The sequence below is a fragment of the Streptomyces sp. NPDC058459 genome (assembly GCF_042721685.1).
Classification (GTDB): Bacteria; Actinomycetota; Actinomycetes; order Streptomycetales; family Streptomycetaceae; genus Streptomyces.
Genome location: NZ_JBHXLV010000005.1, coordinates 1 through 54,825, shown reverse-complemented (window position 1 = coordinate 54,825; position 54,825 = coordinate 1). Strand labels below are relative to the sequence as shown.

Sequence of the window (54,825 nt, the reverse complement as noted above, 5' to 3'; positions counted from 1 at the left end):
CGACCTACGACGCCCTCGGCCGCCCCCGGATCGTCAAGAACACCAACGACCTGCCCATCTCCACGACGACCTACAACCCCGCCACGACCGGGCCGCTGACCTCGACCTCCGTCGAGGACGCCAAGACCTACAAGAGCACCAGCGCGATCGATTTCGCGACCGGCGCGGTGCTGAAGGTCACCGACCCCAACGACCGGGTCTCGCAGAGCGAATACGACAGCCTCGGCCGCGTCACCAAGGTGTGGCTTCCCAACCGTTTGCAGGCACTCAACAAGACCCCGAACTACGTCTACAACTACAACGTCAGCGCGAACGCGATGCCCTGGGTTTCCACCAGGACCCTGAGGCACGACGGCTCCGGCTACAACACCACCTATGAGTTCTACGACTCCCTTCTGCGTACGCGGCAGGTTCAGACACCGACCCCGCAAGGTGGCCGTCTGATCTCCATCGCGCTCTACGACTCCCGAGGCCTGGCCGTCAGCCAGCAATCCGACATCTGGGACAGCACCTCCCTACCCAACACGCAGGCGGCGGAGATCTCCGGCGGCCAAGCACCCACCCAGGCCGACACCACCTTCGACGGAGTCGCCCGCCCCACCAAGACGGTGACAAAGATCCATGGAGTCACTCGCTGGAACACCGACACCACCTACACCGGCGACACCGTAGCGACCAGCGCCCCGGCCGGCGGCCAGGCAACAGCCACCGACACCAACGCCCTGGGGCAGATCACCCAGAGCCGGGAGTACGCCGGCCCGACGCCGACCGGTACCAACTACACGGCGACTGACTACACCTACACCCCGGCTGGCCAGCAGGCGACAATCACCGGCCCCGACCGCAGCAAGTGGTCCTACACCTACGACCTGTTCGGCCGGCAGGTCACCGCGAGCGACCCGGACAAGGGCAAGGCCGGCACCGAGTACAACAACCTCGACCAGGCCGTCAGCACCACTCCCAACGACGACGCCTCGAAGAAGCTCCTCTACGAGTACGACGACCTCGGCCGCAAGACCGGCATGTGGCAGGGGACCAAGACCGACACGAACAAGCTCGCCGCCTGGACCTTCGACACCCTCGCCAAGGGACAGCAGGACACCGCCGTGCGCTACGACGGCGGAGTGAGCGGAAAGGCGTACACCGAAAAGGTCACCGCCTACGACGCGATGTACCACGTGGCCGGAAGCCAGCTCCTCCTACCCGACGCTGAGCCCCTGGTCGCGGGCGGCTACGTGTCCAAGACCCTGTCCTTCACCACCGGTTACAACCTCGACGGCTCGGTCAGCCAGTACTCCGCGCCGGCGACAGGGGGCCTGGCTGCCGAGACGGTTTCCTACACCTCGAACGCCCTCGGCCAGCAGATCAAGGCCCAAGGCACCACCGGTTACCTGCAAGGCGCCTTCTTCTCACCGCAGGGTGACCTTCGCCAGCTCACCCTGGGCAAGGACGGGGCGTTCTCGTCGAAAAAGGCGTACCTCAACTGGGACTACGAGGAAGGCACCCGCCGGCTCACCCGCTCCTACGTCACCGATGACGTACACGGCTACATGCCGCAGGAGCTGAAGTTCACCCAGGACGACGCCGGCAACGTCACCTCCATATTCGACGCCTCCACGCAGGGTGGCACCGCCAAGGCCGACCAGCAGTGCTTCAGCTACGACGGCTACAGCCGTATGACCGAGGCATGGACTCCCAAGACCGCTGGCTGCGCGTCCACCGGCCGCACGGTGACCAACCTCGACGGCGCGGCACCGTACTGGACCTCCTACGCCTACACCGACGGCGGCCAGCGCAAGACAGACACCCAGCACACCTCATCCGGTGACAAATCCACGACCTACACCTACAACGACACCACCGACACCAAGCCGCACACCCTGGACAAGACAACCGGAACCCGCGCGGGCACCTACACCTACGACGCGAGCGGCAACACCGTCACCCGTCCCGGCCCCGCGGCGACCAAGCAGAATCTGTCCTGGAACAGCGAGGGTGGCCTGTCCAAGGTCACCGAAGGCACCAAAGAGACCACCTACCTCTACGACGCCGGCGGTGAACTCCTCATCCGCCGCGCCAAGGGCGACGGCGACACCATCCTCTACCTCGGCGCCGGCACAGAACTCCGACTGACCACCAAGGGCTCCACGAAGACAGCCAGCGGCACCCGCTACTACACCGCCAACGGCCAGACCATCGCAGTACGCACCGCGGTCGTCGGTACCTCCGGCACCAAGCTGAGCTTCCTCGCCGCAGACCACCACGGCACCTCCAACATCACCCTCGACGCCACCACATACGCCGTCACCAAGCGCTACAGCACCCCCTTCGGCGCCCCACGCGGCACAAAACCGGGGGCGTGGCCGGACGACAAGGCATTCCTGGGTAAACCGGCCGACGATGCGACGGGCCTGACACACGTCGGGGCCCGCGAATACGACCCGGTCATCGGCCAGTTCATCAGCGTCGACCCGTTGCTCGCCCCAGACGCCCCTCAGTCCCTGAACGGGTACGCGTACGCCGACAACAGCCCGGCAACCAGCGCCGACCCCACCGGCCTCTGCCCGTCCATCGACTGCCCGACACGACCCGGCCCTGACTACGAGAACACCACTCCAGGCCACATACCCGGCAAACCAAGAAAGTCGCAAAACGCCCAGTATGCAGAAAACGGAACAAGCTGGAATTCGGGTGGCAGTGGTGGCAGCGGTCGCAGTGGTGGCAGCGGTGGCACGGCACATACCAGCAGCACAGGAAACACAAGCAGTGGCGGAGGCCTCAGCTGGCTCGGTAATGTTCTCAGCACTGTGGCCGACGAAACAGTAAATACCGGGACCTCCATTATCGGCGGAGGTTATCAGCAGTACCTTACGGAAAAGGATTGCCTCCTCCACGGCGACGGCTGTGAAAACGTGGTGGGTTATCTGATCGGCACCGTCAACCCTGCCCCTGGCATCGTTGATGGCGTTGTGTCCCGCGGCACAGAGATATACGGTGACTACGCGAACGGCGACAGCGCTCAAGGCACAGGCAAGGTACTGTTCGACCTTGCCCTGATTGCCGCGACGCGGGGCGCAGGGGCTGAAGTCGAGGGTGAAGTCGGCGCGCTTAGGGGCTTGAGGCGGGGGTGTAGTTTTACCCCCTCCACCCCAGTTCTCGTAGCCGATGGCAAGACCAAACCCATCGGTGACATCGAGACCGGAGACGAGGTCGAAGCAGCCGACCCCGCCAACGGAAAGCACAAGGGCCCACGCGAAGTCACAGCGACCCTCATCAACCACGACTACGACCTCGTCGATCTGCGCATCCAACGCCCGGACGGAACCACAGACACCCTTCACACCACCGCGAAGCACCCTTTCTGGGATGACACCCTCCATACCTGGGTCCCCGCAGGCGCACTGCACGCCGGCCACGCGCTGAACACGGCGAACGACCAGCATGTCCGTGTCGCCCGCGTGATCCCACGCCCGGGTGACCGCAACATGTACAACCTCACGGTCGACGGCCTCCACACGTACTATGTGCTGGCGGGGCGGACTCCGGTTCTGGTTCACAATTCCGGAGGGGCGTCCAAGGAAGTAACCCTGCCTAGCTTTGGCAGCTTCGAACAAGCCCGCAACAAAGCGCTTGATCTGTTGGGTGAGGTTGATCCAGCTACTCGGCAGCCGTACATCGGACGTCTCGAATCTGCGCCGACGACCTACGGTAAGATAGTAGGCTTCACTACTCGGGTTAACGGTGAATTCAAGAGGTTCAGGATGGATTACGATCCAGTGAAGGGTCCCCATATCAACGTGGAAGTCGGTAAGGGGGACTCGGCGCGTAAGTGGGCAGTGCCATGGAATGGAGCGGAAGACGATTTCGCGAGAATGCTTGGCGGTAATTCGTGACGCTCGATGATGTATACGGAACCAGGTCGGACCTCCTGCCCAAATCTATGGTTCGAGTGGTTCGTGCAGATCAGCAGGGTGGGCGACGGCTAACTTGGGTTGGCCGGCCGGGTGTGCAGTTGCTGAACCTGGATCAGCATCTCCAATACGAGCGCGAAAGCCTCAGTCGTTACCCGCGCAGCTCTGACGGTGCGATCGAGTGGGGTGCGGTGGCTGATGGTTTGGTGCTCAGCTCGATGGAGTTGGGTTCCATCGAGCTGAGCACCGTAGTCCAACAGTTCGCCCCGAAGGCTGGCAGTCTAGTCTTCTTCTGGGAGAGCTTGGCGGTTCCGAGTGTAGAGATGGGGCTTGAATTCTCCATCTCTCACCTGCCGGATATTGCAGAATCCGTACCGGAATTCTGGGTCTATTCTCCAGGTGACCGCATTGTGGTGGAGAGTTCGTTCTCTGGCGTAGTGACTGTGGCCCATATTCCTGTGGAAGCAGATGGCCAGAGTCCTGCGTAACGCCGTTTGGCGGCAACGCTGACGGCAACGTCAGCGGACGACCACCGCTGAGGGCGGCGGCTCTTCGGAGTCGTCGCCCTCAGCCAGTGCGTCGCTCAGGGTGCCGATGGCCTGGCGCTGGAGGCGGAGTCGGACGTGGGCGTAGACGCCAGCGGTGACGCCGATGTGGGCGTGGCCGAGGAGTTCCTTGATGACGACGAGGTCGACGCCCTGTTCCAGGAGCAGGGTGGCTGTCGAGTGGCGGAGATCATGGAAGCGGATCGTTCGGAGTCCTGCGCTGTGGAGAAGGCGACGGAAGCGCCGGGTGAGGTTGGTGGGGTCGAGTGGGCTGTCCTTCGGGGTGGTGAAGACGAGTCCGTTGTCCGTCCAGCCGGTTCCGGCCGCTTGACGCTCTTCCTCCTGCCTTTCCTGGTGGATCTTGAGGGAGTTGATGCATTCGGTGGGGAGGGCTATGCGGCGTTCGGACGCGAGCGTCTTGGTGTTCAGGACGGTGAGGCCCTGAGTGCGGGTGCGCTGGAGGGAGCGGTGGATGGTGGCGGTGCCGCCGTCCAGGTCGAGGTCTTCCCAGTGGAGGCCGAGGAGTTCGCCCTTGCGGAGTCCGGTGCGGAGGGCGAGTTCGTACAGGGCATGCAGCCGGTCGGCGCCGGCCGACTGGAGGAACTGCCGGGCTTGGGCGGCGGTGAAGGGCTGGAAACGCCCGGGGCGGGGCGTGGTGGTCTTGACGTTGCGGGCGACGTTGCGTGGCCGAGGATGCCGAAGGTCGATCCGGCCAGGGTGGCCCGCCGCACGAAGTGTGCCATCGCCGAAGAGGTCGGCCATGTCGAGAAGTGGCAGCTGGCCCTGGACATGATCGACGAGGCGAGGTCATGGGGCATCGCAGTCCCCGGCCTTGTCGCCGACGGCGGCTACGGCGATACGGCTGTATTCCGCCTCGGGCTGGAGGAACGCGGCCCTGACTACGCGGTGGGCATCTCCACCAGGACCACCGCGCAGCCGGAAGAAGCCAGGCCCCACATCCCGCCCTACGGCGGCCGCGGGCCTCGGCCGCGGCCCGTCTGTCCCGAGCTGGCCCGGACGGTGAGGAAGCTGGTCGTCGAGCCCGGCAAGCAGGCGGCGAAGCCGGTGCGGTGGCGGGAAGGCTCCCGCCCTGGCAGCGGCCGCAGTGGCCTGAAGCGGATGTACTCGCGGTTCGCGGCCCTACGGATCAGGCCCGCCGGACGCGAGATCCGCAGGAAGACCGACGGACCCGAACCGCCCGTGCGCTGACTGCTGGCCCAATGGCCCGCCACCGAGGCCGAACCCGTGGACAGTTCTGGCTCTCCAGCCTGCCCACCGACACCTCGCTGGCCACCCTTGTGCGCACCGCGAAGCCGCGCTGGGGTATCGAGCACGAGGCGAGTCGCACGCCTCGTTCCCGACGAGAGCGCTGGAACAGCGGACGGCCGGGCTCGGCAAGGTCGGTGGCGCGGCCGGCCGTGGGGGTGCCTGACTTCAGTGGGCCCCGGATTGGGTGTTGTCGCGGGAGGCGGCGACCAGGCGGGCGGCTTCGACCAGGCCGAGGGCACCGGCGATTCCGCGCCGCAGCAGCCCCTCGGGGTCTCCGCCGCGGGCGCGCACCGCGTCCGCGAAGTGATGCATGTCCTTCTGCATGAGGGTGTGGACGTGCTCGGCCAGTTCCGGCGAGATGTCATGGCCCAGTGCACGCAGCGCCGCGCTGCCGCCGCTGCTCGTGCTGATCACGTCGATGAGTGCGGGGATGTCGAGGCCGACCTGGCGGGCCAGGCCGAGGACATCTTCGACGTTCTTCATATTGGTGATCGTCAGAGCGTTGTTGAACAGCTTGGTGAACTGTCCGGCTCCGACGGGTCCCATCAGCTTCACGGTGTCGCTGAACGTCGCGAACACGGCGCGGGCGGCCTCGAACGCGGCCGGGGTGCCGCTGACGAAGGTGGTGAGCGTACGGGTGCGGGCGCCGGGGCTGCCGCCGCTGACCGGGGCGTCCAGGTAGACGCCTCCCGCTCGGGCGACGTGAGTGGCGATCCGGTCCGCCTCGACGGGGTCACCGGTGCCGTGGTTGACGATGATCGTGCCCGGTGCGATGTTCGCCAGGAGTCCCTGGTCGTCCAGGACATCCCGGACGTCGGCGTCGTCGCGCAGACACAGTGCGAGGAGTTCCACCGATCCCGCGAGGTCGGCCACGCTCTCGTGTACCTGGTGGGGGACCTTCTCCACGGCGACGAGCGAGGCGGGGCGGCGGGCCCACACATGGAGCTCGAAGCCGCGCTCGCCGATCGCTTCCGCCATCGGTCCGCCCTGGTCGCCGAGACCTATGAAGCCGACCTTGCTGATTTTCCTGTGCATGGGGCTGTCCTTCTTCACGGTGCGGGTCTGAGGTTGAGGTCCGTCAGCGGAGGATGTCGGAGGCGACGTTCCACAGGCGCTCGGCGTTGGCCGGGTCGACGGCGTACGCGGCCACCGCCCTCACGCCGAGCTCGATGGGCCGGGCATCGACCTGGGGCGCCTCGTTGACGTCCTCGAAGTAGCGGCCGCCGATACCGTCGACCAGCGGGGAGGCGGCGAGGAACACCGAGGTCGCCGCGCCCTGCTCGACCGTCTTGCGGTACCGCTCGGGGGTCCGCAGGCCGCCGGTGTGCTTCTGCAAACCCGTGGCGATGGCGCCGGGGTTCAGCGTGTTGGCCCTGATGCCGTCGCCCGCCCAGCGGCGGTCGGCCTCCACGGCGAGCAGCGCCTCGGCGGTCTTGGACTGCCCGTACGCGGTCAGGGCGTCGTAGGGGCGGAAGCGGAAGTCCAGGTCGTCGAAGACGACCGGCGAGAACAGGTGGCCCCCCGAGGAGACGGACACCACACGCGCGCCCTGGGCGTCGGCGAGGGCCGGGTGCAGGCCGAGGGTGAGCGCGAAGTGACCCAGGTAGTTCGTCGCGAACTGCTGCTCATGACCGCGTATGCCGCGCTCGAGCTCGGGCGGCATCATGATGCCGGCGTTGTTCACCAGAATGTGCAGCGCGCCGCTCCACGACGCGGCGAAGGCGTTCACCGAGTCGAGGTCCGCCACGTCGAGACGGCCGACCCGGACCGCGTCGTTGCCGGTCCGCGCCCGTAGGTCAGCCGCTACCTGCTCGCCCGCCTCCGGGCGCCGCACCGCCAGAGTGACCTCGGCACCAGCGGCCAGCAGTGCCCGCGCGGTCTCCACTCCGATACCGGAAGTGGCCCCGGTGACGATCGCACGCTTCCCGGACAGGTCGACGCCCCGGGTCACGTCACTCGCGGTGGAGTTGCGGTCGAAAGGGCTCTGGAAAAGCTGAGACATGAAATTCTCCGATGTCAGACCGAATGTCGCTCGTGCCCCCACCATGCGGTAGCTGCCGAAGGCCGACCAGGCCCCCTCGAGACTGGGACCGGCAGGGCCACCCACATCCCGGAGGCGGAGGCTAAATTGGACCTATGCCGAACGTTGACGATGCCAATCCTCTGGGGCGGTACTTGCGTACCCGCAGGTCCCTCGTGTCGCCCGACGCGGTCGGACTTTCCGATGCGGGCAACCGCCGTGTCCCCGGTCTGCGTCGCGAGGAGGTCGCTTTCCTGGCGGGAATAAGCTCCGACTATTACGTCCGGCTGGAACAGGGCCGGGACCGCCACCCCTCCGAGCAGGTGCTGCGCAGTATCGCTCGCGCACTGCAGCTCGATGAGGAAGGCACCCAGTACCTGATCAAAATCGCGAAGCCCAAGAAATCCGGGCGTCAGCGGCCCCGTAGGCCCGAAAGGGTCAGCGACGGAATTCACGCGCTGATCAACAGCTGGCCTCTGACCGCGGCGTATGTGCACGGCAAGTACATGGACGTGCTGGCGGCCAACAGTCTCGCCATCGCCCTCTCCCCTTACAACGCACCCGGCCAGAACGGCATCCTCGCTGCCTTCCTCGAACCGGAGATGCGTGAACTCCACTCGGACTGGGACGAGATGACCGCTCGTGTCGTGCCCTACCTACGCTCCATCGTCGGTGCGGACACGGATGAGACCCGGCTGGTCGAAATCATCGGGGAACTCTCCCTGCGCAGCGAAAGATTCCGAAGGCTCTGGGCACGCCAGGACGTCACGCACAAGACCACCGGAACCAGCAGGCTCAACCACCCGCAGATAGGTTCCATCGAACTGCATTACGAGAAGCTGCTGATTCCGGGGACCGACATGCAGACGCTGATCACGTACCACGCACACCCGGGAAGCGAATCGGAGGAGCGCCTACGGCTGCTCGCCACCATGAACACCTCGTTCGATCCCTCGCGCGGCGCGTACGGCGACCGGGTCGGCCACGAGTTCGACACTCCGCCTCGGGCCACGTGAACCACCCGGACACGCCGGGCCTCGTCGCGAAGGCTCCGGGGCGGCACCGCACCCGCCCTTTGCGACCCAATCGGATCAGTCGCGTCACAGCTGGCTCGAACCACCGTCGACGTAGAGCTGCGAGCCGGTCATGTAGCTGCTCCGTTCGGACGCCAGGAAGACGACCACGCCCGCTGCCTCGTCGGCTTCGGCGATCCGCCTCATGGGAACCTGCGAGGCCAGTTGCTCCGAGTCCGGCATCAGGCGGGTCAGACCTTCCGTCCGGGTAGCACCGGGTCCCACCGCGTTCACCCGGATGCCCCGCTCGACCAGCTCCGCTGCGAACGTCCGTGTCAGAGAGCGGATCGCGGCCTTGGAGGCGGCGTAGACGCCCATACCGGGTGACGCCTTCGTGTCGAGGCCGGAGCCGCAGAGAATCACCGACGAACCGCTCACCAGCAGCGGAAGTTCCTTCTGCACGGTGAAGACGATACCGCCGACATTGGTGCTGAACGTCGAGGTGAAGTCCTCCCAGGTGATCTGCCCCAGCGGTGCGATCCCGGCGATGCCGGCGTTTGCGAACAGGATGTCCAGACCACGCCCGCTGGACTCCACGGCCGCCATGACGCGGTCCAGATCGTCGAGGTCGGTGACGTCAGCCCGCACGGCCTGGACGTGATCCGCGCCGACCTCCGAGACGATCTCCTCCAGAAGCTCTTCGCGCCGCCCCGTGACGAACACGTACGCGCCCTCGGCCGCCAGCGCCCTGGCTGATGCCAGCCCGATGCCGGAGGTGGCGCCGGTGACCAGTGCCGTCTTTCCGTCGAGCTGCCCCATGTAGGGTCTCCCAATTTCTTAACCGTTCGGCCGGTGGAGAGCAGTCCACCGCCCAGGCCGTGATCGAGCGCCTTCTCCGTACCCTCGCGGCAGACCTCGCCGACATCCGAAGCTCCGGCCGAGTACCGCGCCGCGACGGACCAGAAACCGCCGAGCGGCTTGGGTACGCCGCCGCGTCGTGGCGGCCCGGGTCACGGCGTCGCCGCGCTCGCGGGCGCTTGACAGGGCGGCGCCATGTCTCCACTATTCAGCTATTCGACTAGTGGACTAGTGGTGGGGTGGATGCGGTACTACATCGAGAGACGGCGCGGAGTCACGGCGCATCAGCAGATCGTCGAGCAGACCAAGAGGGCCGTGAGGTCAGGCGTGCTCAAGCCCGGCGACCGGCTGCCGACCGCGCGAGAGGTGGCCGAGACCTGTGCGGTGAACCCCAACACCACACTCAAGGCGTACCGGGAGCTCGACCGGGACGGAGTGGTGGAGCTGCGACAGGGAGTCGGCACCTTCATCGCCGCGGCCGCGCAGGCGATGGCCGGCACCGTCGCTGCTTCGGAGTCGCCGCTCTACGCCGAACTGAAGCAGTGGGTGGGGCGGGCGAGGGATGTGGGCCTGCTGGAGGAGGGCGTGCGGGACCTGGTCGAGCTGGTGCTGCACGAGTGCCGGGAAGCGGAGGCCGGGGCTGCCGAGGGGGGCCGGGACAACCATGGCTGAGGGTTCTGAACTGGCGTCCGTGCCGGACGATCAACAGACCGCCCTGGAAGTGCGGGGGCTCGGCCGGCGCTACGGGCGCGACTGGGTACTGCGCGACGCTACGTTCCGGCTCCCCGCTGGACGGGTGTGCGGACTCGTGGGCCCCAACGGAGCGGGCAAGACGACCATGCTGGAGATCATCGCGGGGCTTCGCACACCGTCGGCCGGCCAGGCCGCGGTCTTCGGCGAACCCGCGGGTGGAACGTCGGCACGTCAGCGGGTCGCATTCCTGCCGCAGGAGAAGCCCCTGTTCGCGAGCTTCACCGTGGCCGAGACGCTGCGGCTGGGACGGGAACTGAACCCGCGCTGGGACCAGGCACTGGCCGAGACCTTCGTGCGGGCGGGTTCGGTCCCACTCGACGGCAAGGTAGGACGGCTCTCAGGCGGCCAGCGCACCCGAGTCGCCCTGGCGGTGGCTCTGGGCAAGCGCCCCGACCTGATCCTGCTGGACGAGCCCCTGGCCGACCTCGACCCGCTGGTGCGCCGCCAGACCGTCTCCGCTCTGCTGGGGGAGGTCGCGGAACGCGGTATCACCGTTCTGCTCTCCAGCCACCTGGTGGCCGAGCTCGACACCCTGTGTGACTACCTGCTGCTCGTGGCCGAGGGCGGCCTCCGGCTGGCCGGGGACGTGGACGAGATCATCAGCGTCCACCGCATGCTCTCCGCACCCACCGCGCACGTACCGACGGACTCCGACGGTCTGCCGGCGAGCCTGCGAGATCACACGGTGGTGTACTCGAACGGCGATCACCGGTTCACCACGGCGCTGGTCCGTCCAGGAGGGCCCCTGGACCCCGTCTGGGACGTCACCGCGCCGACACTGGAAGAAGTGGTGCTCGCCTATCTGGAGCAGCACAGCTTCTCACCGCTCATCAGCCCCCACTCGCACGTGTCCGGCCATGAATCGAAGGTAGCCAGGTGAGCGCGACCGTACGGCTTCGAACGACGAGTGAAGAGTTCTTGGGTACGCCTCGGCGGCGGTGGACGGCACGCGTGCGCCTGGGCGGGATGCCCTGGCTGGTATGGCGGCAGCAGAGGCTGACGTTCATTCTGCTGCTCGCGGCGGCAGCCGTCGCGACGGCCGGTCTGGCGTGGCTGGCCCAGGACGCGAGCGGCGCGGTAGCCGCCGTCGAGGGGCCGGACCCGTCCCTCGCCGAGACGACGGCTCTCGAGGGTGCCTACCGACGACTTGAGCTGGTGGGCCTGGCGCTGGCCTGTCTGCCCCTTGTCATCGGCGTGTTCGTCGGCGCCCCGCTCTTCGCCGGTGATCTGGAGACCGGCACCGCCAAGTTCGTAGGTGTCCAGTCCCACAGCCGCTGGAACTGGGTGGCGGTGAAACTGGTCATGGCCGCTTCGTTCACGACCGTGGTGGCGTTGTCCACCGGTCTCGCCATGAGGGCTGTGTGGACGCCGCTGGTCAACCACGCGGCCGTCAACGCCGACTTCACGACCGCGGGCGGATTCGACACCACCGGACCGGTCGCGGTGGCCCTGTCCCTGCTCGGTCTGCTGATCGGCGCCGCCGGCGGGTTGTTCCTGCGCCGGACGCTTCCCGCGATGGTGACCGCCTTCGTCGCCCTGCTGGCGGTGATGGCCGTCTGGGGAGCGGTGCGAATGACGTTTGCCACCACGGTGACGAAGACGACGGGCGGCGGCCGGTTCCGACGGGAGGATTTCCCCAAGATCCCTGACAGTGCCCTGTCGATAGACGAGTCCTACGTCACAGGTGACGGATCACTGATGGGCTGGGGCAGCTGCGCCAGGGCAAAGGACGAACTCGCCTGCCTGCGCGACAAAGGCATCGTCGGCTGGTCGGTCGAATACCTTCCCTACTCCCATATGAACGCCATGCAGTGGGCGGCCACCGGTGCCCTCGCTGTCCTGATCACGGGAGCGGTGGGCCTCGTGGCCTATGCCGCGCGGCGTACTCTGCGCTGACCGAGTGCGCGCGGCGCTGCTCGCCCGCATCCCCACGGGTGTCACCAGGACACCCGTGGGGTGGGGCCTGCCGCGGCTGAGGATGTCCGTACGAGGCGGAGACACCTCCGATCCTGTTCGCGCCGTCGTGCCGAGGTGGCCGAAACCCCCTTTCTCGGGAATCAGTCCAGGAGTGCGGTCGCCTCGACCTCGACGAGGACGTCCGGCTCGAAGAGGTAGTCGACGCCGATGAGGGAGGCCGGAGGCATGGGAAGCCGCAGGCCGATCTCCTCGGCGACAGACTCCACGCCGGCCATGAGGTCGCCGATCTTTTCCGGGCTCCACCGGGTCACATAGAACGTCAGGCGCAGCACGTCCGCGAACGACGCGCCCGCGCCCTTCAGCCCGACGGCGGTGTTGCGCAGCGCCTGGGCGACCTGCCCGGCCAGATCACCCGGCGCCACCGCGGTGCCGTCGGCCTGGCGCGCGATCTGGCCGCTGACGTGGACCTGGGTCGTCCCGGTGCCCACGGCGACGTGATGATACGGGGTCGGCTGCAGCATGCCTTCCGGCGTGAAATGCTTGACGGTCATGGTTGTCCTCCGGCCAAGTAGGTATCTGTAAGCTACCTAGTGAGAGAAGGACACTTCAACGAGACCAGGTTTCGCCTTGGACACCGCCAACGAACTCCGCATCGGCGCGCCCCACCGGGAACTGCTCGACCAGATCCTCGACAAGTGGTCGCTCAGCGTCCTCAACGAACTCTGCGAACGCCCGTGCCGCTTCAACGAGCTACGCCGAGCCATCCCCGAGGTCACGCAGAAGTCGCTGACAGCGACGCTACGACGCCTTGAGCGCAACGGAGTCGTCGACCGGGAAGTCGTCTCGACGCGCCCCGTGGCGGTCCGCTACCGGATCACCCCTCTCGGCAAGACCATGCGGCCCCCCATCGACGTGCTGCTGGCGTGGGCCTCGCAGAACATGCCGGCCATCGAACGCGCACGTCAGGGGTTCGACGCACGGGAGGAAGAGGAAGAGCACGCGGCGACGTGACTCCTTCGAGCCGACGCGGCACCGGCGTATCTGCCGGGACTTCCGGGTGCCGGCCGACAGTCGCCGAGAGGACTGACCGCGCCGGTGCTACCGGTGCAGTCCGCGCTGTCCGGTGCGGGCTTTCGCGGCGTACGACACCGCTTCGCCGACCGGGACGGGTCCTTCGGCGAGTTCCAGGACGAGTCCTGCGGTCGCGGGGGTGTCGAGCAGTGCGACCAGGACTTGGGCGACATCGTCCCGGGTGACCTCTCCGACGCTTCGCTCGGCGGTGAGGCGAACGGTGCCGGTGCCGGGCTCGTTCGTCAGGGCGGCGGGGCGCAGGACGGTCCAGTCGAGATCCTGGGCCATGAGGTGGTCGTCCGCAGCGGTCTTGGCGCGCACATAGGCGGCCCAGATGTCGTCGGCGTGGGCAGGGGGCGGACTGCCCGCGCCGCGGGTGGAGACCATCACGTACCGCCGGACGCCGGTCCGCAGCGCGGCGTCGGCGAGAAGGACCGCGGCCTGATGATCCACGGTGTGCTTACGGGCCGCGCCACTGCCCGGCCCCGCACCGGCCGCGAACACCACGGCCTCCGCTCCGGACACGATCGCGGCGACATCGTCACACGACGCCTTTTCAAGATCGCAGACGACGGGCTCCGTCCCGTCCGCTCGCAGGTCGCTGCCGTGGCCCGCGTCGCGGACGATCCCGACGACGCTGTCACCGCGGGCCGCGAGCAACCGGCCCAGACGCCGGGCGATCTGGCCGTGCCCGCCGGCGATCACGATCTTCATGCGACTCTCCTCGGACGGAAACAGCGATACGGTCTCTACGGGACAGGTGCTGCCGGGCCGGTCCGGAACCGCGCAGAGCGCCCTATGGCCTCCGACCAGGCAGAACGAAGATGTCAGAAGGCTATGCGGACCTTCAGCGCCTCGCGGGTGTCCATGGCATGGTAGCCGCCGGGCACCCCGTCGAGGGCGACGGTCTGGTCGAAGACCAGGCCGGGGTCGATCGCGCCGGACAGGACGTCCGGCAGCAACTCGGGAATGTAGGCGCGGGCCGGGGCCACGCCGCCGCGCAGCGAGACGTTTCGGCCGAACATCTGGCCTATGTCGACGCCGGTGCTGCCGCCGTGCGGGACGCCGACATAGCCGACCGCGCCGCCGTCGCGGGCGATCGAGATGGCGGTGCGCATGGACTCCTCGGTGCCGACGGCCTCCAGCACGGCGTGGGCGCCCTGACCGCCGGTCAGCTCCTTGACCGCCTCGATCGCCGCTTCGCCCCGCTCGGCGACCACGTCGTCGGCGCCGAAACCGCGGGCGACAGCGGTGCGCGCCTCGTGCCGGCCCAGCGCGATGATCCGTCCCGCGCCGAGCCGCCGGGCGGCCAGCACACCGCAGAGGCCGACCGCGCCGTCACCGACCACCGCGACAGTGGCACCCGGCCGCACCCCGGCCGTCACGGCCGCGTGGTGGCCGGTACTCATCACGTCGGACAGCGCCAGCAGGCCGGGCAGCAGCTTCTCCTCGCCGACGGTCTCCGCGGGCAGCGCCACCAGGGTGCCGTCGGCGAACGGCACCCGCACCGCCTCGCCCTGGCCGCCGTCGGAGCCGACCTCGCCCCAGAAGCCGCCCTCGGGGCAGGAGGTGTGCAGCCCCTCACGGCAGAAGTCACAGGTGCCGTCCGACCATACGAACGGGGCGACCACGAAGTCGCCGGGGCGGAAGCCCCGCACCTCGGCGCCTGTCGCCTCGACGACGCCGAGGAACTCATGGCCGATCCGCTGGCCGGCCGTGCGCGCGGCGACACCGCGGTACGCCCACAGGTCGCTGCCGCAGATGCAGGCGTTCACCACGCGGACCACCGCGTCGGTGGGATGCCGGACGACCGGGTCGGGCACCTCCTCGATCCGGATGTCGTTGGGGCCGTGGATCACGGTGGCACGCACGGAACTCTCCTGGCGCTGCTCGGGGCCTGGACTGGAGCTTCCAGGGTCGCCGTACACACGTTCCCATGTCCAGCTACATTCCCTACACCCACTCTTTAAGATGAACTAATGCTCGATGTTCGACGGCTCGTCCTGCTCCGCGATCTGGCCGCCCACGGCACGGTGACCGCGGTGGCCGAGCTGCACGGCGTCACGCCCTCCGCCGTCTCGCAGCAGCTACGACTGCTGGAGGAGGAGACCGGCACACGCCTCCTGGAGCGCACCGGCCGCTCCGTCCAGCTCACCAGCACCGGGCGGCAGCTGGCCGACGACACCGAGCAGGTGCTCACCGCCCTGGAACACGCCCGAGAACGGCTGCGCACCGTCGTGGGCGAGCCCTTCGGCCCCGTCCACCTCGCCTGCTTCCCCAGCGCCCTCGCCCCTCTGGCCGCCCCCCTCAGCGAAGCCCTGGAAAATACCCACGCGAACCTCCTCCTGCACATCACCGAGGCCGAACCGGAAACCGCCGTACGGCTGTTGCTCCAGCGACGCGTCGACATCGCCCTGCTCTACCGCTACACCAACCTGGCCACGCCACCGCACCCCGGCGTCGAGACCCACGTCCTGCGGACCGATCCGCTGGTCGCCGTCCTGCGACACGACCACCCGGCGTACCGTGCCGAGAGGACTCCGATCGACCTGCGGGAGCTTGCGAACACCTCGTGGATCACCGCCCCACCGCGGACTGCCTGCGGAGACGCGGTTCTCCAGGCGTGCCGATCGGCGGGTTTCGCCCCACAGATCCGCCACACCTGCACCGACTTCTCCGCGATGATCGCCCTCGCCGCGAGCAGCGGCCACACCGTCCTCATCCCCCGCATGGCCGCGGTCCACCTGCCGCCGACGCTGGTGGCGCGGCCGGTGACGGACGGCACCCTCACCCGCACGATCGAGACCGCCGTCCGGCACGGCACAGGTCACGAACCCGCGATCACCGCCGGTCTCACCACACTCCGCGCGCTCAGCGACAGCCGGGCCGAGCGGGACGGGACTTCGGGACCGCGCTCGCCGAGAAAGCCCGGCTGAGGTCCTGGGGAAGAGCATCCCCCGCCGGTCCGTCCAGCGCGTCGCCCTCCACGTACCGACGCGCTCGGCCGGGTGGCTCAGGGACGGGGGGTGCGGAGGTCACGGAAGAACGCGGTGATGTCGTCGGCGAGCAGGGCGGGTTCCTCGTGGGCGGCGAAGTGTCCGCCGCGGGGCATGCGGGTGTAGCGCGTGAGGTGGTACGTGCGTTCGGCCCAGCTCCGTGGCGGTCGCGAGAGGTCGGCCGGGAACAGGGCGAGGGCAGTGGGGACGTCCACCCGCCGTACCCGGCGCGTCAGGTGGTGGGCGTACTCGTAGTACGGGCGGAAGGACGTGGAGATGGTGCCGGTGAACCAGTAGAGGGAAGCCTGGGTGAGGAGGAAGTCGTCGCTGAAGCGCGTCGACAGGTCGCCTCCGCAGTCGCTCCACGCGCGGTACTTCTCCAGGAGCCAGGAGAGCAGTCCGGCGGGGGAGTCGCTGAGGGCGGGCGCGAGGGTGAGGGGGCGGGTGTTCTGCTGGTGCATGTAGCCGCCTTCCTCCGCCTGCCAGGCCGTGGCGGAGGCGAGGTGGGCGTGCTCGTCGGGGGTCAGGGAGGCCGGGTCGGGGTCGGCTGGTGCCGCGACGGCGAGCAGGTGGATGCCGATGACGGACTCCGGTCGGGCTTCGGCGAGCCGTGAGGTGATGCCGGCGCCGAGGTCTCCGCCGTGGGCCGCGTACCGCCGGAAGCCGAGGTGGTCGTGCATCAGCCGGTGCCAGAGGTCGTGGGTCTGCTCGCTGCCGTCGAGGGCGGGACGCTGGGGGGAGAAGACGAAGCCGGGCAGCGAGGGGACGATGACGCTGAAGGCGTCCCGCGCGTCGCCGCCGTGACGGGAGGGCGCGGCCAGTCGTTCGGCGAGGGTGCTGAGTTCCAGGACGGTGCTCGGCCAGCCGTGGGTGAGCACGATCGGCAGGGCGTGCGGGTGCTCGGCGTCGTAACGGAGGTAGTGCACCGGGGTGCCGTCGATGTCGGCGAAGTGGGAGGGCAGGGCGTTGACGGCGGCTTCGTGGGTCCGCCAGTCGTAGTCCGAGGCCCAGTACGCGACGAGGCGGCGGAGTTCGGCGGCATCGGTGCCCGCCTCCCAGCCGTTCACCGGCCAGGGCTCGGGCCACCGGGTGGCGCGCAGCCGGGCGCGGAGATCATCCAGGTCGGCGTCACTGACGCTGATGGCGGGGGTGGTGGTCGGCACGGTGTTCTCCTCGGTACGGGTGTTCAAGTGGTCGTGGCCGTACGGGTGTCGGCTGTTCCCTGTGCGTGACCCGTGGGGTGGCACGAGCCGCGCCGGCGAGGACGAGCGAGGTGGCCATGACGGCGGCGATCACCAGGAGTGCGTGGGCGAGGCCGGTCCGGTCGGCGAGGGCTCCGATCAGCGGTGGGCCGCAGGCGAAACCGCAGTATCCGATCGAGGTGATCACCCCGACCCGGGCGGCCGCGTGGGCGGGGTCGTCCGCGCCGGCGCTCAGGCCGAGGGGAAAGCCGAGTGCGGCGCCCGCTCCCCACAGCAGCGCTCCGGCGAAGCCCGTCCACAGGCCGGCCCCGGTCGTGAACAGGACGACACCGAGGCAGGCGGCGCAGGCCGCCGCGCGCAGTGCGCCGGGCCTGCCCAGGCGGCCGACGATCAGCGGTCCGAGCCAGCGGCCCAGGGTGACGGCCGTGAGGAAGGCCGCGTAGGCGAGGGTCCCGACGACCGGCGTGGTGTGGTGGCGGTCGATGACGGCGAGGCTGATCCAGTTGCCGCCCGCTCCTTCCGCCAGTGCGAAGGCGAGGGCTACGAGACCGAGGAGCACGGTGCGTGGATCGCGCCAGGCGGTTGCCCAGGACCCGCGCGCCTCGCCTGGTGATGACGGCGACGTGAGAGCGGTCCGGGGCAGGAAGTGCCGGACGGCCGCCGGTGTCGCCACGGCGACGAGCAGTCCGACCGCACCGATGTGCAGACTCACCGGAACACGCAGCACCGTCATCAGCGCGCCGAGGCAGGCGCCCGCGACCGTGCCGACGCTGAAACCCGCGAAGAAGCGAGGCATCAGGGTCTGCCCGAGCCGTCGTTCCAGGGCCGCCGCGTGCACGCTGACCGCGACGTCCCAGAACCCCGTGGCGGTGCCCAGCACGAAGAGTCCGGCCAGGAGCAGAGGCGGCCAGAGAGCGAAACCGGACGCGACTGCGCCGAGACCGGCACCTACCGCGACGGCCACCGTGGTGACGGCCCGGCGCGGCCCGGTACGAGCGACGAAGGGGCCGGCCAGAGGAAGGGCCACCAGCCCCCCGGCCGCGAGGAACAGCAGCAGCAGACCTACGGACGCTGCGTCCAGGTTCATCCGTTCCTGGATCTGCGGCAGCCGGGACGCCCATGTCGCCCCGGCCAGGCCCAGGAGGGCGAAGACCAGGTGGGTCGACCGGACGGCGTTCGTCGTCTCGCGGGCCCTCGGGCTCGCGGTGCGGATGTTCACCTGCCGGTGCCGCTGGTCGGACCGAGCGTGTGCACGATGGCTGCCCGTATCTCCTCACGCGGCTCCTGTTCCGTGGACAGGAGCGTGTGCATGATCATGCCTTCCAGGAGGGCGTCGAGGCGGTCGGCGGCCTCGGGCCCGTCGAAGCGGGCCAGCACCGCCCGGCTGGACCTGGTCCACTCCTGGGTCAGTGCGCGCAGCGCGGGATCGCGCAGCGCGGCCAGGCGCAGCTCGAAGCCGAGGACCGCACCGCGGTGCCGGGACGGCACTCCCCGCACCAGTTCCACCAGGACGTCGATCAGCTCCTCGCGCGAGGTCACCTCGGCGAAGAGCGCCTCGTACTCGGCGCTCCGCTGCTCGACGTACCAGGCGAACGCCTGGCCGCACAGTTCGGTCAGGCTCGCGAAGTGATACGTGACGGAGCCCAGCGGCACGTCCGCGCGGGCCGCCACCTTGCGGTGCGTGATCCCGGCCACGCCGTCCTCGACAAGCACGTCCAGCGATGCGTCGAGTATGCGCTCCCTGCGCTGTGGGTCGTGGCGGCGGGTGCGTCGCCCCTCGCCACGCGCCGTCTCCGGTCCGTCGGACGTCTTCTTCTCACGCATAAGAACAAACGTACACTAGATAGGAACGGATGTTCTTACCGTGTTGCCTGTCCGTTCCGCCCCCGGCCGGCCGTACTCGTTCGTCGCAGCCCTGGACCGCGAGGCGTCCATCCGGGGAGGCGGTACGGGCCGGTCACGGGGGGTTGCCCTCGGGGCGGGCGGTCATCAGGTGGCGGACCTGGGGCTCGGCGGTGGCGTACGCCCGTACCGCGTCCAGGAGTTCCTGGTCGTAACCGGTGGTGCGACTGTGATGCTGTCTCAGGTGCTCGTCCCAGCTGGGGAGTTCGAAGACCTCGAGATAGCGGTCCGGGCTGGCAGTGTCGCGGAACATGCCCCAGCGGGTGGCGCCGGTGCGGCGGCGGGAGGTGCCCAGGTGGCGGGCCGCCGCGAGGAACCCGGGGGCCTCGCTGTCACCGACACGGTATTCGACCTGGACGAGTACCGGGCCGCTGTCGTGGTCGGGGAGGAAGGACAGCGCGGGTTCCGGCCAGGCGGCGACCGGTGTCCGGTCCAGCGTGCCCGACTGCGGCAGCAGGGGCAGCAGCGGCATGGTGAGGGCGGTGAGCAGGAGCAGGGCGGCGGCCAGGACCAGCGCGCCGGTGGTGGTGAGCGGGCGGGCGAGCAGTCCCCACAGCAGGGAGCCGATTCCCTGGCCGCCCATGAACACCACCAGGTAGACGGCGAGCCCGCGGGCGCGGACCCAGGCCGGCAGGCTGAGCTGCATCGTGGTGTTGAGTGCGGACAGCGCGAGGAGCCAGCCCAGGCCGGTGGGGACCATGAGCACGGTGACCACGACGAGGCTGTGCATGAGTGCCGCGCCCAGGGTGCCCAGGGCGAACAGCGCGCTCGCTGCCGCCACCAGGCGACTGGGTGTCAGGATTCGCCGTGCCCGGCCCATCAGGGCGGCGCCCAGCACCGCGCCCAGACCGAGGGCCGCCAGCAGGAGGCCGTAGCCGCCCGAGCCCTGGTGCAGGCGGTCGGAGGCGACGACGGGCAGCAGGGCCCACAGCGCGGAGGCCGGCAGGACGAACAGGGCGGCCCGCGCCAGGATGCGTCGCACGCCCGGCGCGTGGCGGACGTAGCGGGCTCCGGCGCGCAGTGCGCGCGCGGCGGTTTCGGGCTCAGCGTCGGCGGGCTCCGCACGGCGCCAGGCCAGCAGGGCCCCGACCACCGCGAGGTAGGAGACCGCGTTGAGGGTGAACAGCACCCAGGTGCTGGTCACTGTCAGCAGCACCCCGGCCAGGGCCGGGCCGATCGCGCGGGCCACGTTGACGCCCATGCTGCCCAGGGCAGCGGCGGCCGGGATCTGCTCGCGCGGCACCAGTTCCGGCTGGATGGCCTGCCAGGCGGGGTTGCCCAGGGCCTGGCCGCAGCCGAGCACGAACGTCACCGCGATCAGCAGTGCCGGGGTGGTCAGCCCGGCCGCGGTCAGCGCGGCGAGCGCGCCCGCCCCGACGGCCATCGACACCTGCACCGCGATCAGGAGCCGCCGCCGGTCCAGCACGTCCGCGAGCACGCCGGCGGGCAGCGACACGAACAGCATCGGCAGCAGACTCGCGGCCTGCACCAGCGACACCCAGGTGGCCGCACCCGGACGGCTGACCAGCATCCACTGCGCGGCCACGGTCTGCATCCACCCGCCGATCCCCGAGGCCAACTGCGCGAGCCACAACGAGCGGAACAACGGCAGCGCCAGCGGGCCGCGCGGTGCGGCAGTACGGGCCGTGGTGGTCATGGGTGTGTCTCCGACAGGGCACGAGGATGCCGCGACAGCGGCTGGGCCCCCTCGCGGCAGTGTGCCACGCCGTCGCTGCCCCGGCGCGACGAGTACGGTGCCGGCGGTGCGGTCCCTCGCCGTCCCGCAGCCGGTGTCGCCGCGAACGCGGGATGGTCCCGCCCGGTGGACGCCGGTTCCGGTCGCCCACCGGCGAGGGCTGTGATCGGCTGCTGGTGGCGGCGCGCGCGCAGGGGTCGCCTGCCTCGAAGGAGCGGTGGGATGAGCGGCGGTCGCGGTCGGCGGTTCATGCGTTCGGACACCGCACGCGCCGAGGCGTTCAGCGACGGCGTCTTCGCCATCGCCGTCACCATCCTCGTACTACAGCTGACCGACCCCCCGCACCGGCCGGGAGGTCTGGCGCACGCCCTGTTCCAGCAGTGGCCCGCCTACCTCGGCTATCTCGCATCCTTCAGCTACGTCGCGGTGATCTGGCTCAACCACCACCAGGCCTTCGCCCGCGTCCACGCGATGGACCGCGGCCTGCAGGCAGCGAACCTCCTGCTGCTGTTCACGACCGCCGCGCTGCCCTTCCCCACCCGTGTGGTCTCCGACGCGCTGCGCGAAGGCCCGGCCGGGCCCGACGCGCGCGCAGCCGCCGCGATGTGCCTGAGCTGGGTCGTCCTCTACCGCCATCTACGGCGGCGGCCAGAGCTTCTCGCCCAGGGCGTGGAACCGAACTACCTGCGGCACGGTACTCTCCGCTCCTGGATCGGTGTCGGCGCCTACGCTCTGGCCGGAGTCCTGGGGACGGTTCTCCATCCGCTGGTGGCGCTCGGCCTTTTCCTCGTACTGCCGGTCTTCTACCTCGCCACGAGCGAGGGCTTCGGCCCGCCCCGCCTCCCTTGACCGCGCGGGCGCGGGCGCGGCTGGCCGCCACCGGCTTCCTGTCCGTCGTTCCCGGCCGAATATGGCTTCGCCGACGGGAAGTTCCAGTCAGCCTGCAGTTCGCAGCCCAGGGCGGACACGGTGACCGGCTCGCCCCCGGCACGGACCATGCGCGAGATCGCGGCGTCGGCCTCGTACGGGTTCCACGCGCCGCAGGTACCCACCGCCGGCAGCACCTGGTAGTCGTCGTGGAGCGTGACCGGCGTCGGCATGGCGGTGTGGGTGCAGGTGCAGGTGCAGGTGCCGATGCGCCGGTCAGCGCCTCGGTCAGGGAAGGATCGTGACGGCGCTGGCCCAGTTGGTGCCCAGGGTCTCTTGCATGGCCATCTGGAGGAGCTGGAAGCCCTCGAGTTCCCGGGCGCGCCTGAGGGGACCGGCGTCGAGGGGGCGCATACCGCCGGAGGTGACGAGGTCGGCCACCGTCCTCTTCGCCGCGGGGTCGTCGCCCGCGATGAACACGTCCAGGGGCGTACCGGCCACCTCTCCCGCGACCAGGGTGGCGGCGAAGTTCGTGTTGAAGGCCTTCACCACCCGTGCCCCGGCCGACGCGACGTGGGCGATCTCCTCCGCTGCGGAGGTTCCCGCCGGCACGGTGAGCGAGTCGAAGGTGGCGAAGTCGACCGGGTTGGAGATGTCCACGACGACCCTGCCGTCGAGGAGCTGCCCGTACTCCGCGGCCACGTCCTTGCCTGCGGGGTAGGGCAGAGCCAGTACGACGACATCCGCCCCGGCCACATCCGCTCGCTCGCCTGCCGCGACCTCTGCCCCGGGGACACGTCGGCGCAGCTCGTCGGCGACGCCCGCTGCCTTGCCCGGATTCCTGTCGAGCAGGCCGACGCTGTGACTGCCGGTCAGCGCGCGGGTGGCAATGCCCTCGGCCATGCTTCCGGCCCCGATGATCACAATGCGCATGAGCACGACTCTCGCTTTTCCTGGGATGTCAGCCGATCGCTGGCGCCCGCTTCCCGGCGGACGTGCCCGATCGCCGCCACCGGGACTCGGGCTGCTCGGCCCGCTCCGGGGTCCTGGGGAGCACTACGGTCCGGGTGGGGATGCCGCGCCTGTCGCTAGGGGATCGCCGGGGCATCACGCCCAGATGTACTCCTCGGCGATCGCGCCGTCTTGCCACTTCGCAACGGTCACCATGCGCCCGCCGCCCTCGAACTCGCCGACGACGCAGGTCCAGTCGCCGGACCCGAAGGCGATGGGGTGTGCGGTGATCTGCGGGGGCGTACCGCCGGCCAACTCGATATAAGCCTTCATCGCGTCGATGTGCTGCTGGACTCCATGGGTCGGCGTCTGACCCTTCCAGTCCACCAGGACGTCATCGGTGTGGTGGTGGGCGAACACACCGTTCCAGTCCGCCGTGTTCCACCCGGTGAAATCGAGATCGTCCATCCCCTTGAGGTTGCGGCTGACCTGGTCCTCTGTCATGAGTCGCTCCGTGTCTCGACAGGGTCGTGCGAGCGCCGCACTGATACGCGTGCGCGGCGCTTCGAGCCTAAGGGCGCCTCGCGCGGCTCGCACCCGCAGCAGGTTGGACGCCTGCGGGGCTTCGGGTGCGCTGCTTCCGCTGACCGGGACGCCGTAGACGGTGGTGGTGGTGGCGGAAACTGTCATTGGTGTAAGTGGCCTCAGCGCCGGGCTGATACGCGGGTCCCACTGCTCGCTCAGCCGGCCGCCGTTGTCGCAGGCGCAACTCGCCACGGCGGTGGCCGTGGATCACAGCTTGCTTGATCCTCCACGGCTGCTACTCCGTCGGCGATGAACGGTCGTGAGGTGTCAACCGCAGCCGCCAAGGCACCCCCAACGATCTGACCGGACTGAAGTCGACTCGCGCCGCTCGCCCCCCCGGCGCTCCGGTATGCCTCGTCCCTCTGATCGGCAGCCCGGACTTGCACCGCAACTGGTCGTTTCGTCGCAGATGAAGGCGGTGATTCCTGCACCCGGGTCGGCGACAGCAGCTACCGCTTCCGTGCGGAGTGACGGTGCATCGTGCGTTCACATCCGGCCACTCGAAAATCAACTATCGCTCCCCTCGCGGGATGTTGGTTATACAAGAGCGATGATCAGGTCGGTGGCCGCGCGACTATGGTGGAGTGGCCTTGCCGGATGGACTTGGGGGAATTCGTGACGTTCGAGCAAGAATGGGCTGAAATGCGCACGGCGGCTGCCAAGCGAAGTGCCATGCGGATCAACAGCGTTCCGGCCGAGGGTAGCGGAGGCGGCGGGGGCGGGTATGACCTGGTGGTCAATCGGGACGACCTCGGCGCCATCGGCAGTGACGCGTATGACCTGCTGGGCCGGCTGGGGAAGGAGGGCGACATCGCCCGTCCCGCCACGTTCGACGCGGCGACCGCGCTGACCAATGGGAACTTCGCGAGTGGTTCGGCCGTGCTGAAGGTGCACGACTTCTGGCAGACGCAGCTGAGGACATTGCTGGACGCCTGCGGGCAGATCTCGAATCACCTCGATTACAGCAAGGCCCGGCACGCTCAGGATGAAGTGAAGATCGTGGCAGAGCTGACGCAGATTTCCGTGCTTTCGGAAGACATGAAATAGGGCTCGGGGGAGCACGCGACATGCTGAAGTACGAGGACATCATCCATGCCCCGGTCGGGAAGTTGAAGGCCGCTGCCGATGATTGGTCGGAGATGGCGGGGAAACTGCACAAGCTTGCCGCCGACGCCGCCGACGGGATGAAGGCGAAAGCGGACAAGGCCGACTGGGAGGGCGTCAACGCGGGAGTCACCAAGGCGTTCATCGGTAAGACGGTCAAGAAGTTCGAGGACGCCGCGGCCGAGGCCAGGGGTGTGAAGCTGATCCTGGAAGACGGTCACGCGGCCATCAAAATGGCCCAGGACGAGCTGGTCGACATCCGGGATCACGAGGGGCCGGCGGCCGGCATCCGCGTGGACGACAGGGGCAAGGTCACGGCGCGTGAGCCGTTGTCCGAACTCCACGTGGCGCGGCACGACCCCGACTACATGGATCTTCTGCAGCAGGAGAAGCGGAACATCGAGTCGTGGCAGAAGAAGATCGACCTCATCGTCGACAACTGCAACGACACCGATCTCGCCTTCAAGAACGCCCTGGAAGCCAATGTCACCGACCGCAAGGACTTCAGCGCTCCGACGTACACCAAGCTGGACCAGGAGGAGGCCGCCCGTGCCGCCGCTCTGGCGGCCAAGGGCCGCGATCTCACGCATGCCGAACTCCAGCAGCTCAACGAGCTGTTGAAGGACAACAGTTCATCGGTGGAATTCTCCAAGGATTTCTACGGGAATCTCGGCCCCGAGAAATCACTCGCGTTCTTCGGTCAGCTCTCCACGGACACGTACGACTACAGCAAGGTCGACCCGGAACGCCTCAAGGACGTCCAGGAGCTTCAGAAGAACCTCGGCCTCAACCTGGCCACCGCCTCCCACGACAAAGAATTCACCGACAAGTGGGGTCCGGAACTGCGCAAGCTGGGTACGGAGCGCATTCCGCTGGCCAAGCACGATTACGGCGGGCCGTTCGGATACCAGCTGCTCGGCGGGATCATGCGGAACGGGAACTACGACGCGAAGTTCCTCAACCCGATCGCCGAACACGTCGCGCAGCTGCATGCCAAGGACCCGTTCATGTTCGCCGAGAACAAGGTGGTGAACAGTTGGCTCAAGAACCCGTTCAACCCCTCTGGCGTGAACGGAGCCGGTTACGACCCGGCCACCGCCATGCTGGAGGCGCTCGGCAACAGTCCGGAAGCGGCGAAGAAGTTCTTCAGCGACGCTCCGACCGCCTACAACGAGGACGGCACGGTCAATCACGGCGCCACGGCCGACCTCGGGGAGAACAAGGACGGCGGGAAGATCGACAACTACCTGGACTTCTTCACCAATGAGAAGTGGGAGTCCTTCCCGGACGTCAACTCGACCGACCCGAAGGAGCACAAGGCGTCGCTCGACCAGATGCCCGACGCCCTCGGCCACGCCCTGGAGGCGGCGACCCTCGGCTACCCCGCCGGACACCCGGACGCCCACGTGGTGCGCGACGCGGACAACGCCGCGATCATGCAGAAGGTCATGGAGACGTACTCCTCGGACCCGGGTCTGCTCAAGGAGCACCACGAGGCGATGGCCGACAGCCTGGGCACCATGGGCGCCGGCTACATCGACGACATCAACTGGGCCCTGGACAAGAACGATCCGGACAGCGTGTTCGCGCCGGGCAGGAATCCGGACGGCCACCTCGACTTCTCGGACACCGTGGACGGGAACGGGCGGAGTGTCGTCCGGGGCTTCCTCAGCACCATGGGCCAGCATCCGGACGCCTACGCGACGCTCTCGACGGCGGAGCAGGTGTACACCCGCAGTGCGCTGGAAGAGACGGTGGGCCCGGACGGAAAGATCACCGACGAAGTCCAAGCCAGGGCCAGGGCGACCGTGCTCACGGGCGCCCAGGTGCAGGGCATGCTCGACCAGTCGCGGGCCGACCAGGTCGAGGCGACGAACCTCAAGACCCACGAGGACTACGAGAAGGCGGTCGCCAAGCGGGCGGGCTGGGTCGAGTTCGGCGCCACGGCGGGCGTCGCGGCAGGCGTCGCCTTCCTGCCCGCCACCGCGGCCGTGGGCGCCGCCGCGGTGCTCATTCCGCTGGCGACCGATACGGCGAGCGGGGCCGCTGAACAGTTCATCGGGCAGGTGGTCGGTGATGTCTCCGACAACTCGGTGGATGGGCACCAGGAGAAGCTTGAGGATCTCACCGACGACGAGAAGGACAAGATCTACTCCGCCGGTGAGACCATGGCCGAGGCGCCGATGCGGGACTTCCTCCGGCGCAATGCCGTGGACCCCCACAGCGCTTTCACCCAGGATCTACGCCAATCGATGCTGCTCGGCTATGGAGTCGGCAACGATCGAGAGAAGCAGCAGGGCAACGACCCGGAGACCGGCTGAGACCGGTGGACGATCTAGGACACGTAAGGATGCGAACAGTGATGAGTCGTAGATCGGTGCGGGCGGTGCTCCTTTCTGCGGCCGTGGCCGGCCCGTTGTTTCTTGGGGCCACGGGCTGTGGCGGGGACGAGGACAGGGCTTCGCCGGACTACAAGGTCGTAGCGGGGACACAACTCTGCGGTGGCCACGCCATCTCCGTCGACGCGGCCAAGGCGCTCAAGGTGATCACGGGGTCGTCCAGATTCGAGGCGTCGGGAAAGGGGTACACGGTCGCGAAGGCCAGCACGGACTTCGTCGAGGCCCTTTGGAACCCCACGGTGTATCGCGGTGACGCCTGCCGCATCTACACGCCCAGAGATTCGCCGGATTTCGACCTCAGGATCACGTGGACACGGATCGATACCGTTTCGACGGGCACCCCGGACCCTAAGTTCACCGTGCTGAAGATGGGGGAGCGGGCCGTGACGGCGGCGGACATGGCATATATCCAGTTCGCATGCACGAGCGACGAGTTGGCGGGCTCGTCGGGAGCGACCCACATCGAAATCGGCGTGGAGCACTGGGCCGTCTCGAAGGACCCCCAGGACAACATCAAGGGGCTGAAAGATGCCTACGCCACCGTCGCCCACTCCTTCTCCCTAGCCATGGCCAAGGAACTGCGCTGCGAGAAGAACGGCGGGCTCCCCGCGAAGCCCGTGCTGGACCCCGCGTAGCCGCTGATGTGTGCGTGGTGCGGGATCGCGGGCGCGCTCGGATGGGCACTCTGACGTCAGCAGCAACTCACTGGATCAGGTCGGTATGCGGATGCTCCGCAGACGCCGGGCAGACACAGAGATGCGTGTTGTCCAATGTCGATATCGCGTACGAGCTGTCCACGCCTGCCAGCAGGCACGGCTCCGGCACATGGGCCAGAACAGGGCGGTCGACGGCTTGGTATCCGGTTCGTGGTCGTAGGGACATCGCAGCACTGGAGCACGTCGGCCTGTCCGGGCGGCCGCAGCAGGGGTACATCACGTACGTAGAGCTGGGCCACGGGCAGTATGGGGACCAGGCACTTCGCAGGCGGCGGGCCGCCCTGGAGCCGCTCTTCGAGCGCCGCGTCATGGCGCGCCTTGATCGCGGACTCCTCGGGTGTGTACTTCGGACCGTCGGGATCACGGTGCAGCCGGGCCCGCCTGCGTCTTTCCCGCCGAACGGCTACTGGGTACTCGCGGAACCCGCGTCCTGGAGCTGCGTGCTCTCGCGGTGCGGCCGCGGCTCCGCCGCGGGCCACAGCAGAGGTCCGCCGACCGAACTGTCCCGCACCGAGGGCGCCCCGGGACGCGGGTGCAGCCGTATCGCGGTTCGCGCCAACGGGGTCAGCTCAGGAAAGACTGCCGTGGCGTCGAACGGACGCGAGGGAGCCGTGCGTAGAAAGACCATGCCGACGGTCGTGCCACCCGCCACTGACAATGCCCGTGCGGCGTTGAGTGGCCGCCCGCTTCCGGCCGGCCATGTCACAAGCAGGCAGGCAGCGTGGCATGCTCACGCCTGGGCGGTCGCCGCATCCGTGGGCCAGGTGGTGCGGTGGTCGGCGGCGTGGATGATCTTCTCAGGGTCGTCCACCGGCGGGTAGATCCACTCGGTGTTGATCCGCTGCTTCAGCTTCTTGGCCTCCTGCCCGGTCAGTTGCACCGAGCGGTCCCAGCCCGAGGTCAGCACCGCTCCGGCGGGGCCGAGGTCGAGGCAGGTGACGTACGGGTCGGGGGCGAACGGGACGAGGTCGAGGCCGAGGAGGTCGGCGGCCACGTTGCGGCCGGCGAACTTCCCCAGCGGCACGGCGTGCTGGCAGCTCTGCGTCACCAGGTGCTCGCCCTCGGCGCGGGCGGCGGCGGTGTCGCCCGCCGCGTAGACGCCGGGGACGCCCCGGACGCGCAGGTGGTCGTCGACCAGCAGCCGGCCGATGCGGTCACGCTCGCCGGGTACGAGGGCGGTGAGGTCGCTGGCCCGCATGCCGGCCGTCCAGACCGTGGCGGCGGTGGGGACGACATCACCGTCGGACAGGGTGACCGAGCGTTCCCCGGCCTCTTCGAGGGTCACCCCGAGGCGCGGCTCCACGCCGAGTTCGGCCAGGACGCCGGTGATGTGCGGACGCGGTCCCGCACCCAGCTCCGGGCCCACGACGTCCGCGCGCTCGACCAGTACGACCCGTACCTCGTCGTGGCGTTCGGCGGGGGCCATCTCCCGCAGGCGCTCGGTCAGTTCGGTGGCTATTTCGAGGCCGGTGAAGCCTGCTCCGACCACCACCACGGTGTGAACTGCCCCTCGAAGGGCTGCTGTTCGGCCGCGCGCCGCAGGTGGTTGTCCAGGCGGGCGGCCGCACCCATGGTGTCTACGTCGAACAGGTGCTCCGCGCCGCGCAGTTCGGGGCGTACGACCTGGCTGCCCGCCGCGAGCACCAGGCGGTCGTACGGCAGGACGATCTCGCGTGCGTCGCGCCCGAGGGCGACCACGCTGCGGGCCTCGGTGTCGATGGAGGTGACCGTGGCTGCCACGCGCCGGACGCCCACCGGGCCGAGGACCCGGTCCAGCGACACCCGCATGCTCTCGGGGGCGGCCTCGTAGAGCCGGGGGCGGATCACGAGATCGTCGCCGCTGCTCACCAGGGTCACCTGAATGTCGGCGGGATCGGTGCCGTTCTCCCGCGCCGTGCGGACCGCGCCGAGGGCGCTCCACACACCCGCGAAGCCACCACCGATAACCAGGATGTTTTTCATCCAGATTCACCTTCCCGAAAAGGGGCGCGGCAAGACCTCGCCCTGTCCGATTTCTGTTTCAGTCCCGTTCAGTCCAGCCGGAACGCCCGGCGTACCGCCGTATCCATCGCGGGGGCGTGCGCGTCCGCCCGGAGGCGTACGTCCGCCAGCGTCTGCGCGGCCAGCGCCTCGCGCCAGGCCCGCTCGGCCCGGTCCATCGACGCCTTGACCGCGCACGCCGCGCTGAAGTCGCTCACCGTGCACGCGCCGACGGTTCCGCACCGCCGGATCTCGCCGCACCGGAAGACCGGCTCGCGGCCCTCGATGGCGTCGACCACATCGAGGAGCGTCATCGACGCGAGGTCCCGCGCGGGGCGGAAGCCCCCGCGGGCGCCGGGCGCCGACTCCAGCAGACCGGCCTTGACCAGTAGCTGGAGCTGCTTGTTGAGGTAGGCGCGCGGCAGGTCGTGGCCGGCGGCGAGGGTGGCCACCGCCACCGGCTCGTCACCGCCCGCCCACGCCAGGTTCAGCAGCGTGTGCACGGCCCACTCGACTCCTCGGCTCAACCGCATACCTGGACCATACGTATCTAGATTCGGGCGAGTCAAAGCGGGAGCGCGTGCGAAGACATGTCGACATAGCGGCAGGGGTAGGTCTCAGTGTCGGCCGACACATGCCCACCCGCCAGTGACTCGATCCGCGCACGCGGTCCGTCTCTTCCCGGGCCCGGTCCCCGCCAGGAGATCCCAAATGTCCTACGACAGCTTCGAGTTACCCACCGGCCGCCGCGAGCCCAGCTGGTCGGCGGGCCAGGGACCGCCGGAGCCGCCCGACCGGCGCTCCGGCCGGCACCGCACCCTGCGCCTGCTGCGCCGCGCCCACCGCTGGCAGCGCCGCGTGGCGTCCCTCACCGCGCTCGGCTACTTCGTCGTGTTCCTCACCCTCACGGTCAAGGCCCCCTCGCTCATGACCCGCCCGGGGCCCGGCGGCCTGCCCACCGGTCTCGTACTGGCCCTCGCCCAGATCCCCGTCACCTGGCTGGCCGTCCTGCTCTACGAAGCCACCGCGCACCGGCTCGTCGACCCGCTGGCCCGCCGCGCCCGCCAGTCGTGTCCGGCGCCCGCGCACCGGGAAGGAGGCCGGTGACGGAGTTCAGCGGTCCCGCGCAGTCCTGGTCCCTGGCCGCCTTCTGCTCCGTCGTCGCACTGACCCTGCTGCTCTGCGTGCTCACCGGCCCGGACGCGGACGACCTGGCCGAGTTCTACACCGGCTACCGGTCCCTCTCGCCCCTGCGCAACGGGCTCGCCATCGCCGGTGACTACATCTCCGCCGCCACCGTGCTCACCATCGGCGGCATCATCGCGCTCTGCGGCTACGACGGGGTGGTCCTCGCCCTCAGTGCCGTACTGTCCCTGCTCCTGCTGATGTTCCTGCTCGCCGAGCCGCTCCACAACACCGGCCGCTACACCATGGGCGACGTCCTCGGCCACCGCCATCCCGCACGGAGCGTCCGCGTCACGGCCTGCGCCGTCACCCTCGTCGCGCTCGTCCCGATGATGGTCGTCCAGCTCGCCGGGGTGGGTGAACTCCTCGCCTACGTACTGGGGTTCACCGAGCCCGCCATGAAGAACGGCTGCGTGGCCGGAGCCGGGATACTCATGATCAGCTACGCGGCGCTCGGCGGGATGCGCGGCACCGCGCTCGTCCAGATCTTCAAGACGGTGATGCTGCTCACCTCCGGACTCGTCGTCAGCGGACTGATCCTGCACACCTTCGGCTGGAGCACCGGGGCGCTGTTCCGCACCGCGGCGAGCCGGAGCGGGGCCGGCCTCGGCTATCTGCGCTGGGGCGCGCAGTACGTCGGCAGCCCCCACCCCGCGCTCGACATGGCGAGCACCCAGTGCGCCATCGTGCTGGGCGCCGCCTGTCTGCCGCACGTCACCATGCGCATGTACACCGCCGGAACGCCGCGCCAGGTCCGCCGGGCCATGTCCTGGGCGGTCTCCTCGGTCACCCTGTTCATCCTGATGCTCGTGGTGATCTGCGCCGGGGCGACCGCCCTGCTCGGACAGCGGCGCATCGCCGGAGCCGACCCGCACGGCACCACCGCCTACCTGCTCGGCGCCCGCGCCGCGTTCGGCACCGGCCTCTCCCGCCCCGAGGCCCTGCTCTTCGCGACCGTCACCACCGCCGTCTTCCTCACGCTCCTCGCCTCTGTCGCGAGCATGACGCTCGCCTGCGCCAACGCCCTCGCCCACGATCTGACGGCCTCCCGCCCCACCCCGCTGTCACCGGCGCGCGAACTCACCCTCGCCCGCTTCTGCGCCCTGCTGGTGGGCATTCCCGTCATCCTGGTGGCGGCCCTCGCCCAGCACCGCAGCCTGCAGCCGCTCGCCACCCTCTCCTTCACGCTCGGCGCGTCGGCCATCGCGCCCGCGCTGCTCTACACCCTCTTCTGGCGCCGCTACAGCCGGGCCGGGCTGCTCGCCACGCTGATCGTCGGCTCGCTCACCGTCCTGGCCCTGACCCCGGGCACCACGCTCGTCTCCGGAAGCCCCCTGTCGGCCTTCCCGGAGGCCGACTTCGACTGGTTCCCGTACAACACGCCCGCCCTCGCCTCCATCCCCGCGGGCTTCCTAGCCGGCTGGCTCGTCACCCTGCTCGCGGGCCGGAAGAGCGCCGACCGGGAACGCATCCGCTACGAATCCGCCGAACACCGGCTGCTGACCGGGCCGCCGGCGCGCGACCGGACGTGAGGCCCGGCCCCGGCCCCGGCCCCGCTCAGGCGGGCTGCCACAGCTCGATCCGGTTGCCCTCCGGATCGGTGACCCAGCCGAAGCTGCCGACACCGTCCATGCTCTGCACGTCCTCGGACACGTCCGCGCCCTTGGCACGCAGTTGCGCGAGCATCGCGTCCAGGTCGCGGACCCGGAAGTTGAGCATGGCCTGCTGGGAGCGGGACCCGAAGTAGTCGGTCCCGGACTCGAACGTCGCGAACACCGTCGGGCCGGGCGCCTGCTGCCACAGGCCGTGCTCGTCGGCGTCCAGGCCCAGACAGTCGCGGTACCAGGCGTTCAGGGCGGTCGGGTCGGCGGCGCGCAGGAAGTAGCCGCCGATTCCAAGTACACGTTCCATGCGGTCATCCTGTCAGGGCGTTGCCGGCCGGTCCCGCCGGTGTACGGGCGGATCGCCGGTCGAGCGAGCGCGTGGTCGACGCGGAGCCCGAAGCTCATGGCAGCGGGACGGGGGGCAGACAGGTGTGCGGGACGGACCTGGCGGGCGAGGAGGCGGCGATCGCCCGGTATGTGCGCGACCATCCGCAGGCTGCCGAGGCCGGCCGCGGGCATCCTGCTCTCGACGGGTGCGAGGCGGTCCGCTGGTCGGAAGTTTCCGGGTGTCCCGCCACGATCCCGTCCCTGCTGCGCGAGCGTGGTGGCGACGCTGCCCGGGGGCCTGGTAAAGCTGAACGGCCGGGCGGGACTCCGGAAGGCCGCCGGGCTTCTGCGAGATTCCCGCGAGCGGGCCACCGGCGCGCCCGCGCGAGCTGGTACGCGGGTGATCGCTGAGGCGTCGGCCTTCGGACAGCTGGACAGCTGGACAGCCGGACACCCGGCGCCGCGCTGTCGTCACAGTGCGGCGAGCCGGTCCACCAGCAGCTCCACTCTCCGCCCGGCGTCCTCCGGCGGCAGTCGGCGCGCGCGGGTCAGGGTGGTCAGTCCGTGCAGGGCCGCCCAGAACACCTCGGTGAACAGCGCCGGGTGGACGCCCGCCCCGGCGACCTCGCCGAGGCTCTCCAGCAGGGCGGCGAAGGCGTCCTTCAGCGGCTCCGGGGTGTCCTCGTGGGCGAAGGCCAGGCCGCCGTCGAGGCGGAACATGGCGTCGTAGACCGCCGGGTTGCGCTCGGCGAAGTCGAGGTAGGCGCGGGCGAGGACGGTGACCCGGGCGCGCGGGCCGTCCGCCCCGGCGGTCGCGGCCCGCAGCGCCGTGGCCAGCTCGGCGGCACCCTCCAGGGCGACGGCGCCGATGATCTCGCGCTTGCCGCGGAAGTGGCTGTAGAGGACGGGCTGGCTGTACTCGATGCGCTCGGCGAGCCTGCGGGTGGTGACCGCGTCCCAGCCCTGCCGCTCGGCGAGTTCGCGGGCCGTCGCCACGATGAGGCGCTCACGCCCGGCCCGCTCGCGCTCCTTGCGTTCCTGTACCGACATGGACGGATTCTAGCAGTGCTAGACAACAGAGCAACGGCAGAGCTAGCGTTGACTCATTATCTAGCACTGCTAGGACCCAGGAGGGTCGCCATGCTCAACGCGTTCGAGGTCTTCACCACCGTCGTCGTCGGTCTGATGGTGGGGGTGGAGTTCTCTGTCGCCTTCGTCGTCAACCCGATTCTCGACGGGCTCCCAGGCGACAGCGGCCTGCGCGGCCGGACCCACGGGGCCCGGATGCTTGGCACTCTGATGCCGTTCTGGTACATCGGCTCGCTGGTGCTGAGCGCGGTCTGGGCCGTGGCGGGATGGCATCACCAGGGCGCCGGCCTCGTCGTCGGCGCCGCCGCGCTGCTGATCGTGAGTGTGATCATGTCGCTGCTGCTGCTCGTCCCGATCAACAACCGGAGCAAGGCGTGGACCAGCGAGAACCTGCCCGGGGACTGGAAGGAGCAGCTGCACCGCTGGGACCGTTTCCACTACGTCCGCGTCGCCGTCATCATCACCGCCTTCGCCCTGCTGGCGGCTGCCCTCGGCTGAGTCAGGGGTGCCAGTGAATGCCTGTTCGTCAGTTCGAGAAGATGTCCCCATGACAGACAGCAATCCCGCCGCCGAAGCCGAACGGCGCCTCGCGGCCGGTGACCACGCCGCCGCTCTCACCCTCTACCTGCGGGCCTGGAACCGCCCGGACGACGAGGTGGCGGAGCGGGTCTTCGATCTCATCTCCGAGTGGGCGGACATCGGCGCCGCGCTCAGGACCATCGAGGCCGCCGCCAGGGCGGGCAACACCGCGGCCTACGAGGCCTTGGCCGAACTCCTCATCGAACTGGAGCGCCCCAAGGAGGCGTTGGCGGCACTCCGGGCGGCCGCCGACAACGGTCGTGACGTCACCCTGATGATCGCCTCGGTCCTGGCCGACGAGCTGGGTGACCGTGAGCAGGCCGAGGACTACTACCGGCGGGCGCTCACCGAGGACAACCCCCGCGCGCTCAACGACTACGGCGCCTTCCTCAGCGAGGACGACGAACGGCTCGACGAGGCGGTCGACCTGCTCACCCGGGCGATCGAGCGGGGCGACGACATGGCCGCCGGCAACCTCGGCCGGCTGCTCGCCGACGAGGAGAGGTACGAGGAGGCCCTGCCCTGGCTGCGGCAGGCGCTGGCCGCCGGACACCGGTCCGTACTGGCCGTACTCGGTGAGACCGAACACGCCCTCGGTGAGCTGGAGTCGGCCGGCACCCACCTCCGCGAGGCGCTGGCCGAGGAGATCGCCGGCGCCCACTTCGCCTACGCCCTCCACCTCGCCGAGACCGACTCCCCCGAGGAGGCCGTACGCCACTACGAGGCCGCCGCCGAGCAGGACGGCGAGACCAACGCCTACCTCAACCTCGCCCTTCTGCATGAGGAGTTGGAGGACTGGACCCAGGCCGACCGCCGCTACCGCGAAGCCCTCGCCCACCAGGACGAGACCGCCTACGTCTACTACGCCCAGTTCCTCGCGGACCAGAACCGGGGCGACGAGATCGACGCGCTCCTCACCGCGGCGACTCAACTGGACCTGGACGAGGAGGACATGGCAGAACTGCGAGCCCTCGCCGAGGAGAGCCGCTCGGGCACGTCCTGACCGGCTCGCCATCTCGACCCCGGACGGGAGCGTGCGCTGCCCTCACCACCCGCGCCCCGCCTCCAGCAACACGTCCCGCACCCTGGTCACATCCAAGTTGGAGGAGTGGCCGGGGCGTTGGGCCAGACAGCCGGTGTTCAGGGGCGGGTCTTCCGGGGTGTGGAGGGGGACCAGGGCGCCCGAGGTGAGTTCGGGTTCGCACAAGTAGCGGGTCGCGAGCGCGCCCAGCGGAGCCGCCACGCGGGACGCCAAGTCGCGGGCGAACGGGGTGGGTGCAACCCCACGCGGCAGGCGCTCGAAGAGAGAACGCCGCAACTCCCGCTCCAGCGAACGGATCTGCGCCGTCACCGTGGACTGCGAGAGGCCGAGCAGCCCCGCCGCGGCCGTGAAGGACCCGGAGCGGTACACCGCGAGGAACGTCCGCAGAAGGTTCAGGTCCGGGGAGTTCATGAGGAGCGCGCCTTGAGGACCCGGAGCGCCAACGCCCCCCACCGCAGGTTCTCCTCCTCGAAGGAGATGCCCCGCAGCAGGGTGAGGTACGGGCCGACCCGGTCCGCCTCGGCCAGGAACTCGTCCTCCGTACGCCCGCCCAGCAGCCGTTCGCGCAGGCGCTCGTAGCCGGTGAGCTTGGCGCGGGCCCAGTCCATGCGGTCGGCTATGTCGGCGCGTATGGCGGCCAGTTCGCCGAGTTCCGCGCACTGGACCTTGACCAGGAGGCCGTCACGGACGGCGGTGGGGCGGCCGAGGGGGTCCGCGAGGTAGGCGCGCAGGGCGTCGTGGCCGGCGTCGGTGAGGGAGAAGAGGCGCTTGTCAGGGCGGCGGTCCTGGCGGATCACCCGCGCGGTGACCAGGCCCTCGCGCGCCATCCGGTCCAGCTCGCGGTAGAGCTGCTGTGGTGTGGCCGTCCAGAAGTTGGCCACCGAGGCGTTGAAGCCCTTGGCCAGGTCGTAGCCGGACGCCTCGCCCTCCAGGAGGGTGGCCATCACCGCATTGCGCAGGGTCACCTCTTCACCCTACTCTCCAACCCACCTATTCAACTTGTTGAGTAAGGAGCACTCCGTGCATCCCTTCCGTGCCGCCGTGGAGAACCGCGACGCCGACGCCATCGAGGCACTCCTCGCCGAGGACGTCGTCTTCACCAGCCCTGTCGCCTTCAAGCCGTACACCGGCAAGGCCATCACCGCCGCGATACTGCGCGGCGTGCTGCGGGTCTTCGAGGACTTCCGGTACGTCCGGGAGATCGCGAACCCGGACGGGCGGGACCACGCCTTCGTCTTCAGGGCCAAGGTCGACGGCCGGGAGATCCACGGCTGCGACTTCCTGCACTTCGACGAGGAGGGGCGGATCGACGACTTCACCGTCATGGTCCGCCCCCTCTCGGCGGCTCAGGCGATGTCCGAGGCGATGGGCGCGCAGTTCGAGCAGATCAGCCGCGAGGCGGCCGGCGACTGAGAAGGGTTCTCCCTCAGCCCAGGCGCTTCAGGACCTCCTCCGCCAGCGGGGCCGAGGACGCCGGGTTCTGGCCCGTGAGCAGGTTCCGGTCGATCACGACCTTCGGCGCCCACGGCTCGCCCACCTGGACGTCCACGCCCGCCTCGCCGAGTCGCGTCTCCAGCAGCCACTTGGCCTTGTCGGCGAAACCGGCCTGCGCCTCCTCGGCGTTGGAGAAGGCGGTGATCTGGTAGCCGGCGAACGCGTTGGTGCCGTCCGGCCGGGTCGCGGCGAGCAGCGCCGCCGGGGCGTGGCAGACCACGGCGAGCGGCTTGCCGGAGTCGAGGGCGTCGACCAGCAGCCTGCCGGAGGCGTCGTCCACGGCGAGATCCTCCATGGGGCCGTGGCCGCCGGGGTAGAAGACGGCGTCGTAGCCGTCGAGGTCCACGTCCTCCAGCCGGACCGGGTGCTTGAACTCGGGCGCGGCCTCCAGTGCGGCGGCGATCCGGTCGGCGTTCTCCTGGCCGTCGTTGACCTCCGGCGCGAGGCTGCCCTTGTCGACGGTCGGCACGACCCCGCCCGGCGTGGCCACGACGACCTCGTCGCCGGCCTTCTTGAACGCCTCGTACGGCGCGACGGCCTCCTCGGCCCAGAAGCCGGTCGGGTGCTGGGTGCCGTCGGCCAGCGTCCAGTGGTCGGCGCCGGTCACCACGAACAGGATCTTCGACATGAGGTCTCTCCAAGCGGTCTGAGGTCGGGGGAGCACGGGCTCCCCACCTGACCGTAGACCGGTGCCCGGAGCGGCACCAATGAAGCCGCCGATGCCTGGTATCGGCAGCCCGATGGCTCGTACGGGAATAACCCTAAGGCCCCTGACCTGCGGCGACTCCTAATCCACTCCGGCCACGCGGAACGTCCGCCGGTACGCCAGCGGGGTCACCCCGATCGCCGCGTGCAGATGCTCGCGCAGCGAGGTCCCGGTGGCGAAGCCGACCTGTGCGGCGAGATCCTCCACGCCCAGGTCGGTGGTCTCCAGCAGGTGCCGCGCACGGGCCACGCGCTGCTGGATCAGCCAGCGCCCGGGACTCGTGCCGACCTCCTCGTTGAACCTCCGCGCGAAGGTGCGCAGGCTCATCCGGGCGTGCCCGGCCAGGTCGGTTAGTGTCAAGGGCTCTGCGTTCAAGCCGGTGGCGCATTGTTTTAGGTCTGTTTCCGGCAGTCTGTTGCCGCTGGTGAGGGTGGTGCGTCTACGGTGCTGTCGTGTCATCCGACATCGGATACAAGGGCAGATGGTGCGGTCCCCGCACGGGCGTGATGCGGTGGTCATGACGCGTCTGGGGCGTGCCATGACCACCGGCTGTCTGACCGTCCTGGTCGTGCTGATCGTCGTGCTCAGCACCGTACTCGGCGCGTTGTGGTACTGGTCACGGCACACCGGCGAGGTCAATGCCGAGCACCGGCAGCAGGCTCTGCGGGCACTCGACCACCAGCTCCGCCGAACGAAGAACGAGACGACACGGGCCCTCAGCGATGAAGGCTCGGCTGATCCGGACGCTCTCACCGCTGTTGTCCACCGGCACACCGGGGCTCCCGTGATCTCCTACGACGCGTCCCGTCATGCGTTCAGAGCTCGCGTGACCAAACGGGTCGAGTACGAGTCCAGGACACTCTTCGGCATCAGCCGGGGCGTGATCGACAGATGCCTCGAATACACCTACGCCCCGGCGAAGCGCCACGGTTGGACGTCAACGATGTCCGTCTTGAAGTACGACACCTGCGCCCCCTCCGCCTCGATCGGCAGCGGCGCCCGGACAGCCGGCCAGCGTGTCGCTGCTCTGGAAGCGTCGGAACTCAACCGCACCGGAGTGCGGAGGGCTCTCGCGCCCTACCGGCGATTCCTCACGGTCCGCACCGTCACCAGGACCGGTAGCAGGGTGAGGGTGTCGGTCGTGGTGTCGGAGGAGACCACCCGGCAGTGTTACCGGATCACGCGTAACGGATCGCAGGTCGTCTCCGTGCCTGCGCAGACCTGCCAAGACTGAGAGAACGTCCTCGCCCGTGCCCGCGTAGCCGTCCCGGAGGATGGTCGCCGTCCTTGGGACAGCATCGGCCACAGATACCGGGAAGCGCATGTCTTCGCAGAGGACTTCCCCCCGGCGCGATGCTGCGCAAGCTCCCCGAGGCCCGCAAGCAGGTCCCTCGCTCGTGTCGCTGCTGCCCGGCACCGATCCGGAGGAGGCCGCGAAGGCGGATGCGCGCGGGGTGCGGGTGGAGACGCTTCTCGTCGAGGCGGACCAGGCGGGGATGCGGGCGGTTGCCGCGCTGGCGGCCTCGGGTGCGCTGCGGGCGCATGTGGAGGCGGTGTTTCCGCTGGCGGAGGCGGCTGAGGCGCATGCGGTGGGGGAGACGGGGCGGGTGACGGGGAAGCTGGTGTTGACGGTCGGGGGCGGAGGGTCCTGAGGGGGTGTGGGGGAGCCCTGCCGCTCGTGGGGGCGGGCAGGGCTCTCTCGCGTACAGCTGTCGGGTGTACGGCTACGCGGGGGTGTGGGTCAGGAAGGCGGTCCAGGCGGTGGGGGAGAGGTGGAGGGTGGGGCCGGTGGGGGCTTTGGAGTCGCGGAGGTGGATGGTGTTGGGAGTTAGGGCGACTTCGACGCAGTTGCCACCCTCGGGTCCGCTGTGGCTGCTCTTGAACCAGCCGAGAGAGACCTCCACGCACTGGCCGCCTTCCGGCCCGCTGTAGCTGCTCCTGAACCAGGTGAGGGGCTCAGTAGTGTTCATAGCTCTCCCAGCAACGTCTCGATGAACTCCAGCGACTCTCGCGGGGGGAGAGCCTGTGAACGGATGATCCCATAGCGTGCGCCGGCGAGAGCCGCCTGCTCGGGGTACGTCTCCAGTGCGCTGGTCACCTGGGCTTCAACGTAGAGGAAGCGCTTTCCGTCCTTGCGGGTGACGATGGTGAACGGGCCTCCTATGCCTGCGTTGTCCTCGCACTCGGTCGGCATCACCTGAAGTTCGACGTTACGCCGCTGGCCGATCAGGAGAAGGTGCTCCAACTGCCCCCGCAACACGCCCTTGCCACCGTACCGACGCCTCAGGACCGACTCGTCCATGATGAAGCTCAGCAGTGGCGGCGAGCGTCGGTCGATGATGTCCTGCCGGGCGAGTCTCGCGGCCACCCGCTGCTCCATCGTCTCCGTGTCGAGGAGTGGACGCCACATGTTGAGCAGCGTGCGCATGTATTCCTCGGTCTGGAGCAGACCGTTGACGACGAGAGCGTCGTACATCTGCAACTCCATCGCCTGCTTCTCCAACTGGGCCATGCCCTGGAAGAAGACGGGGTACTGCGCTCGCTCCACCTCCTCCTTCCAGACCGTCAGCAGACCTCCCGCGTCCAGTACCTGATCGGCCCGGTCAATCGCAGCTGGTGGTGGAATGCGGCGCCCTTGCTCGAAGGAGGCGATGGTGGCGGCCGAGTAGCCGAGTCGCCTGCCGAGTTCCTCGCGGTCCATCCCGGCTCGTAGGCGCAAGGTCTTCATGGCCTGTCCGAATGCCGCTAGTACGCCCTGCGCGGTCTTGTCCGCCGTACGTGGGCCGCCGTCCTCGGCGCCCTCGCCGTACCTGGGGTTGGTCTCGTTCTCGCTCATCACACCACCGCCTCCCCGGAACAACGCCCGTAGCCGGGGCGCCGTCACGCCGTGCTGCTCGTACCGGCGTCGGCACCGCGCGTACAACGGGGTCGCGTCAGTGCGTCACCGCTGGTAACGCTACGCCACCGGAGGGACCGTGGTGTCCATGATGAGCAACCTCGGTAGTCCCACAGATCACTTGGCGGCCGAATTCGCCATGCGCTTCACGTCCACGCCCCGCGGAGTGCGCCTCGCACGCCGGCTGGTGGGGCTCCGCCTGCACGAGTGGGGCATCCCGTACGGCACCGACGCCCACGACGACATCGTCCTCGTCACGGCCGAGCTGGCCGCCAACGCGGTACGGCACGGGCATGTGGCGGGGCGGGACTTCCACGTCCGGCTGACCCTCGGAGACTCGCGGACGGCACGGATCGAGGTGACCGACACACGAGGGGAGCGGGTGCCGCCCCGGCCCGGGGAGTTGGGGGAGCCCGGGGTGTCGGACGGGGGGTGGGGGCTGGTGCTGGTGTCCCGGCTGGCGGTGGCCTGGGACTGGCATATGAGGGGGGAGGGGCCGGGGAAGGTGGTTTGGGCGGAGTGTGGGGTGGGTTCGCGCGCGCCCATGGCCACTTGATCACCGAGATGTAGGTTCTGGCCATGACTGGTGACTGGCGGATGGACCGGGTCGGGGCCGCGCTGAAGGGCGAGAACCCGACCGTGCTCCGGCGGCTGACGGCAGGGTTCGCGGTGATCGGGGACGTTCAGTTCCTGCCCGGCTACTCGATTCTGCTCGTCGACGAGCCGGGTGTGCAGCGGCTGTCGGACCTGTCAAGGGCTAGACGGCTGTCGTTCCTGTCCGACATGGAACGGCTCGGCGAAGCGGTCGAGCGGGTCTGTCGGCGGCTGGACCCGGCATTTCGCCGAGTCAATCTGGAGATCCTGGGGAACACGGACCCGTTCTTGCACGCGCATGTCTGGCCCCGGTTCGAGTGGGAGCCGGCCGAGCTGGTGGGCATGCCGGTGTGGCTCTATCCGCGTGACCGGTGGAGCGACGAGCGCTTCAGGCTCGGTCCGCAGCATGACGTACTGCGGGATGCGATCGGCCAGGAACTGGATCAACCGCATTAGAGCGTCCGAACACGCGCTACACCTGGTGGGGCACGGCCCTGTTCGCCGTCGTGCCGGCCGCGCTGCTGCTGGCGTCCTTCCTTGCCCGCGAGCCCGACCCGGACGGCTTCGCCGGGCTGTGGCCGACCAGTTGGCTGAGTGGCGCGGTACTGATACTGGCGGGGGCCGCGCTCGTGGCGGGCTGGGCCCACGAGGATCTCCCGCGCACCGTCCGCTCACTGCTCATGCCGGTACTGGTGGCCGGCGCGGCCGCCCGGTCGGGCTTCCTGATCGAGCCGCTCGCGTCCGGCGACGGGTGGACAGCCACCGTCGTCTCGGTCGCGCCCGCCGCGTCCGCCCCCCTTGGGGGCCGGCGGGCACTGGACGCGGTCGCGTGGCTGCTCACCATCGCGGCCTACGCGGCAGGCACGGCGTCGGTGTGGGCGTGGCGGCGCCCTCGGTCCTGATCCCGCCGCTCCGGCTCCCTGCTTGCCCGCCCGTCAACCATCGCCCTCACCAGCCCCGCACCCCCGTCCCCTCCTGGAACGTCCCGCTCGCCTCCCTCTCGCACGCCAGCCGTACGATCACGTCCGCCCCCTCGGCCACACTCCGCGTCCCCGTGTTGTGGTTCAGGTCGGTCGCGGTGAAGCCCGGGTCCGCCGCGTTGACGCGCAGGTTCGGGAACGCCTTCGCGTACTGGACGGTCAGCATGTTCAGGGCGGCCTTGGAGGCGGGGTAGGAGAGGTCGGGGTAGAAGTGCTCCGGGGCGGACGGGTCGGCGAGGGCGCGGGTGAGGGCGAGGCCGCTGCTGACGTTCACCACGACCGGGGCGGGGGAGCGGAGGAGGAGGGGGAGGAAGGCTTGCAGGACGCGTACCGGGCCGAAGACGTTGGTCTCGAAGACCGTCCGGACGTCGTCCGCCGTGACCGCCGCCGGGTCCACGAAGCCGCCGTCCGGGCGGCGCGGCTCGATGCCGGCGTTGTTGACCAGGACGTCCAGGCCGCCCGCCGCCTCCAGCGTGCGGACCGCCGCCAGTACGGACGCGTCGTCGGTCACGTCGAGCTGTACGAAGGTCGCGCCCAGCTCCGCCGCTGCCCTCCTGCCCCGCTCCTCGTCGCGGGCGCCGGCGTACACGGTGTGGCCCTCGGCCAGCAGGCGGCGGGCGGTCTCGTAGCCGAGGCCCTTGTTCGCTCCGGTGATCAGTGTGTTCGTCATGGGTTCCAGCTTCCGCCGGGCGTCCGCCGGCAGCCAGAGGACCGGATTTCCTGGGACCGGCGGTACCAGGCGGGCGCACGCCCCGCGCGGCACACTGGACCGTATGGCGAGCGCGGAACTAGGGACGGCGATCCACCGCTGGCGGGACCGGCTCCCGCCCGGCGAGGCGGGGCTGCCCCTGGGCGGTCGCAGGAGGGCCCCGGGGCTGCGGCGGGAGGAACTGGCCCAGCTCGCCGGGATCTCCGTCGACTACGTGACCCGGCTGGAGCAGGGCCGGGCCACCAACCCCTCCTCCCAGGTCGTGGAGGCGCTCACCCGGGCGCTGCGCCTGTCGGCGCCCGAGCGCGACCATCTGCACCGGCTCGCCGGACTCGCCCCGCCCGCCCCGACGAGCGTGCCGACCTTCATCCCGCCCAGCGTGCACCGGCTGCTGGACCGGCTCGGCCGCACCCCGGTCGCCGTCTACGACGCGGCCTGGACCCTGCTCACCGCCAATCCGCCCTACGCGGCCCTCATGGGCGACTCCACCCGCTGGAAGGGCCGCCAACTCAACGGTGTCTGGCGGAACTTCGTCGGACCCGGCTCCGGCGTACGGCACACCCCCGAGTCGCTGGCCGCCTTCGAGTCCGCCCTCGTCGCCGACCTCCGCGCGGCCGCCGGACGCTACCCCGACGACCGTGCCCTCGGCGAGCTGATCGCCGAACTGCGCACCCGTAGCGCCCGGTTCGCGGAGCTGTGGGACAGCGGCACGGTCGGCGTCCATGACGCGGCGCGCAAGACCATCGACCACTCGGTGGTGGGCCCGCTGACCCTCGACTGCGACATCCTCTCCGTCGCCGGCAGCGATCTGCGGGTCATGGTCTACACCGCCGAACCCGGCACCGAGGATGCCGAACAACTGGCCCTGCTCATGGTGTTGGGGACACAGGAGGTGGCTGTCTGAGTCTTTCCGGGTGCCCGTGACCGGAGCCCGCCGCACGGCAGGAAGCACCCTGGCCTCCACGACACGCCCCCCGATCGGGCGACTTCGAGCCTGGCTCTCGCGCGGCCACCTCCTACCGGCCGGCTCCGCGCTCGGTTTCTCCTGTACGCCGTCCACTTCTAGCCCGACTCCGGCTCGGCCGCGATCAGCCCCTTCGCCGCCACCCTGCCGCTCGGTGCGGTCGCAGAATGGGGCTGGCGCGGATGGCCGTGCGTTCCGTACCCGGTCGGTGGCCTAAGACCCTGCCAGTGGATACCGGTGTACCGGCGGCAGCCCCGTGAGGAGGCCCGGCCACACCGTGTCGATGACATGCGCGCTCGGCGTGAACAACGGCCGGGGCAGGGTCGCTGGATCATGCCATTCCCAGCGTTCGATCAACTCCGGTTCGCGCACGCGCGGTTCGCCCTCGAACGCGCTCACCCGCACCGCCGCCGTCACGCGCGGGATGCCGTGCACGGAGTCCATCAGCAGCGCCAGCAGCCGCGCGTCCTCCGCCTCGGCCCGCAGCCCCGTCTCCTCCGCCAACTCCCGTACCGCGGCCTCCGCGAAGCCCTCCCCGGCGTCGTTCTTGCCGCCCGGCAGCTCCCACGCCCCGCGCTTCCTCGACCAGCCCAGCAGCACCCGGCCGGCCGCGTCGGTCACGGCGACCCCGGCCCCGGTGAGCGCGTGCGGCGAGGGCCGCCCGTTGTCGGCGTAGGCGATGTCCTCCACCATGTCCCCTTCCGATCGGGCGGAAGATCCCGTCACTTCTGCTTCCGCCATGCCTGGACCCCCAGTCTGCCCGTCGTGCCGAGGTCCAGTTCCGGGGTCAGCGTCACCGGCGCGGCGCCGGCTCTGGCGCGGACGCGGAGGTAGGGGGCGTTCACGGCCCCGTCGACGGCCTGCACCGTGTTGCGCCAGACGATGCCGGACAGGGCACGCTCACCGGGCCGCAGGGTGAGCGGGCGGGCCACGTCGGGCGGGCCGCCGAGCTGGGCGACCTCGGCGGAGGGCAGTATCCGCACCCCGTCGACGCGCTCGTGACCGGCGTCGATGATCTCCAACTCCGGGCGTCCGTCCACCGCGTACGGCTTCTTGCCGCAGTTCTCCAGGTGCAGGCCCACGACCCGCAGGCCCATCGCCGCGTCACCCTCGTCGGCGTACACCCGCACACCGGAGGCGGGGCAGGGGCCGCCGGGTGCCGGGGTCTCGGCGCTGGGAACGCTGCGTACGGACAGGATCGAGACGCTGGTGCCGCCCGCGAGGTCGCCGTGTTCCCGGGTCATCGCCACCCGGCCGCGCACCGTCTTCCCCGGTTCGACCGGGCCCATGACCCGGCTCGCCCCGGTGTATCCCCTGGCGTCGAGGACGATCGTGTACGTCATCTCGTGCGAGGCCGGGTTGGTCACCTCGAACTCCGCCGTCAGGGAACTCGGCCGGCAGACACCCTCCTCGTCGATCGCGCCCGAGTACAGGCGGGTGATCCGTACCCCGTCCCGCACGGTCCCCGTGGTGGACGGCACCGGGGTGGGCGAGCCCGGCGGGCGCGGGGCCTCGGCGGTGGCCGTGGGGCGGGGGCGAGGGACCTCGCCGTAACGCGGGGCCTTCGACGGGCACGGGGACTCCGCCCGCACCCCGCCCGCTCCGGGCTCGACGGTGCCACACCCCGCGAGAGCCAAGAGCACTCCCACACCTGCGAATGATTTGCGCATCAGGCGAGTTGATCAGCAGCGGAGCACACCCGCTGTGGTGGAGGCCACTCCTCCGGTCACAGGACCGCTACAGCGACCCGCCCCGCTCCTCGAACGCCCGCAGAATCCGGTCCGCCGCCCGCGTCGCCGTCAACGTCCCGTCCCTGACCTCCTGTTCGAGGCCCGGTGCCAGCCGCCTCACCCCGGGGTCCGTGTGCAGCCGGCCGAGCAGTTCGTCGCGCACCATCGACCACGTCCAACGCACCTGCTGGTCACGGCGCTTGGCGGTCAGGCGGCCTGTGGAGTCCAGCAGCGTGCGGTGCTGCTCCAGGCGCTCCCACACCGTGTCCAGACCGCTCTTCTCCCGGGCACTGCAATGCAGCACGGGCGGTGTCCAGAAGGCGTCCTTGCCGTGCATCAGCCGTAGCGCGCCCGCCAGTTCACGGGCGGCGGCCTTCGCGTCCCGCTCGTGCGGGCCGTCCGCCTTGTTGACCGCGATCACGTCGGCCAGCTCCAGCACGCCCTTCTTGATGCCCTGGAGCTGGTCGCCGGTGCGGGCCAGGGTGAGCAGCAGGAAGGAGTCCACCATGTCGGCGACCGCGGTCTCCGACTGGCCGACGCCGACCGTCTCCACCAGGATCACGTCGTACCCGGCCGCCTCCATCACCACCATGGACTCGCGGGTCGCCTTCGCCACGCCGCCCAGCGTGCCCGCGCTGGGGGATGGGCGGACGAACGCGTGCGGGTCCACCGCGAGGCGCTCCATCCGGGTCTTGTCGCCCAGGATCGAGCCGCCGGTGCGCGTCGAGGACGGGTCCACGGCGAGCACGGCCACCCGGTGCCCGAGCGACGTCAGCATGGTGCCGAACGCGTCGATGAACGTGGACTTGCCCACGCCCGGCACCCCGCTCACCCCGATCCGCCGCGCCCGCCCGCTGTGCGGCAGCAGCTCGGTCAGCAACTCCTGTGCCAGCGAGCGGTGTTGCGGGCGGGTGGACTCGACCAGGGTGATCGCGCGGGCCACCAGGGCGCGCTTGCCGTCCAGCACGCCCTTCACATAGGTGTCGAGATCGGTCGCGGCCATGCCGGGCTCAGAGGTCGTGGCCGAGGTCGGCGGCGAGCCGCTTCACCAGGTCGTGCGCCGCGTCCGGGATGACCGTGCCGGGCGGGAACACCGCCGTGGCGCCCATCTCCAGCAGCGTCGGCACGTCCTGCGGCGGGATCACGCCGCCCACCACGACCATGATGTCCGCGCGCCCCTCCTCGGCCAGCTTCTCCCGCAGCGCCGGGACCAGCGTGAGGTGACCGGCGGCCAGCGAGGACACCCCGACCACGTGCACGTCCGCCTCGACCGCCTGCCGGGCGACCTCGTCCGGCGTCTGGAACAGCGGGCCGACATCGACGTCGAAGCCGAGGTCGGCGAAGGCCGTGGCGATCACCTTCTGGCCCCGGTCGTGCCCGTCCTGGCCCATCTTGGCGACCAGGATGCGCGGCCGGCGCCCCTCGGCCTCCCCGAAGGCGTCCACCAGGGCACGGGTGCGGTCCACCGAGGGGGACTCGCCTGCTTCGTTGCGGTACACCCCGGAGATGGTACGGATCTGGCTCGCGTGCCGGCCGTACACCTTCTCCAGCGCGTCCGAGATCTCGCCCACCGTCGCCTTGGCGCGGGCCGCGTCCACCGCCAGCTCCAGCAGGTTGCCCTCGCCGTCCGCCGCCCGCGTGAGCGCGTCCAGCGCGTCCCGGCACGCCGCGTCGTCCCGCTCCGCGCGCAGCCGCCGCAGCTTCTCGATCTGCTGGGCGCGCACCGAGGAGTTGTCGACCTTGAGCACGTCGATCTGCTCGTCGCTGTCCACGCGGTACTTGTTGACACCGATCACCGGCTGCCGCCCGGAGTCGATACGGGCCTGGGTGCGCGCCGCCGCCTCCTCCACCCGGAGCTTCGGGATACCCGCGTCGATGGCCTGCGCCATCCCGCCCGCCGCCTCGACCTCCTGGATGTGCTGCCACGCCTTGCGCGCGAGGTCGTACGTCAGCCGCTCCACGTACGCGCTGCCGCCCCACGGGTCGATGACCCGGGTGGTGCCCGACTCCTGCTGGATCAGCAGCTGGGTGTTGCGGGCGATGCGCGCGGAGAAGTCGGTGGGCAACGCCAGGGCCTCGTCCAGGGCGTTGGTGTGCAGCGACTGGGTGTGGCCCTGGGTCGCGGCCATCGCCTCCACGCACGTACGCGTGACGTTGTTGAACACGTCCTGCGCGGTCAGCGACCAGCCCGAGGTCTGCGAATGGGTGCGCAGGGACAGGGACTTGGCGTTCTGCGGGTCGAACTGCTTGACCAGCTTGGCCCACAGCAGCCGGGCCGCGCGCAGCTTGGCGACCTCCATGAAGAAGTTCATGCCGATCGCCCAGAAGAACGACAGCCGGGGCGCGAACGCGTCCACGTCCAGCCCCGCCTCCCGGCCCGCCCGGATGTACTCCACGCCGTCCGCGAGGGTGTACGCCAGTTCCAGGTCGGCCGTCGCGCCCGCCTCCTGGATGTGGTATCCGGAGATGGAGATCGAGTTGTAGCGCGGCATCCGCTGCGAGGTGTACGCGAAGATGTCGGAGATGATCCGCATCGACGGCTTCGGCGGATAGATGTAGGTGTTGCGGACCATGAACTCCTTGAGGATGTCGTTCTGGATGGTCCCGGCCAGCTTCTCGGGCGGTACGCCCTGCTCCTCCGCCGCCACGATGTACAGCGCCAGCACCGGCAGCACGGCGCCGTTCATCGTCATCGACACGGTCATCCGGTCCAGCGGGATGCCGTCGAAGAGCTGCCGCATGTCGAGGATCGAGTCGATGGCCACGCCCGCCATGCCGACATCGCCCGTCACGCGCGGGTGGTCGCTGTCGTAACCCCGGTGCGTGGGCAGGTCGAAGGCGACCGACAGCCCCTTCTGGCCGGCCGCGAGGTTGCGCCGGTAGAACGCGTTGGACTCCTCGGCCGTGGAGAAACCCGCGTACTGCCGGATCGTCCAGGGCTGGTTGACGTACATCGTCGGGTAGGGCCCGCGCAGATACGGCGCCATGCCCGGGTAGGTGTCCAGGAAGTCCAGGCCCTCCAGGTCACGGCCGGTGTACAGGCCCTTGACCTCGATGCCCTCCGGGGTCTCCCACAGCGGTTCGGTGCCCCCGGTGCCCCGCTTGACGGCCGCATGCCACTCCTCGGCGCCACCGTCGACGGCCGGGGTGCCCAGCTCGATGCCGGAGAAGTCGGGGATACCCATCAGGACGCTCCGATGCGGTCGAGAGTCGCGGACAGGACGGCGACGGCGTCGCAGCCCGCGAAGACGTAACTGTCGACGCCCGGGTACCCGGCGGGGCGGCCCGCCAGGTGCACGTGGCGGGCACCGGCCGCGCGGAGGGCCCCGGCGGCCTGTGCGGCCTCCTCGGCGTAGCGGGCGTCGCTGGAACAGAGGACGGCCTCGGTGGCGCCGCTCTCCTCGAAGTTCCCGCCGGTGACCGGTTCGATGCCGCCCGCCTGGAAGAGGTTGGCGGCGAAGGAGGCGCGGGCGGTGTGCTCGGCGGCCGGGCCGAGCGTGGCGAGGAAGATGCGGGGGCGCGTACCCGTCGCGGCCAGGTGGGCGTCGGAGCGGGCGCGCAGCGCCTCGTACGCCTCGTCCCGGCGCACGCGCGGCAGGCCGCCCGAGGGGGGTTCGGGGGCGGGCTCGCGGTGTACCGGCTTCTCGTCCAGGAAGGGGAACTCGCTGACACCGGTGATGGGTTCGCGGCGCTTGGCGAGCTTCGCGGACCGCTCCTGCCAGGTGCGCGCGAGGTCGTCGCGGAGCCGGCCGGAGCGCAACACGGCCGCCTGGCCGCCGTCCTGTTCGATGGACCGGAAGAACTCCCAGGCAGAGTGCGCCAGTTCGTCGGTCAGCCGCTCCACGTACCAGGAACCGCCCGCCGGGTCGACGACCCGCGCGAGGTGCGACTCCTCGACCAGGATCGTGGAGGTGTTGCGGGCGATGCGGCGGGCGAACGCGTCGGGCAGGCCCAGCGCGTGGTCGAACGGCAGCACCGTCACGGAGTCGGCGCCGCCCACCCCGGCGGCCAGCGTGGCCACCGTCGTCCGCAGCATGTTCACCCACGGGTCACGGCGGGACATCATCACCGGCGAGGTCACCGCGTGCTGCACCTGGGCGCCCGCGCCCCGCGCCCCGCACACCTCGGCGACCCGCGCCCACAGGCGGCGCGCCGCGCGGAGCTTGGCGATGGTGAGGAACTGGTCGGCGGTGGCCGCGTACCGGAAATCCAGCTGAGCGGCGGCCTGTTCGGCGCTCAGCCCGGCCTCGGTCAGCCCCCGCAGATACGCCACGGCGGTGGCCAGGGAGGCGCCCAGCTCCTGCGCGGCCGAGCCGCCCGCCTCGTGGTACGGCAACGCGTCCACGGTCAGTGTGCGCAGCCCCGGGTACGCGGCGGCACGGGCCGCGAGCGTGGCCACGGGGGCGAAGTCGAGCGGGGTGCCGGTGCGGGCCTCGTGGCCCAGCGGGTCGGCGCCCAGGCTGCCGCGTACGTCCTCGGGGGCGATGCCCCGCTCCTCGTACAGCTTCAGCAGCGCGTCCGCCGCCGCCTTCGTGTCCGCGCCCGCGTCCAGGACGACAGGGGCGAGGTCCAGGTAGACGCCGTCGAGCGCGCGGCCCAGGTCCGCGACGGGGATGCCGGCCTCGCCGAGCACGAGCCAGAGGGAGGTGACGCCGTTCTCCAGATCGGCCAGCACCGAGCCGTCGCAGAGCGCCGCGTGCCGCTGCCGTATGTCCCAGCCGCCGGGGGTGTTGCCCATCGGGCGGCCGCCGCGGGTGAACGGCGCGAAGCCGGGCAGGCCGGGGTCGGGCGCGGCGTCGCGCGCGGTGTACAGCGGCCGGGTGCGCAGCCCGTCCTCCAGCGTGGTGGACAGGGCGTCCTCGACCGCAGCGCCGGAGACTTCCCTGCCGGACTTGCGCAGCACACCCTCGACCAGGCGTTGCCACTGCTCATGCGTCGCGTCAGGGAACTCGGCGGCCAGGGAGAGCCTGTCGTCAGGCAGGACCGTCATGCTCGGATGTTAGGGCAGGCCGCTCGGGTGACAGCAGCACGACGGCCTGTGACGTTCCCCTCGTTGCCACGGTGATCCGGGCCTCCCGGCGGCCCTACCGGCGCCTTGTGCACGGCAGGTGGGCCGGACGCCGGATCAGGGCTGTGTCGCCCAGTGTGTCGTTGTTGGGCCGAACGGGTGACTTGGCGTAAGAATTGGCTGGTGCAGGCATCGAAAGCGAGTCAGGTCGGGGGAAGCCGGTGAGCCGTTACGACGTCACCGATGAACAGTGGGAAGGGCTCGCCCAGGTCGTGCCGCTGCGGGGCCGGGACGCATGGCCGTCCGCGGTCGCTCACCGGGCGCTCCCGGACGCGGACACCGAGGCGCGCCGCCGGTTCGTCGTCCTGCGGGTCACCGTCTTCGCGGACGCCCGCGACGTCGCCGAGACCCTGATGTCCGGGGTCCCGGTGCTGCTCGACCTGTCCGGGGCGGAGGGCGATGTCGCCAAGCGCGTACTGGACTTCAGTACCGGTGTGGTGTTCGGGCTGGGCAGCGGGATGCATCGCGTGGACCGCAATGTCTTCCTGCTGACGCCGCCGGGGACCGAGGTCAGCGGGCTGATGGGCATGGAGGCGTCGGGCTGAGGGGCGCTGTCTGTCGCCGTTCTCCCGTCGTTTCTTAGGACGGTTCGGCCGAGCGGGTGGTGTGCCGGGGGCCGGTGCGGTCGCCCGATCGTAGGAAGGTCCGGGGAGAAAACGGTTCGCCCCGCGAGGGCGGTCCTACGGTCCGCTCATGTCGGTCACCTCGGTAAGCCCGGTCACCCCCCGCCCCTCGGCCCCCGCTCCGGCCCCGTTCCCCGACGGGTACGACGTGCGCGCCCGGATCACCGAGCTGCGGCTGTCCGCGTTCGCCGGGCACCGCCGGGCCTCGTTCCCGCTGGGCGCCGTCACCCTGTTCGCCGGGCCCAGCGGCTCCGGCAAGTCGACCGCGCTCGCCGCCTACGAGGCGCTCGCGCGGCTCGGCGGCGGGGCCACGCTGGGCGAGGTGTTCCCGGACCCGGCGGCCTGGGTGCCCGACCGGGCCCGGCCGGACGCCGAGGGGCGGCGCGGCTTCCGGATCGGGTGCACGGCGGACGGCGTCGAGGGCCCGGTCCGGCTCGACGTGGCGGTGCAGGCCGAACCCCGGCTGCGCATCGTGGGCGAACGGCTGGAGGCGGGCGGGGTCGTCCTGCTGGAGACCGCTCTGCGCGACCCGGAACGCCGGACCGTGCAGGCCGCCTGGCACACCGCGGGCGCCGCCCCGGTGACCCGCGCCCCGCTCCCCGACGATTTGCTGGGCACCCCTTTGCTGCCGCTGCGGGTGGCCGGCAAGACGGACGGCCAGCGCCGGGTGCTGGCGGCCGCCGAGCAGATGGTCGTCGCGCTGCGCTCGGTCTTCCCCTGCGACCCCGCACCGGCCCGTATGCGGGTCCCGGTGCCGACCGGTTCGGGCCGGCTGCTGCCGGGTTGCGACAACCTCGCCGATGTCCTCAGCCGTACCCGGGCCGAGTGCGGGCGCCGGCACGCCCGGCTGGTCGAGGTGGTGCGCGCGGGATGCGCCGGCCCGGTGGCCGACCTGGCCGCCGAACGGCTGCGGGACGGCACGGTACGGGCGCTGCTGGACCGGGGTGACGGCCACCGCACCGAGCTGGCCCGGCTCGGGGACGGCGAGCTGCGCTATGTCGCGCTGGCCCTGGTCCTGCTGACCGGGCCCGGGGTGCTGGACGTGGACACACCGGGGGAGGTGCCGGACGCGCTGCGCACCCTGACCGTGCTCGCCGACGGGTTCGACCGCTGCCTCGACCCCGGCCAGCGGACCCAACTCCTCGCCACGGCGGCCCGGATGGGGGAGCGTGGCCATATCCGCTGCGTGGGCGCGGTCGGCGACGCGGCCTGGGCCACGGGGACACCGGGCGTCACGGTGGTACACCTGGAGCCGTGACCGAACATCCCGATCTGGCCGGACTCCAGCGCAGGCTGGCCGAGTTCGCCGCCGCCCGCGACTGGCAGCCGTACCACACCCCCAAGAACCTCGCCTCCGCGCTCAGCGTGGAGGCGGCCGAACTGGTCGAGATCTTCCAGTGGTTGACCCCGGAGCAGTCGGCCCGCGTGATGGACGACCCCGGTACGGCGCACCGCGTCACGGACGAGGTCGCGGATGTCCTCGCGTACCTCCTCCAGTTCTGCGAGGTGCTGGGCATCGATCCGCTGGCGGCGCTCGCGGCCAAGATCGAGCGGAACGAGGGGCGGTTTCCGGTGCCGGGAACGGGGGACGTGCCCTGATCGGTAGGGCGGACCGACGCGCTCCGTTATCACTCTATGGAGTCAGTTTCCCTGCTGATTCCGAATTGTTGTCCACAGATTTCCGTCTTCCGCTGGCTTTTCGCCCCAACTGCCATCACTCTGGGTAGTGAAGACGTGTGTGCGGTCGAACGGACGGACGGGGACGGGGCGGCGGATGGACGCGTTACGGCTCATCGAGATCAGCAGAGAGGCGTTGGTGGCGAGCGCCGACGCGCCGGGGACGCTGCGGGAGGTGTGGGAGGCCCAGGCCCTGTCACAGGCGATCGGCAGCCGGCTGGCGGTGTCCGGGCCGCCCGAGCTGCGCGGGGAGGCACTGGGGCTGATGGAGCTGGCGGGCCGGGGCTGCGGCGTGCTGGACCGGCCCGAGCTGGACACCGGGGACCTGCTCGCCGCCCGGCTCACCGAGCTGGCCGACCCGCGCCGGACCCTGCTGTCCCTGTGCGGGCTGCTCGGCGAGGTCGGCATGGCCCTGGTCGGCGTGGCCAGCGCCGCGTCCGACGAGGCGGTGTACTGGCAGTGCATGGAGGCCATCGACGCGGCGGATGAGTCCCGTGACCGGGTCCTGGAGATGCTGCGCAAGCTGGCGGCCAGGGAGGAGCTGCTGCCGGAGCGGGAGCCTGGCTGAGGCGTGGGGTGGTAGGGGGTGTGGCCCGCGCTGTAGGCCGGGGGCGAGGCCCGCGCTGTGCCGGGGGCGGGGGTGCTTCCTGCGCTGTGGTGCCGGGGCCGGGGGCGAAGCCTGGGCTGTGGTGCCGGGGCGGTGGGCGAAGCCTGTGTTGTGGTGCCGGGGATGTGGCCCGCGCGGTGGTGCCGGGGGCCGGGGCGAGTCCCGCGTGGCGGTACCGGGGCCGAAGGTGAGGCCCGCGCCACGGCGCGCTCTGGTGCCGATGCGGCTCGCCGGGCCGATGGCGGGCAGGATGGAGGGTATGGACCTTCGTATCTTCACCGAGCCCCAGCAGGGCGCCACCTACGACACCTTGCTCACCGTGGCGAAGGCCACCGAGGATCTCGGCTTCGACGCCTTCTTCCGCTCGGACCACTATCTGCGCATGGGCGGCGGGAGCGGCCTGCCCGGCCCCACCGACGCCTGGGTCACGCTCGCCGGACTCGCCCGCGAGACCAGCCGCATCCGGCTCGGCACCCTCATGACCGCCGGGACGTTCCGGCTGCCCGGCGTGCTCGCCATCCAGGTCGCCCAGGTCGACCAGATGTCCGGCGGCCGCGTCGAACTCGGCCTCGGCGCGGGCTGGTTCGAGGAGGAGCACAAGGCGTACGGCATCCCCTTCCCGAAGGAGAAGTTCGCCCGCCTGGAGGAGCAGCTCGAGGTCGTCACCGGCCTGTGGGCCACCGAGGCCGGCAAGACCTACGACTTCCACGGCACCTACTACGACCTGACCCAGTCCCCCGCGCTGCCCAAGCCCGCCCAGCACAAGATCCCGGTGCTCATCGGCGGCCTCGGTGCCAAGCGCACCCCGCGCCTCGCCGCCCGCTACGCCGACGAGTTCAACATCCCGTTCGCCTCCGTCGAGGACACCGAGCGCCAGTTCGGCCGGGTCCGCGCCGCCGCCGAGGAGGCCGGCCGCGCCCCCGACTCCCTCGTCTACTCCAACGCCCTGGTCGCCTGCGTCGGCCGGGACGACGCGGAGGTGGCCCGCCGGGCCGCCGTCATCGGCCGCGAGGTCGACGAGCTGAAGGCCAACGGCCTGGCCGGCACCCCGGCCGAGGTGGTCGAGAAGATCGGCCGATTCGAGGCGGTCGGCTCCGAGCGGATCTACCTCCAGCTGCTCGACCTCGACGACCTCGACCAGCTGGAGCTGATCTCCGCCGAGGTCATGCCCCAGCTCTCCTGACCCCCCCATCCGG

Annotated in this window: 56 protein-coding genes and 4 pseudogenes (1 of these 60 only partly in view); 29 read left to right on the top strand and 31 right to left on the bottom strand. The window is 70.2% G+C overall.

The genetic code is table 11. The features are described from left to right. Together ACFWN1_RS02395 and ACFWN1_RS02390 are read left to right on the top strand one after the other, a co-directional pair. A protein-coding gene (locus ACFWN1_RS02395) for a polymorphic toxin-type HINT domain-containing protein (RefSeq protein ID WP_384357306.1) crosses the window boundary here: on the top strand, positions 1-3,893 show its 3' portion. It extends 2,965 nt beyond the left edge of the window; 3,893 of the gene's 6,858 nt are visible here — the last part of the coding sequence; the start codon falls outside the window, past its left edge; it ends in the stop codon at positions 3,891-3,893. Between the two features lie 113 nt (positions 3,894-4,006). Then, positions 4,007-4,399, top strand: a complete 393-nt coding sequence (locus ACFWN1_RS02390) for a hypothetical protein (RefSeq protein ID WP_384357304.1) — start codon at positions 4,007-4,009, stop codon at positions 4,397-4,399. A 30-nt stretch (positions 4,400-4,429) separates the two neighbouring features. On the opposite strand, the pseudogene ACFWN1_RS02385 reads toward ACFWN1_RS02390, so the two are convergent. Further along, positions 4,430-5,143, bottom strand: a pseudogene (locus ACFWN1_RS02385) (tyrosine-type recombinase/integrase); the annotation flags it as partial. On the opposite strand from ACFWN1_RS02385, the pseudogene ACFWN1_RS02380 reads away from it, so the two are divergent. Next, a pseudogene (locus ACFWN1_RS02380) lies at positions 5,144-5,793 on the top strand (transposase); the annotation flags it as partial. It lies immediately after the preceding pseudogene. 97 nt (positions 5,794-5,890) lie between these two features. On the opposite strand, the gene ACFWN1_RS02375 reads toward ACFWN1_RS02380, so the two are convergent. Beyond that, on the bottom strand, positions 5,891-6,760 hold the full coding sequence (locus tag ACFWN1_RS02375; protein ID WP_384357302.1) for an NAD(P)-dependent oxidoreductase: 870 nt from the start codon (positions 6,758-6,760) through the stop codon (positions 5,891-5,893). A gap of 43 nt (positions 6,761-6,803) precedes the next feature. Next, the gene (locus ACFWN1_RS02370) at positions 6,804-7,727 is read right to left on the bottom strand and encodes an SDR family NAD(P)-dependent oxidoreductase (protein WP_384357300.1); all 924 of its coding nucleotides are present in this window, start codon (positions 7,725-7,727) and stop codon (positions 6,804-6,806) included. 134 nt (positions 7,728-7,861) lie between these two features. On the opposite strand from ACFWN1_RS02370, the gene ACFWN1_RS02365 reads away from it, so the two are divergent. Next, the gene (locus ACFWN1_RS02365; protein WP_384357298.1) at positions 7,862-8,761 is read left to right on the top strand and encodes a helix-turn-helix transcriptional regulator; all 900 of its coding nucleotides are present in this window, start codon (positions 7,862-7,864) and stop codon (positions 8,759-8,761) included. Between the two features lie 84 nt (positions 8,762-8,845). On the opposite strand, the gene ACFWN1_RS02360 is transcribed toward ACFWN1_RS02365, so the two are convergent. Next, entirely contained in the window at positions 8,846-9,577 is a 732-nt protein-coding gene (locus tag ACFWN1_RS02360) for an SDR family NAD(P)-dependent oxidoreductase (RefSeq protein ID WP_384357296.1), read from the bottom strand. 282 nt (positions 9,578-9,859) lie between these two features. On the opposite strand from ACFWN1_RS02360, the gene ACFWN1_RS02355 reads away from it, so the two are divergent. The 3 genes from ACFWN1_RS02355 (at position 9,860) to ACFWN1_RS02345 (ending at position 12,265) form a co-directional block, all read left to right on the top strand. After that, on the top strand, positions 9,860-10,288 hold the full coding sequence (locus ACFWN1_RS02355; protein ID WP_384357294.1) for a GntR family transcriptional regulator: 429 nt from the start codon (positions 9,860-9,862) through the stop codon (positions 10,286-10,288). Continuing rightward, complete coding sequence (locus tag ACFWN1_RS02350) at positions 10,281-11,249, top strand: ABC transporter ATP-binding protein (RefSeq protein WP_384357292.1); 969 nt, start codon at positions 10,281-10,283, stop codon at positions 11,247-11,249. Before ACFWN1_RS02355 ends, ACFWN1_RS02350 begins: the two co-directional genes overlap by 8 nt. Before the next feature lie 86 nt (positions 11,250-11,335). Continuing rightward, complete coding sequence (locus tag ACFWN1_RS02345; protein ID WP_384357290.1) at positions 11,336-12,265, top strand: ABC transporter permease; 930 nt, start codon at positions 11,336-11,338, stop codon at positions 12,263-12,265. A 161-nt stretch (positions 12,266-12,426) separates the two neighbouring features. Here ACFWN1_RS02345 and ACFWN1_RS02340 read toward each other — a convergent pair whose 3' ends face one another. After that, a complete protein-coding gene (locus tag ACFWN1_RS02340; protein WP_384357288.1) occupies positions 12,427-12,837 on the bottom strand; it encodes a RidA family protein in 411 nt (136 codons plus the stop codon). A 76-nt stretch (positions 12,838-12,913) separates the two neighbouring features. Here ACFWN1_RS02340 and ACFWN1_RS02335 point away from each other — a divergent pair, with 76 nt between their 5' ends. Beyond that, positions 12,914-13,297 carry a winged helix-turn-helix transcriptional regulator gene (locus tag ACFWN1_RS02335; RefSeq protein WP_384357286.1) on the top strand — a complete coding sequence of 128 codons (384 nt, stop codon included), beginning with the start codon at positions 12,914-12,916 and terminating at the stop codon, positions 13,295-13,297. 87 nt (positions 13,298-13,384) lie between these two features. On the opposite strand, the gene ACFWN1_RS02330 is transcribed toward ACFWN1_RS02335, so the two are convergent. Further along, positions 13,385-14,071, bottom strand: a complete 687-nt coding sequence (locus tag ACFWN1_RS02330; RefSeq protein ID WP_384357284.1) for an NAD(P)H-binding protein — start codon at positions 14,069-14,071, stop codon at positions 13,385-13,387. A gap of 113 nt (positions 14,072-14,184) precedes the next feature. Next, entirely contained in the window at positions 14,185-15,228 is a 1,044-nt protein-coding gene (locus ACFWN1_RS02325) for a zinc-dependent alcohol dehydrogenase family protein (RefSeq protein WP_384357282.1), read from the bottom strand. Positions 15,229-15,336: 108 nt separating this feature from the next. Here ACFWN1_RS02325 and ACFWN1_RS02320 point away from each other — a divergent pair, with 108 nt between their 5' ends. Further along, positions 15,337-16,293, top strand: coding sequence for a LysR family transcriptional regulator (locus ACFWN1_RS02320; RefSeq protein WP_384357280.1), 957 nt, complete (start codon positions 15,337-15,339; stop codon positions 16,291-16,293). Between the two features lie 77 nt (positions 16,294-16,370). Here ACFWN1_RS02320 and ACFWN1_RS02315 read toward each other — a convergent pair whose 3' ends face one another. The 4 genes from ACFWN1_RS02315 to ACFWN1_RS02300 form a co-directional block, all read right to left on the bottom strand. Beyond that, on the bottom strand, positions 16,371-17,516 hold the full coding sequence (locus ACFWN1_RS02315; RefSeq protein WP_384357278.1) for an epoxide hydrolase family protein: 1,146 nt from the start codon (positions 17,514-17,516) through the stop codon (positions 16,371-16,373). Next, positions 17,482-18,774, bottom strand: coding sequence for an MFS transporter (locus tag ACFWN1_RS02310; protein ID WP_384357276.1), 1,293 nt, complete (start codon positions 18,772-18,774; stop codon positions 17,482-17,484). The genes ACFWN1_RS02315 and ACFWN1_RS02310 overlap by 35 nt, the downstream gene beginning before the upstream one ends. Continuing rightward, complete coding sequence (locus ACFWN1_RS02305; protein WP_384357274.1) at positions 18,771-19,379, bottom strand: TetR/AcrR family transcriptional regulator; 609 nt, start codon at positions 19,377-19,379, stop codon at positions 18,771-18,773. The genes ACFWN1_RS02310 and ACFWN1_RS02305 overlap by 4 nt, the downstream gene beginning before the upstream one ends. A 133-nt stretch (positions 19,380-19,512) precedes the next feature. Beyond that, the gene (locus ACFWN1_RS02300) at positions 19,513-21,114 is read right to left on the bottom strand and encodes an MFS transporter (RefSeq protein ID WP_384357272.1); all 1,602 of its coding nucleotides are present in this window, start codon (positions 21,112-21,114) and stop codon (positions 19,513-19,515) included. A 261-nt stretch (positions 21,115-21,375) separates the two neighbouring features. Between ACFWN1_RS02300 and ACFWN1_RS02295 the strand changes: the two genes are divergently transcribed. Then, positions 21,376-22,002: a TMEM175 family protein gene (locus tag ACFWN1_RS02295; protein ID WP_384357270.1), complete on the top strand. Its 627-nt coding sequence runs from the start codon at positions 21,376-21,378 to the stop codon at positions 22,000-22,002. On the opposite strand, the gene ACFWN1_RS02290 is transcribed toward ACFWN1_RS02295, so the two are convergent. The 3 genes from ACFWN1_RS02290 to ACFWN1_RS02280 form a co-directional block, all read right to left on the bottom strand. Continuing rightward, positions 21,957-22,253 (bottom strand): hypothetical protein, encoded by a 297-nt coding sequence (locus ACFWN1_RS02290; RefSeq protein WP_384357268.1) that lies wholly within the window; start codon positions 22,251-22,253, stop codon positions 21,957-21,959. The two genes, ACFWN1_RS02295 and ACFWN1_RS02290, sit on opposite strands and share 46 nt — an antisense overlap. A gap of 55 nt (positions 22,254-22,308) precedes the next feature. Then, complete coding sequence (locus ACFWN1_RS02285; protein ID WP_384357266.1) at positions 22,309-22,953, bottom strand: NADPH-dependent F420 reductase; 645 nt, start codon at positions 22,951-22,953, stop codon at positions 22,309-22,311. Between the two features lie 174 nt (positions 22,954-23,127). Continuing rightward, positions 23,128-23,475: a hypothetical protein gene (locus tag ACFWN1_RS02280; RefSeq protein ID WP_384357264.1), complete on the bottom strand. Its 348-nt coding sequence runs from the start codon at positions 23,473-23,475 to the stop codon at positions 23,128-23,130. A gap of 696 nt (positions 23,476-24,171) precedes the next feature. Here ACFWN1_RS02280 and ACFWN1_RS02275 point away from each other — a divergent pair. From ACFWN1_RS02275 to ACFWN1_RS02265, 3 genes are read left to right on the top strand one after another with little or no spacing between them, the layout of a single operon-like run. Next, positions 24,172-24,603 carry a hypothetical protein gene (locus tag ACFWN1_RS02275; protein WP_384357262.1) on the top strand — a complete coding sequence of 144 codons (432 nt, stop codon included), beginning with the start codon at positions 24,172-24,174 and terminating at the stop codon, positions 24,601-24,603. 20 nt (positions 24,604-24,623) lie between these two features. Continuing rightward, complete coding sequence (locus tag ACFWN1_RS02270; protein ID WP_384357260.1) at positions 24,624-26,981, top strand: hypothetical protein; 2,358 nt, start codon at positions 24,624-24,626, stop codon at positions 26,979-26,981. A 41-nt stretch (positions 26,982-27,022) separates the two neighbouring features. After that, entirely contained in the window at positions 27,023-27,694 is a 672-nt protein-coding gene (locus tag ACFWN1_RS02265; RefSeq protein ID WP_384357258.1) for a hypothetical protein, read from the top strand. 811 nt (positions 27,695-28,505) lie between these two features. Here the strand turns inward: ACFWN1_RS02265 and ACFWN1_RS02260 are convergent. The 3 genes from ACFWN1_RS02260 to ACFWN1_RS02250 all read right to left on the bottom strand — a co-directional run bounded on the left by ACFWN1_RS02260 (position 28,506) and on the right by ACFWN1_RS02250 (position 30,288). Next, complete coding sequence (locus ACFWN1_RS02260) at positions 28,506-29,270, bottom strand: NAD(P)/FAD-dependent oxidoreductase (protein ID WP_384357256.1); 765 nt, start codon at positions 29,268-29,270, stop codon at positions 28,506-28,508. Next, positions 29,231-29,737 carry an FAD-dependent oxidoreductase gene (locus tag ACFWN1_RS02255; protein WP_384357254.1) on the bottom strand — a complete coding sequence of 169 codons (507 nt, stop codon included), beginning with the start codon at positions 29,735-29,737 and terminating at the stop codon, positions 29,231-29,233. The genes ACFWN1_RS02260 and ACFWN1_RS02255 overlap by 40 nt, the downstream gene beginning before the upstream one ends. 68 nt (positions 29,738-29,805) lie before the next feature. Further along, positions 29,806-30,288, bottom strand: coding sequence for an RrF2 family transcriptional regulator (locus tag ACFWN1_RS02250; RefSeq protein WP_384357252.1), 483 nt, complete (start codon positions 30,286-30,288; stop codon positions 29,806-29,808). 178 nt (positions 30,289-30,466) lie between these two features. Here ACFWN1_RS02250 and ACFWN1_RS02245 point away from each other — a divergent pair, with 178 nt between their 5' ends. Beyond that, a complete protein-coding gene (locus ACFWN1_RS02245; RefSeq protein WP_384357250.1) occupies positions 30,467-30,862 on the top strand; it encodes a DUF485 domain-containing protein in 396 nt (131 codons plus the stop codon). Further along, a complete protein-coding gene (locus ACFWN1_RS02240) occupies positions 30,859-32,472 on the top strand; it encodes a cation acetate symporter (RefSeq protein WP_384357248.1) in 1,614 nt (537 codons plus the stop codon). The genes ACFWN1_RS02245 and ACFWN1_RS02240 overlap by 4 nt, the downstream gene beginning before the upstream one ends. Before the next feature lie 25 nt (positions 32,473-32,497). Here ACFWN1_RS02240 and ACFWN1_RS02235 read toward each other — a convergent pair whose 3' ends face one another. Then, entirely contained in the window at positions 32,498-32,851 is a 354-nt protein-coding gene (locus tag ACFWN1_RS02235) for a VOC family protein (RefSeq protein ID WP_384357246.1), read from the bottom strand. A 491-nt stretch (positions 32,852-33,342) separates the two neighbouring features. Beyond that, the gene (locus ACFWN1_RS02230; protein ID WP_384357244.1) at positions 33,343-33,921 is read right to left on the bottom strand and encodes a TetR/AcrR family transcriptional regulator; all 579 of its coding nucleotides are present in this window, start codon (positions 33,919-33,921) and stop codon (positions 33,343-33,345) included. Between the two features lie 90 nt (positions 33,922-34,011). Between ACFWN1_RS02230 and ACFWN1_RS02225 the strand changes: the two genes are divergently transcribed. Both ACFWN1_RS02225 and ACFWN1_RS02220 read left to right on the top strand, forming a co-directional pair. Next, positions 34,012-34,458: an anthrone oxygenase family protein gene (locus ACFWN1_RS02225; RefSeq protein WP_384357242.1), complete on the top strand. Its 447-nt coding sequence runs from the start codon at positions 34,012-34,014 to the stop codon at positions 34,456-34,458. 49 nt (positions 34,459-34,507) lie between these two features. Then, positions 34,508-35,542, top strand: a complete 1,035-nt coding sequence (locus tag ACFWN1_RS02220) for a tetratricopeptide repeat protein (protein WP_384357240.1) — start codon at positions 34,508-34,510, stop codon at positions 35,540-35,542. Between the two features lie 42 nt (positions 35,543-35,584). Here the strand turns inward: ACFWN1_RS02220 and ACFWN1_RS02215 are convergent, their stop codons facing one another. Both ACFWN1_RS02215 and ACFWN1_RS02210 read right to left on the bottom strand, forming a co-directional pair. Next, a complete protein-coding gene (locus ACFWN1_RS02215) occupies positions 35,585-35,992 on the bottom strand; it encodes a LysR family transcriptional regulator (RefSeq protein ID WP_384357238.1) in 408 nt (135 codons plus the stop codon). Continuing rightward, a complete protein-coding gene (locus ACFWN1_RS02210) occupies positions 35,989-36,546 on the bottom strand; it encodes a PadR family transcriptional regulator (RefSeq protein WP_384357236.1) in 558 nt (185 codons plus the stop codon). The genes ACFWN1_RS02215 and ACFWN1_RS02210 overlap by 4 nt, the downstream gene beginning before the upstream one ends. Before the next feature lie 55 nt (positions 36,547-36,601). Here ACFWN1_RS02210 and ACFWN1_RS02205 point away from each other — a divergent pair, with 55 nt between their 5' ends. Continuing rightward, on the top strand, positions 36,602-36,994 hold the full coding sequence (locus ACFWN1_RS02205) for a nuclear transport factor 2 family protein (protein ID WP_384357234.1): 393 nt from the start codon (positions 36,602-36,604) through the stop codon (positions 36,992-36,994). 13 nt (positions 36,995-37,007) lie between these two features. Here the strand turns inward: ACFWN1_RS02205 and ACFWN1_RS02200 are convergent, their stop codons facing one another. Next, entirely contained in the window at positions 37,008-37,703 is a 696-nt protein-coding gene (locus ACFWN1_RS02200; RefSeq protein WP_384357232.1) for a type 1 glutamine amidotransferase domain-containing protein, read from the bottom strand. A 159-nt stretch (positions 37,704-37,862) separates the two neighbouring features. Further along, positions 37,863-38,147: pseudogene (locus ACFWN1_RS02195) on the bottom strand (helix-turn-helix domain-containing protein); the annotation flags it as partial. Positions 38,148-38,298: 151 nt separating this feature from the next. Between ACFWN1_RS02195 and ACFWN1_RS02190 the strand changes: the two are divergent. Then, positions 38,299-39,015, top strand: a complete 717-nt coding sequence (locus tag ACFWN1_RS02190) for a hypothetical protein (protein WP_384357230.1) — start codon at positions 38,299-38,301, stop codon at positions 39,013-39,015. Between the two features lie 151 nt (positions 39,016-39,166). Beyond that, a pseudogene (locus ACFWN1_RS02185) lies at positions 39,167-39,433 on the top strand (zinc-binding dehydrogenase); the annotation flags it as partial. A 72-nt stretch (positions 39,434-39,505) separates the two neighbouring features. Here ACFWN1_RS02185 and ACFWN1_RS02180 read toward each other — a convergent pair. Further along, positions 39,506-39,751 (bottom strand): DUF397 domain-containing protein, encoded by a 246-nt coding sequence (locus ACFWN1_RS02180; protein ID WP_384357228.1) that lies wholly within the window; start codon positions 39,749-39,751, stop codon positions 39,506-39,508. Next, entirely contained in the window at positions 39,748-40,617 is an 870-nt protein-coding gene (locus tag ACFWN1_RS02175; RefSeq protein ID WP_384357226.1) for a helix-turn-helix domain-containing protein, read from the bottom strand. Before ACFWN1_RS02175 ends, ACFWN1_RS02180 begins: the two co-directional genes overlap by 4 nt. 148 nt (positions 40,618-40,765) lie before the next feature. On the opposite strand from ACFWN1_RS02175, the gene ACFWN1_RS02170 reads away from it, so the two are divergent. From ACFWN1_RS02170 to ACFWN1_RS02160, 3 genes are read left to right on the top strand one after another with little or no spacing between them, the layout of a single operon-like run. Next, the gene (locus tag ACFWN1_RS02170; protein WP_384357224.1) at positions 40,766-41,233 is read left to right on the top strand and encodes an ATP-binding protein; all 468 of its coding nucleotides are present in this window, start codon (positions 40,766-40,768) and stop codon (positions 41,231-41,233) included. Positions 41,234-41,256: 23 nt separating this feature from the next. Further along, positions 41,257-41,727 (top strand): diadenosine tetraphosphate hydrolase, encoded by a 471-nt coding sequence (locus tag ACFWN1_RS02165; protein ID WP_384357222.1) that lies wholly within the window; start codon positions 41,257-41,259, stop codon positions 41,725-41,727. A 50-nt stretch (positions 41,728-41,777) separates the two neighbouring features. Then, positions 41,778-42,173: a hypothetical protein gene (locus tag ACFWN1_RS02160; protein ID WP_384357220.1), complete on the top strand. Its 396-nt coding sequence runs from the start codon at positions 41,778-41,780 to the stop codon at positions 42,171-42,173. A 46-nt stretch (positions 42,174-42,219) separates the two neighbouring features. On the opposite strand, the gene ACFWN1_RS02155 is transcribed toward ACFWN1_RS02160, so the two are convergent. Then, positions 42,220-42,921: an SDR family NAD(P)-dependent oxidoreductase gene (locus ACFWN1_RS02155; RefSeq protein WP_384357218.1), complete on the bottom strand. Its 702-nt coding sequence runs from the start codon at positions 42,919-42,921 to the stop codon at positions 42,220-42,222. 103 nt (positions 42,922-43,024) lie between these two features. Between ACFWN1_RS02155 and ACFWN1_RS02150 the strand changes: the two genes are divergently transcribed. After that, a complete protein-coding gene (locus ACFWN1_RS02150) occupies positions 43,025-43,864 on the top strand; it encodes a helix-turn-helix transcriptional regulator (RefSeq protein ID WP_384357216.1) in 840 nt (279 codons plus the stop codon). A gap of 273 nt (positions 43,865-44,137) precedes the next feature. Here ACFWN1_RS02150 and ACFWN1_RS02145 read toward each other — a convergent pair whose 3' ends face one another. The 5 genes from ACFWN1_RS02145 to ACFWN1_RS02125 all read right to left on the bottom strand — a co-directional run bounded on the left by ACFWN1_RS02145 (position 44,138) and on the right by ACFWN1_RS02125 (position 50,644). Next, on the bottom strand, positions 44,138-44,617 hold the full coding sequence (locus tag ACFWN1_RS02145; protein WP_384357214.1) for an NUDIX hydrolase: 480 nt from the start codon (positions 44,615-44,617) through the stop codon (positions 44,138-44,140). Positions 44,618-44,646: 29 nt separating this feature from the next. Continuing rightward, a complete protein-coding gene (locus ACFWN1_RS02140; protein WP_384357212.1) occupies positions 44,647-45,567 on the bottom strand; it encodes a DUF4232 domain-containing protein in 921 nt (306 codons plus the stop codon). 94 nt (positions 45,568-45,661) lie between these two features. Next, positions 45,662-46,657 carry a methylmalonyl Co-A mutase-associated GTPase MeaB gene (gene meaB / locus ACFWN1_RS02135; RefSeq protein ID WP_384357210.1) on the bottom strand — a complete coding sequence of 332 codons (996 nt, stop codon included), beginning with the start codon at positions 46,655-46,657 and terminating at the stop codon, positions 45,662-45,664. Positions 46,658-46,664: 7 nt separating this feature from the next. Beyond that, a complete protein-coding gene (scpA, locus tag ACFWN1_RS02130) occupies positions 46,665-48,839 on the bottom strand; it encodes a methylmalonyl-CoA mutase (protein ID WP_384357208.1) in 2,175 nt (724 codons plus the stop codon). Further along, entirely contained in the window at positions 48,839-50,644 is a 1,806-nt protein-coding gene (locus tag ACFWN1_RS02125; RefSeq protein ID WP_384357206.1) for a methylmalonyl-CoA mutase family protein, read from the bottom strand. The genes scpA and ACFWN1_RS02125 overlap by 1 nt, the downstream gene beginning before the upstream one ends. Positions 50,645-50,883: 239 nt before the next feature. Between ACFWN1_RS02125 and ACFWN1_RS02120 the strand changes: the two genes are divergently transcribed. The 5 genes from ACFWN1_RS02120 to ACFWN1_RS02100 all read left to right on the top strand — a co-directional run bounded on the left by ACFWN1_RS02120 (position 50,884) and on the right by ACFWN1_RS02100 (position 54,812). After that, entirely contained in the window at positions 50,884-51,267 is a 384-nt protein-coding gene (locus ACFWN1_RS02120; RefSeq protein WP_384357204.1) for a cell division protein SepF, read from the top strand. 148 nt (positions 51,268-51,415) lie between these two features. Continuing rightward, positions 51,416-52,603 carry an ATP-binding protein gene (locus tag ACFWN1_RS02115; RefSeq protein WP_384357202.1) on the top strand — a complete coding sequence of 396 codons (1,188 nt, stop codon included), beginning with the start codon at positions 51,416-51,418 and terminating at the stop codon, positions 52,601-52,603. Next, positions 52,600-52,944, top strand: coding sequence for a nucleotide pyrophosphohydrolase (locus ACFWN1_RS02110; RefSeq protein WP_384357200.1), 345 nt, complete (start codon positions 52,600-52,602; stop codon positions 52,942-52,944). The genes ACFWN1_RS02115 and ACFWN1_RS02110 overlap by 4 nt, the downstream gene beginning before the upstream one ends. A gap of 175 nt (positions 52,945-53,119) precedes the next feature. Then, complete coding sequence (locus ACFWN1_RS02105; RefSeq protein ID WP_384357198.1) at positions 53,120-53,590, top strand: DUF6099 family protein; 471 nt, start codon at positions 53,120-53,122, stop codon at positions 53,588-53,590. Between the two features lie 298 nt (positions 53,591-53,888). After that, positions 53,889-54,812: an LLM class F420-dependent oxidoreductase gene (locus ACFWN1_RS02100; RefSeq protein WP_384357196.1), complete on the top strand. Its 924-nt coding sequence runs from the start codon at positions 53,889-53,891 to the stop codon at positions 54,810-54,812. Positions 54,813-54,825: the final 13 nt, after the last annotated feature.

Coding starts and splice junctions, on each gene's coding strand:
- ACFWN1_RS02375 (WP_384357302.1), bottom strand. CDS start 6,760: ATGCACAGGAAAATCAGCAAGGTCGGCTTCATAGGTCTCGGCGACCAG.
- ACFWN1_RS02370 (WP_384357300.1), bottom strand. CDS start 7,727: ATGTCTCAGCTTTTCCAGAGCCCTTTCGACCGCAACTCCACCGCGAGT.
- ACFWN1_RS02365 (WP_384357298.1), top strand. CDS start 7,862: ATGCCGAACGTTGACGATGCCAATCCTCTGGGGCGGTACTTGCGTACC.
- ACFWN1_RS02360 (WP_384357296.1), bottom strand. CDS start 9,577: ATGGGGCAGCTCGACGGAAAGACGGCACTGGTCACCGGCGCCACCTCC.
- ACFWN1_RS02355 (WP_384357294.1), top strand. CDS start 9,860: ATGCGGTACTACATCGAGAGACGGCGCGGAGTCACGGCGCATCAGCAG.
- ACFWN1_RS02350 (WP_384357292.1), top strand. CDS start 10,281: ATGGCTGAGGGTTCTGAACTGGCGTCCGTGCCGGACGATCAACAGACC.
- ACFWN1_RS02345 (WP_384357290.1), top strand. CDS start 11,336: ATGCCCTGGCTGGTATGGCGGCAGCAGAGGCTGACGTTCATTCTGCTG.
- ACFWN1_RS02340 (WP_384357288.1), bottom strand. CDS start 12,837: ATGACCGTCAAGCATTTCACGCCGGAAGGCATGCTGCAGCCGACCCCG.
- ACFWN1_RS02330 (WP_384357284.1), bottom strand. CDS start 14,071: ATGAAGATCGTGATCGCCGGCGGGCACGGCCAGATCGCCCGGCGTCTG.
- ACFWN1_RS02320 (WP_384357280.1), top strand. CDS start 15,337: ATGCTCGATGTTCGACGGCTCGTCCTGCTCCGCGATCTGGCCGCCCAC.
- ACFWN1_RS02305 (WP_384357274.1), bottom strand. CDS start 19,379: ATGCGTGAGAAGAAGACGTCCGACGGACCGGAGACGGCGCGTGGCGAG.
- ACFWN1_RS02300 (WP_384357272.1), bottom strand. CDS start 21,114: ATGACCACCACGGCCCGTACTGCCGCACCGCGCGGCCCGCTGGCGCTG.
- ACFWN1_RS02295 (WP_384357270.1), top strand. CDS start 21,376: ATGAGCGGCGGTCGCGGTCGGCGGTTCATGCGTTCGGACACCGCACGC.
- ACFWN1_RS02290 (WP_384357268.1), bottom strand. CDS start 22,253: ATGCCGACGCCGGTCACGCTCCACGACGACTACCAGGTGCTGCCGGCG.
- ACFWN1_RS02285 (WP_384357266.1), bottom strand. CDS start 22,953: ATGCGCATTGTGATCATCGGGGCCGGAAGCATGGCCGAGGGCATTGCC.
- ACFWN1_RS02280 (WP_384357264.1), bottom strand. CDS start 23,475: ATGACAGAGGACCAGGTCAGCCGCAACCTCAAGGGGATGGACGATCTC.
- ACFWN1_RS02270 (WP_384357260.1), top strand. CDS start 24,624: ATGCTGAAGTACGAGGACATCATCCATGCCCCGGTCGGGAAGTTGAAG.
- ACFWN1_RS02265 (WP_384357258.1), top strand. CDS start 27,023: ATGAGTCGTAGATCGGTGCGGGCGGTGCTCCTTTCTGCGGCCGTGGCC.
- ACFWN1_RS02255 (WP_384357254.1), bottom strand. CDS start 29,737: ATGAAAAACATCCTGGTTATCGGTGGTGGCTTCGCGGGTGTGTGGAGC.
- ACFWN1_RS02250 (WP_384357252.1), bottom strand. CDS start 30,288: ATGCGGTTGAGCCGAGGAGTCGAGTGGGCCGTGCACACGCTGCTGAAC.
- ACFWN1_RS02245 (WP_384357250.1), top strand. CDS start 30,467: ATGTCCTACGACAGCTTCGAGTTACCCACCGGCCGCCGCGAGCCCAGC.
- ACFWN1_RS02235 (WP_384357246.1), bottom strand. CDS start 32,851: ATGGAACGTGTACTTGGAATCGGCGGCTACTTCCTGCGCGCCGCCGAC.
- ACFWN1_RS02230 (WP_384357244.1), bottom strand. CDS start 33,921: ATGTCGGTACAGGAACGCAAGGAGCGCGAGCGGGCCGGGCGTGAGCGC.
- ACFWN1_RS02225 (WP_384357242.1), top strand. CDS start 34,012: ATGCTCAACGCGTTCGAGGTCTTCACCACCGTCGTCGTCGGTCTGATG.
- ACFWN1_RS02220 (WP_384357240.1), top strand. CDS start 34,508: ATGACAGACAGCAATCCCGCCGCCGAAGCCGAACGGCGCCTCGCGGCC.
- ACFWN1_RS02215 (WP_384357238.1), bottom strand. CDS start 35,992: ATGAACTCCCCGGACCTGAACCTTCTGCGGACGTTCCTCGCGGTGTAC.
- ACFWN1_RS02200 (WP_384357232.1), bottom strand. CDS start 37,703: ATGTCGAAGATCCTGTTCGTGGTGACCGGCGCCGACCACTGGACGCTG.
- ACFWN1_RS02190 (WP_384357230.1), top strand. CDS start 38,299: ATGACGCGTCTGGGGCGTGCCATGACCACCGGCTGTCTGACCGTCCTG.
- ACFWN1_RS02180 (WP_384357228.1), bottom strand. CDS start 39,751: ATGAACACTACTGAGCCCCTCACCTGGTTCAGGAGCAGCTACAGCGGG.
- ACFWN1_RS02175 (WP_384357226.1), bottom strand. CDS start 40,617: ATGAGCGAGAACGAGACCAACCCCAGGTACGGCGAGGGCGCCGAGGAC.
- ACFWN1_RS02170 (WP_384357224.1), top strand. CDS start 40,766: ATGATGAGCAACCTCGGTAGTCCCACAGATCACTTGGCGGCCGAATTC.
- ACFWN1_RS02165 (WP_384357222.1), top strand. CDS start 41,257: ATGACTGGTGACTGGCGGATGGACCGGGTCGGGGCCGCGCTGAAGGGC.
- ACFWN1_RS02155 (WP_384357218.1), bottom strand. CDS start 42,921: ATGACGAACACACTGATCACCGGAGCGAACAAGGGCCTCGGCTACGAG.
- ACFWN1_RS02150 (WP_384357216.1), top strand. CDS start 43,025: ATGGCGAGCGCGGAACTAGGGACGGCGATCCACCGCTGGCGGGACCGG.
- ACFWN1_RS02145 (WP_384357214.1), bottom strand. CDS start 44,617: ATGGTGGAGGACATCGCCTACGCCGACAACGGGCGGCCCTCGCCGCAC.
- meaB (WP_384357210.1), bottom strand. CDS start 46,657: ATGGCCGCGACCGATCTCGACACCTATGTGAAGGGCGTGCTGGACGGC.
- scpA (WP_384357208.1), bottom strand. CDS start 48,839: ATGGGTATCCCCGACTTCTCCGGCATCGAGCTGGGCACCCCGGCCGTC.
- ACFWN1_RS02125 (WP_384357206.1), bottom strand. CDS start 50,644: ATGACGGTCCTGCCTGACGACAGGCTCTCCCTGGCCGCCGAGTTCCCT.
- ACFWN1_RS02115 (WP_384357202.1), top strand. CDS start 51,416: ATGTCGGTCACCTCGGTAAGCCCGGTCACCCCCCGCCCCTCGGCCCCC.
- ACFWN1_RS02105 (WP_384357198.1), top strand. CDS start 53,120: ATGGACGCGTTACGGCTCATCGAGATCAGCAGAGAGGCGTTGGTGGCG.
- ACFWN1_RS02100 (WP_384357196.1), top strand. CDS start 53,889: ATGGACCTTCGTATCTTCACCGAGCCCCAGCAGGGCGCCACCTACGAC.